This is a genomic window from Frankia sp. RB5, assembly GCF_059816245.1.
In genome coordinates this window covers 115,344-173,014 of sequence record NZ_JCBATA010000006.1, presented here as the reverse complement: position 1 = coordinate 173,014, position 57,671 = coordinate 115,344, and the positions used below count along the sequence as shown (strand labels likewise).

Below are 57,671 nucleotides of genomic sequence, written 5' to 3'. Positions count from 1 at the left end.
GATCAAGAATACTGTCGAGAGGATTGATCGATAGCGAAGATTTTGCCTCAACGTTATCCGATGATACGTCGAAGAGCGATGGGGTATCGATGGAACCTGGGGCGTGCGATGAGAAAATTATTCTCTCACCCGCGCGGCCGTCTATCAGTGCTTTGATGGCAGCTCGTTGTGCGGGTGTGGGATCGATGGCCCCCGCTTCTATCCGTGTGAATGCCGCCAGCGATATGCCCAGCTTCCACGCGACGTCGCGAGCACTCAACCCACGCCGAAGACGCCAGCTACCCAGCGTGGCACCGACATTACCTACCGTCAAATCCGATTCGAGCTCATCCATCAATGCCCACCAGTCTCAATTGTCTGTCTCGGATAGCATATTGCCCTACCTGTGCGCGCTCGGATCCGCCCCTAAGTCGAGATCTACCCTTATGGATCGTTACGTTACGTAGCTGGCAATGATACAGCCTCCTGCTGAGACGGCGGCATCTGCTGCCGATGGTGACCGACAGAGTGCGCAAGCTGGTTCACCGTTCGGGTCCTCTGTCGAGTGCCACGTCGAGCGATACGTCAGGAGGTCTGGTTGAGTGATGTCTCTCAATAGATCGAGAGAATAAAAATCGCAAAGCTGAACCCATGTATCTCGAGTTTCGCAGTTTTCTTGATCGAGACCTGGCGGGTGACTAGGGTGTTTTGGGTTAAATCATTGGCCGGGTTGGTTGTTTCCAGGTGTGGCACGGCTGCGGCGTGCCGGTGAGGGAAGCGGGTTGCCCGACGGGCTGGTGGGGGGAGCATCGGCGCTTCCTAGAACCAAGCCCGAAAGCTGGACGCCGATGCTCCCGGATGCGACTGTACCGTCTTCCCTGGCGGTTCTCCTGGCTGATTTCCGGCCGTGTTTCACCGCGCCGACGTTCCAGGTGTTCCGCGCCCTGGTCTGCGGGATGCTCGCCGCGACAGGCCGGCGCACGGTCTGCGGGATGCTGATCGGCGCTGGACTGTCACGGGCATGGCCCCATGACCGGGCGCACAGGTTCTTCGCCGGCGCGGTCTGGTCCGCCGACGAGGTCGGGCTGGTTCTGGCCGGGCTCGTGGTGCGCCTACTCGTCCCCGCCGGCGTGCCGCTGACGGTGGCGGTGGACGACACCCTGTTCCACCGCCGTGGGAAGAAGGTGTGGGCGGCGAGCTGGTTCCACGACGGCTCCGCCCAGGACTCCCGCCAGAGCGGCTACGGGAACAACTGGGTGATCATCGGGATCGTCGTGACGCTACCGATGCTCGACCGGCCGGTGTGCCTGCCGGTACTGGCCCGCCTGGTCCGTAAGGACACCACCTCGGCGTCCCGGCTGTGGCTCGCCGCCCGCACGGTCGAACAGCTCGCCGCTGTCCTGCCCGGCCGTCGGATCCACGTCGTCGCCGACGCCGCCTACGCCGGCAACGAGCTACGCACCCTGCCCAGCTCGGTGACCTGGACGACCCGGCTCCGCAAGGACGCCGCGCTGTTCGCCCCCGCCCCACCACGAACCGGGAAACGGGGCCGGCCCCGGCTGAAAGGCGACCGGCTCGGCACACTGACCCAACTCGCCACCACCGCGACGTTCGTCCCGGTCACGGTCGTGCGCTACGGCCAGACCGTCACCGTCCACGTCACCGCGGTGCGCTGCCTGTGGTACGGCGTCTTCGGCCCCCGACCGGTCACCGTCGTCCTCGTCCGCGAGAACCCCGGCCGGGTCGGTACCTATGACCTGGCACTCGTCACCACCGACACCCTCACCAGACCCGCCGACCTCATCACCCGCTACGCCGCCCGCTGGTCGATCGAAGTCGCCATCGAAGACGCCAAACAACTCGTCGGCGTCGGACAGGCCCGCAATCGCACAGCCCACGCCGTCGAACGCACCGTCCCGTTCGGCCTGGCCTGCCAAACCCTCGCCGTCGTCTGGTACACCACCGCCGGCCACCACCCCGACGACGCCACCGACCACCGCGACCGCGCACCCTGGTACACCACCAAGACCCAGCCCTCCACCGCCGACATGCTCGCCAAGCTCCGCCGCGTCCTCATCACCACCAAATATCAGGCCACACACCCCGAGAAACCAACACCAGCCGAAATCCACACCCTCCGCCTGGCCTGGGAAACCGACGCCGCATAACTACGAAAGTCGAGATGTATCGGAACAGGCGAAAAAGAACTACTCGATTCGAGGAGCGGCCAAGCACTGCGTTGAGCTCGCTTGATCGCCTTCTTCGCGTACTGTAGCCGCAGAGAACAAACCCGCTAAAGTCAGCGGCTGCGCTGCGCTGCGCTGCACTGCACTGCACTGCGCTGCACTGCTCCGCTCACGTCGGGTGCCCATTCCCCGGGGCTGGGCGCCCGATGATCTGACGGGACACCGGCCGCGTCAAGGGCGCCCTTCGGGCGGTCCTGCGGACTGGCTGCGCCACCCTTGACCCGACCGGCGTCCCGCGCAGGCGAAGGCGCTGACCGGGGAACGAGACAAAGAAATGGGAGCCATGAGGAGCCGCCGCAGCTCCTCGGGTCGGTCCGCAGCCAGTCCGCAGGACCGTGAGAAACCGCCGAAGACGACGGCAGACGCCGCAAGACATCCGCGCAGGCCACGCAGCATCTGCCGAGGTCAGCGAGGATTCCGGAAGTCCCTCATAATCCGCTGGTCGGGTCGCCGGTCTGACGGATTCTGAGCAATCCAGCGATGGCACGATCCGGTCAGCATCCCGCCGTCGCGCGCACCAGGGGAAAGAAGATCAAATAGGGGGCACGCCAGCGGACGGCCGAGAGATAGAGCCAGTTGCAGGGGACAGCCCGACCCGCCCGGCTTGCCAGCGGCGAGACTGGCGGTGGTTGCCCGTCGAACCCGGCGGATACGGACTGTTACCCTCATGGGAGGGGCTCCGTACTGCCTTCGTACTGCCACGGGGGTGGACGCCGGTGGACGTAGCCGGACGCCGGCGGGTGCGCTACCTGTGGCTCTGGCGGTTTGGTTCGGCCCCATGTGGGCGCGGCTACCGGGCGGCCCTGCGGGTGCTGGACCTGGAGCTGGTGTTGACTGCGCACGAGGTGCGGCTGACCCCGGAGGCGCTCGACCCGCAACGGCAGGAGCAGCGCCAGGAGGCGTTCCGGCGTCGCGGTGACCTGTTCGTACGCCGGGAGATCGCGGGCGACAAGGCGATCGGCACGGTGTTCGGAATCCTCCCCGAAGCGCAGGCCGCAAGCCGTCGCGGGGTAGAAGACCGGCGCGCTGCCGCCACGACACGCCGGCCGCGCCAGCGCCGGATCAGGACACGCAGGCGCTGGCCTGCTGGTGGGCGCGCAGTCTGTGTCGGGGCGCCTGCCCGACGTAGACGTCGAGAACACGCGCGACGGGCCAACTGCGGCCATGCCCCTGCCGGGTCCGGTTGCCAGCCAGGTAGGGAACCCCTCCACGACCTGACGCACTACCGCCATCTCCTGCGGAGTTCCAGCAAGCCACCAACTAGAAGCCGGAGACGGGACGGGCGGTGTAGGGCTTCTCCAGGGCCGCGACCTCGTCGTCGGTGAGGTCGTCGGTGAGGGTGAGGTCGACGGCGGCGAGGGCGTCCTCGAGGTGGCTCATCCGAGTCGCGCCAATGATGGGTGCGGTCACGGTCGGGTTGCGCAGCACCCAGGCGAGCGCGACCTGGGCGGGCGGGGCACCGCGCTCGGCGGCGACGCGAACGACCTCGGAGACGATCTGGCGGTCGGAGTCGAGGTAGAGGTTGCTGCCGAACTCGTCGGTCTCGCTGCGGGCGGTCGTCTCGTCCCAGGGGCGGGTGAGGCGGCCGCGGGCCAGCGGGCTCCACGGGATCACCCCGATGCCCTGGTCCGCGCACAGCGGGAGCATCTCCCGCTCCTCCTCGCGGTAGATCAGGTTGTAGTGGGGCTGCATGGACGCGAACCGGGTCCAGCCGTGCGCGTCGGCGACGTAGAGCGCCTTGGCGAACTGCCAGGCGTGCATCGACGAGGCACCGATGTAGCGGGCCTTGCCGGCACGGACGACGTCGTGCAGCGCCTCGAGGGTCTCCTCGATCGGCGTGTGCGGATCCCACCGGTGGATCTGGTAGAGGTCGACGTAGTCGGTACCGAGCCGGCGCAGGCTCGCGTCGATCGCCGACAGGATCGCCTTGCGGGACAGGCCGCCACCGTTCGGGCCGGGGCGCATCGGCCCGTGCACCTTGGTCGCGAGGACGATCTCGTCGCGGTCGGCGAACTCCGCCAGCGCCCGGCCGGTGATCTCCTCGCTGCTGCCGTGCGAGTAGACGTTCGCCGTGTCGAAGAAGTTCACGCCCGCCTCGATCGCCCGGCGGAAGAACGGCCGTGCCTCGTCCTCGCCGAGCGACCACTCGTGCTTGCCTCGGGCCGGGGCGCCGTAGCTCATGCAGCCCAGGCAGATCTTCGAGACATCCAGTCCCGTCGAGCCGAGTTTCACGTAACGCACTGTGGCACCTCCATGGTCGTAGGACGTTCGCCCGTGCCGCGCCGAGTCCGTGCGGCGTGGGGTCCGGCTCGCCGCCGGCCTGGCGCACGGATCGTCTCCGTCCGATTCGATCGGACCTGACCACTCCCTCGCAAGGCCACCGGACGGATCCAGGACACAATCGCGCGGAAACGGAGGCCCTCCCCCGGCCGCCACCTCTCCGGCCGCCATGCGCTCGGCCGCCTCCCAGCGACGGCGAACTCCCGGCCGACGTCCGCGGGCGTGCGATGGGACACGTCCGGCCTGGGGGGATGGCAGACATGGAAAATTTTGTTAACATAGTACAAGTAAATTTCTGGCGGAACCCACCGCGCGCCCGGCCAGGACACGCCGGCGGCCAGCACCAGACCACCGGCCTCGGGCTTGGGGACCCGCTCGGTCGCGCGACCGCAGACAGGCGCGTGGCCCACACGGCGCCCCGGGCGGCCCTGTGCGGCGGCATGCCCTGTTCGGTGGCGTCCGCCTGCGCCAGAACCTGGGAGGGAGCACGCCGGAATGCCCACCACCGCGGGATGTCCGACTGACGCGGCGCGCCGATCGGACGGGGAGAACAGCTCGAACTACCGCTGGGTCGCCCTGTCCAACACGACCATCGGCGTGCTGCTGGCCACCGTGAACAGCTCCATCGTCATCATCTCACTGCCGGCGATCTTCCGCGGCATCCATCTCGATCCCCTCACCCCGGGCAACGTCAGCTATCTGCTGTGGATCCTGATGGGGTACATGCTGGTCTCCGCCGTGCTGGTGGTGACGCTGGGCCGGCTCGGCGACATGTTCGGCCGGGTCCGCATCTACAACGCGGGCTTCGCGGTGTTCACCGTCTCCGCCATCGGCCTCACGGCCACGCCGCTGCAGGGGCAGGCGGGGGCGCTGTGGCTGATCGGCTTCCGGGTCGTGGAGGGCATCGGCGGCGCGATGCTGATGGCGAACTCGACGGCGATCCTCACCGACGCCTTCCCCGCCCGCCAGCGCGGCATGGCGCTGGGCATCAACCAGGTGGCCGCGCTCGCCGGTTCGTTCATCGGGCTCGTCGCCGGCGGGCTGCTCTCCGAGTGGGACTGGCGGGCCGTGTTCTGGGTGAGCATCCCGATCGGCGTGATCGGGACGGTGTGGTCGTACCGCAGCCTGCGGGACACCGGGCGGCGGGTGAAGGCGCGCATCGACTGGTGGGGCAACGTCACGTTCGCGCTGGGCCTGACCGTGCTGCTGGCCGGCGTCACGTACGGCATCCAGCCCTACGGCGGGCACGACATGGGCTGGACGAACCCGAAGGTCCTCGCCGCGCTCATCGGCGGTGCGGCCGTGCTCGTCGCCTTCCTGCAGATCGAGCGCCGGGTCGCGCAGCCGATGTTCGACCTGGCGCTGTTCCGGATCCGGGCGTTCACCGCCGGGAACGCCGCGGTGCTGCTGTCGTCCATCGCCCGCGGCGGCATGCAGTTCATGCTGATCATCTGGCTGCAGGGCATCTGGCTGCCCCTGCACGGCTACGACTTCGTCGACACGCCGCTGTGGGCCGGCATCTACCTGCTGCCGCTCACCGTCGGGTTTCTCGTGGCGGGCCCGGTGTCCGGCTTCCTGTCCGACCGGTTCGGTGCCCGCGCGTTCGCCACCGGCGGCCTGACGCTGGTCGCCGTGACCTTCCTCGGGCTGCTCCTGCTGCCGACGAACTTCAGCTACCCGGTCTTCGCGGCCCTGCTCCTGCTCAACGGCGCCGGCATGGGCCTGTTCTCGGCGCCGAACACGACGGCCATGATGAACGCCGTTCCCGCCCACAGCCGCGGCGGGGCGTCCGGGATGCGCGCGACGTTCATGAACTCCGGCCAGGTCCTCTCGATCGGCCTGTTCTTCTCGATGATGGTCGCGGGCCTGGCCTCCACGCTGCCGTCCTCGCTGCGCAGCGGGCTCGCCGCCCACCACGTGCCGGCCGACGTCGTCGAGCGGGTGGCGAACCTGCCGCCGGTCGGCAGCCTGTTCGCCGCGTTCCTCGGCTACAACCCGATGCACAACCTCCTCGGCGACGACACGCTGCGCAGCCTGCCCCCGGCGGACGCCCAGGAGCTCACCGGCAAGGAGTACTTCCCGCACCTCATCGCCTCGCCGTTCCACCACGGCCTGGTCATCGTGTTCACCCTGGCGATCGTCATGTCGCTGGTCGCGGCCCTTGCCTCCCTGCTGCGCGGCACCCGGTACATCCACACCGCCGCCCCGCTGACCACCGGCGCACCCCTGACCGCCACCGTCACCGGCACGGGCTCCGCGGCGGACACCGGCACCGGCACCGGCACCGGCACCGCGGCGGTACCGATCCCCGCCATCCCCGCGCCAGCGGAGCCAGACGCGGCCGCGCTCAGCGCCGGACGGAGCTCCGCCCGACCCTGAGCAACAGGCTCCCCCCGATCTCAGGCGCGGCCATGCCGACTGGCGTGGCCGCGCCTGATGCATGACGCCACGCGAAGCTGCCGCCATCCCCTACGCGCGCTTCCCCTAGCCCGAGTTTCCATCGATCTTGGTCTCTTCCAAGCCTTTTCGCAGGTGAGAGAAAAATCGATCTTGATTGGGGTGTAGTACCTAACTCACCGCCGCGTGGAGGGAGTGCCTGGCCATGACCAAGATGCCGACCGCGCCGCGGTGGTTCTTCCCGGCGCCGCCGCACCTTCCCCACGTCAAGGACATCCGCATCGACGACCCGGGTTCGCTGTTCGTGAGCGTCGAGGTCGGGGCCCTGCTGCGCTCCGACGATGGAGGGCACACCTTCCGAGAGCTACCGATCGACCCCGACGACCACTCGGCGAGGAGCTGCGGCGGACCGAGCAGCGGACGGTCCCGGTCCATCCGATAGATCGGCGGGCCAGCCCCGGTGGCGTTGGGACTGGCCGTCTGGGCGGGCTTCACACCGCCTCGGCCCTATTCGCCTGACGTCGACCGGTATCCGACCGGGGCACGGCAGGTACGGACGCCCGCCCGCCGCGACGGCCTTCGACTACTCGCTGCAGCCTGCGGCTCGTAGCCATGACGTAGGAATGATGTGCCCTGGGATGCCCGATTCAGGCACGAGCCGAGCCGGTTTCGTCCGGGACTCAACCTCGCGGGACTCCGTGGGCGTTCAGGACGCCGAACGGGAACGGCGCCCCTCGTGCGCCGTCGACGGATCGGAGGCGAGAGTGCCTGAGCGGGAAGGTAGCCAGGGTTGCGGCACTCGGCTGCTCGGTCGGCTCGGTGAAGAGCCACGCGTCGCGCGGCCTCGCCCGGCTGCGGGAGAGCATCCATCTGTCTCTGCGACCGAGCAGCGCCACGGCCGACACCGACGGCAGCCGCTCGGCTTGCGACGGAGCCGCGACCCCCTCCCACAGCCGGGCGACCGCCGTCGGCGACGATCGCCCGGCGCCCGAGACCAGGAGCATCCGGTGACGACGCCCCCCACCTCACCCTTTGAACAGGCCGTCGCCCACGAACTGCGCGCGATCACTGCTGGAATCACCGCCGGAAGCGGGCTGGCCGACGCCACCCGCGAGCGTGTCCGGCGACGGCGGCGCGCCCGGTTCACCACCGGTGCGGCCACCCTCATGATCCTGGCCCTTCTGGTCCCAGCGGGCCTGCTCCTGCGCCCCGGCGGCGGCGACGGCGTCGCGACCGCCGGGGCGAGATCGGCGCCGGCCTCTGCCCGTCCCGCCGGCGTGCCCATCGCCGTGCCGCTGACCTCGGCTCCGGACGTATCCGGACCGGTGATCGGTGGCGTCACCATCCCGTGGCTGCCCAGCGGGCTGACGCCCAGGGGCACCTCGGTAGGCACCGGAACCGACATACGGGATAGTCGGGCCGGCATCCGTTCGTACCGGGCCGACTTCTCGACGATTGACGGGCCGGTCGGATTCGTGTCCGTGCGCGCCGAGTGGGGGTCGACCGGGACTTTCGACGACATGGCGGAGCGTGTCCGCGCCAGTGGCTCCAGCGTCGACTCCTACTTCCGTACGACCGTGCGCGGTCATCCGGCCCTCCAGCGAGGCAATGCCGCCAAGAGGGAGTTCGGCTTCACCTGGATCGAGCGTGACGGCCTGGTGCTCGCCGTGGACGGTGGTACGCCGATCACGTTCGATGAGGTCCGCCAGGTCGCCGACGCGCTGGTCGTCGCCAGCGCGCCGCCGCCAGCGACCCCGGATCTCGACGCGGCGATCCAGGCCGCGGCGAGCCGGGCGCTGCGGGCCGGTGTTCCCGCGGCTGAGGCCGTCAGCGCCGTCGACGCCACCGACACGTCCGCCCTCGTCGCGGCCAGGACGTCGTTCGCCACCGCCCACCCGGGCTTCGCGAGAACGGCGACGGTCGGGCTTCTCGCCACCGCGCCCCGAGCCGCCGACCGCGTCGACATCCAGGTGTCCCTGACCTTCAATGATCCCCGGCTGGGGATATCTCCGGCCGGGCCATCCGGGACCACGAGGATCTTCGGCGGTGAGGCGGTCCGTACCCCGTCGGGCTGGAAGATCACAAAGGCCACGTACTGTGGGGCTGTCATGATGATCTGTGGATTCTAGGCCGCGTACGGGTCTTCGCGATCACACTCTGTTCGGTTAGCCGCGCGCCTGGCTGATCTGGTGGGCGTGTGAGTGCGGTCTGGCTGCGGTGGGTCGCGGTGGTCAGAGCGGGCCGAGTGGGATGTGCGCGGGAGGATGGCGGTGGCTATGGGGAGGGGGTGTCCGACGCGTCGGACACCCCCTCCTGTGCTTGTGCGCGGCCCGCGGCTCGGTGGGCTCTGCCAGGCGCTGTTCATGGCCGCGCTGTCAGGCTATTGGCAGGCGGGCAGGTGGAGCGCCTCGACATATCCCCAGCGGCCGGACTTCGGTGCGTACCCAAGGATCCACGTCTGAGCGGTGTGGTGCCCGCAGTGGGCCGTGGTGATGTAGAAGGGGTCGCCGGGCCGCACGTTTCCGATCACGAAGGAGCGGGGAGCGCTGCGCAGAGTTCCGACCGAGGTGGGGTGGATGAGTGCTCCTTTCTTCTTGCCCGCGTGGTCGGCACTGACTGGTACCGCCTTGGTCTGGCTTTTCCCGCCGATCGCCTTGAGGTCGGGGAGGGGGTGCTGCTGTGCGTCGTAGGCGCGTGGATCGCGCAGGCAGTCCCGGCTGATGAATCCCCAGGACGGATCGCCGTGTGCGGCGTAGTCGAGAATTAGTGCGTAGCCCTTGTAGGTATAGCGCACGCCGACGTGATATGTCGTTCCGTTTGGCGAGCGTCGCGCCTTGGTCCAGGACCTTGCTGGAACTCCGTTCTTCGGGAAGTTCTCGTAGACCGGGCAGCTGTCCTTCTTCAGGGTGGTCGAGTGCGTGTAGTCGACGGATCCGTTTCCGGCGATTGCCGGTACCGCATCAGATGCGACTCCCAGCGCAATCGCGATGGCGGTCATGAATAGCAGCGTCAACCATCGACGAATCATCGTTCTCCTGGTTCTTGTTCCAGCGAGTGAGTGGCTGGCCGTGCAGGCAGGCGGAGGATAGCGGCTACGGGCGGGCGGCCTGTCGGACAACCCTCTTCGGGTGCGCTGAGGCCCCCCGCCAGAGCCCCTCGAAGGCTCGGTACCTCGACCTGGGACCATCGTTGGCACGGCACCTCGCGTTCGCAAGGGCGCTCAGTCAAGACGAAACGATCGCGCTTATCCCAGGCCTCTGACCTGCGGAAAGAGACAAAAGAAGGGACGGCTGAAACGTTGAGTGGACGTCGGGGGGCGACTCGGGAACTTCCGCCGGACCTGCCTGTGTCGGTCCAGTCGTTCGTGACGGAGGTCCGCCGGATCGTCGGCTCGACCGGGATGACCCAGCGGCAGCTCGCCGGCCGGCTGCATGTCAGTCCAGCGCAGGCGAATCGGTATCTCGGCGGAAGGGCGAAGATCTCGTCGCAGCAGCTCGACAAAATATTCGATCTCGGGCAGGTAGTGCCGGAGGAACGAGCTCGGATACGGCGGCTGTGGCAACAGGCATGCGCGGCCGGCATCGAGGTGTTCTCGGCAGGGAGCCCTTCGGCCGAGGACGGCCGTCCGGTCGACGCCGGAGACCCGCTCGGCGAGAGCGACGCGACTGTGACTGCGCCCGCGCCTGCGACACTGATGGATACTGGCGTTGAAGTGCTGGCGCCGGACCTTCCGGGTGGGAAGGCAGCGGGCGCCGACGTGGGACGACCTGGGGCGACGAGGGGCGCTGAGGAGCCACCGAGTAATCGCGGTGGGCCAATGCGGTGGCCGCGCTGGCTTCTGGGTTCTGCGGTCTGTGTCCTCGGGGTCGGAGGCCTGGTTCTTGCCGGCTACCTCACCGGAAATGCCCCGAAGGCCGAAGCCAGGCCGACCGTCGCTACAGGCGGGACGGTACCGGGAACGCCGAGTCCGACCGCGACCTGGGGAGCAGGATCGGCGGCTGTCCCGGCGCGACCGGCCTGCTCCGTCTGGCAGTATCGAGTGACCCGGCACGCGGACATGGTAAACGAGAAGAAGATGCCATTCGCGACTGCGGCGGAGGGCCAGGATTTCTACCGGTCCTTCGATGCGTCTGTCCCGGAGGTGCGGTATCGCTACTACGGGACTCTCGGCGTCGGAGGACCGGCAGGCTACGTACTCCAGGAGAAACTCGAGTTTGTCCGGGAAATCTGCGGCGCCCAGTAGCCGGATTGGAGCGAGCGTTCGCCGCGCCCGACCAGCATGGACATAGCCGTGCATGGCGCGACGAAGCCGCCAGCCCCCGAGCTGGCGGCTCCGTCGCGGTGCGGCCCGTGGGTCAGTGGATCAGCGCGCGGGGCGGTTCAGTGTCGTCCCCGCCCCGCCCGCCGTCACGTGTGCCGTGCTGGAGGTCGCCGGGATGCGGTGGGCCACCGAGCAGGCCCGGGTGGAGGCCGTGCTCGGTCGACGGCCGGGTGTCGTCGAGGTCGCGGCGAACCCGACGGCGCAGACCGTGCTTGTGCGGTTCGACCCGAGGCTGACGTCGGCGTCGGAGCTCGCCAGCTGGGTCCGTGACTGCGGGTACCACTGCGCGGGACAGTCGGTGCCGCGCCACGTCTGCGACCCGCTGGCCGAGCCCGTGCCACGGGAGCAGCATCCGGCGGCGCCGGACCGCCATGAGGACAACCTCAGGCACGCCGGCGGCCAGGCCGGGGTCGAGATGGCCACGGCGCACGGTGGGCACGCGCAGCGGGGGGAGCGGGTCGCGTCGCCGCATGAGGCGATGGGCCACGGCGGCCACGGCGGGCACGGTGGGATGTCGATGGCGGCGATGGTCGCCGACATGCGCAACCGGTTCCTGGTCGCGGCGGTGTTCTCGGTGCCGATCCTGCTGTGGTCGACGATCGGGCGCGACGTGCTCGGGTTTCACGTGGCGGCGCCGTTCGGGCTACGTGACGACGTGTTCCAGCTGGTGCTGAGTCTGCCGGTGGTGTTCTGGGCGTCGTGGATCTTCTTCGATGGCGCGGTGCGGGCGGTGCGCGCCCGCACGCTGGACATGATGGTCGCGGTCGCGGTCGCGGTCGCGGTCGCGATCGGCACCGGCTGGGCCTACTCGGCCGTCGTCACGTTGACCGGCGGCGGGGACGTCTTCTACGAGGCGGCCAGCGTTCTGGCGGCGTTCGTGCTGCTGGGACACTGGTTCGAGATGCGCGCTCGTGGCGGCGCGAACGACGCGATCCGTTCCCTGCTTGAGCTGGCGCCCGAGAAGGCGCTGGTCGTGCGGGACGGGGCGACCGTCGAGATCTCGACCTCCGAGGTCGTCGTCGGCGACCTGTTGCTCGTCCGTCCGGGTGGGAAGATCGCCGTGGATGGCGTGGTCGAGTCCGGCGAGTCGGACGTCGACGAGTCGATGGTCACCGGCGAGAGCCTTCCCGTCCACAAGCAGCCCGACACGCAGGTGATCGGGGCGACCCTCAACGCGACCGGCACACTGCGGGTACGCGCCATCAAGGTCGGCGCCGACACCGCCCTGGCGCAGATCGTCGCGCTCGTGCAGGAGGCGCAGAACAGCAAGGCGCCGGGCCAGCGCCTGGCCGACCTGGCCGCCTTCTGGCTGGTGCTCGTGGCGCTGGCCGGTGGGCTCGCCACGCTGCTGGTCTGGCTGTTGGCCACCGACCGGCCCGGGCGGGAGGCGATCCTGTTCGCGATCACGGTCGTCGTCATCACCTGCCCGGACGCCCTCGGCCTGGCCACCCCGACCGCGATCATGGTGGGCACCGGCCTCGGCGCCCGGCGGGGGATCCTGTTCAAGAACGCGGGCGCGCTGGAGACCTCCGCCCGGATCACCACGGTCGTCATGGACAAGACCGGCACCCTGACCAGAGGCGAACCCGCCGTGACCGCCGTTCTGGTCGCGGACGGTGTCGACGAGGGCGAGACGTTGCGGCTGGTCGCGTCGGTGGAGCGGGAGTCCGAGCATCCGCTCGCGGCCGCGGTGGTCAGATATGCGGATGACCGCGGCCGCCCTACGGCCACCGCGGATGGGTTCGTCAACGTTCCAGGGCAGGGCGCGGTCGCGACCGTCGACGGGCACCGGGTCGCCGTCGGCACCCCACGGCTGATGGCGGCCGAAGGAGTCGAGCTGGGCGACCTCGCCGAGCGGGCCGCCGCGCTGGCGGCCGGCGGGCAGACAGCCGTGCTCGTCGCGGTCGACACGCGGCCGGCAGCCGTGATCGGCCTCGCCGACACCCCGCGCCCCACCTCGGCGGCGGCGGTGGCCTCCCTGCTCGAGGCCGGCGTCGAGGTCGTGATGCTCAGCGGCGACAACCAGGCCACCGCCTCGCGGATCGCGCAGGAGCTTGGCATCAGGACCGTCATCGCCGAGGTGCTGCCCGGAGACAAGGCCGCCAGGGTCGCGGAGCTGCAACGCGCCGGCCGGCGGGTCGCGATGGTCGGCGACGGTGTCAACGACGCCCCCGCCCTCGCCCAGGCCGACCTCGGCATCGCGATCGGCGCCGGCACCGACGTCGCGATCGAGACCGCCGACGTCGTCCTCATGCGTTCTGACCCGATCGACGTCCCCGCCGCCCTGCTGATCGGCCGCGGCACCCTGCGCAAGATGCGCCAGAACCTCGGCTGGGCCGTCGGCTACAACGCCATCGCCCTGCCCATCGCCGCCGGCGTCTTCGAACCCGCCACCGGCCTGGTCCTGCGACCCGAGATCGCGGCCCTGTCGATGTCCGGATCCAGCTTCCTCGTCGCCGTCAACGCCCTCCTTCTCAAGGGGCTACGGCTACCCCGCTCGTTGACCACCATGGCGGACCCGCAACCGGCCACCGAAGCGGGGCCCACCGCACCCCCCGTGCCATGACTGAACACCGGCGCCACCGCGCCACCTACGACGCCCTCGTCACAGCCGGCTTTTCACCGTCCGAGGCGCAGCGCAGAAACGAGGAAGAAGATGCCGCCGAGCAGGGCGTAGCCGGCCAGGTTGCGCAGCGAAGGGTGAGAGGTAGCGGCCTGCAGGAGGAAGGAGATCCCGGCGAGCGTGGAGATGGCGCCGCTGGCGATCATCGCCCACTGGCCTCCGAGGTCGCGTCTCACCGTCCTTCACTGACGCCGGGCACCGCACCTCACAACGACTGAGGTCCGGAATCCCGCTCCGAGTGATGACCTAGGGTGATTTTCGTTGCTCTGGGTTCGAAACCGCGAACGCCGCGTCAGGGAATCGGCGACAGCGTCTCGTCTGCATGAGCCTTCCATCTCGGCGCCCCGACTTCTCGGAGCCCTGCCGCGCCCGGGCGACCGGGCGCACGACTCCCCAACGGGTACCCCCCTGGGGTATACCTGGAGAGGTGGGCGAGGTCCTCGAGCCCGATCTGGCCCCATGCCTCGTGGAGTGCACGAGGCGACGGCCCAGGTACCCGAAGGAGCAGGTGCGGGATGAACACCGCTGTAAGACTGACCGCTTTCGGCGCGGCGCTCGCCCTGGTCGTCGCCGGGGCTTACGGCGTCGGTATGGCCGTCGGCCCCGTGACCACGGTCGACGCAGGCGTCGGCACGGCCGAGGCGAGGGACGCTGGGCACGATGACGGCCACGGCGGCACCGCCCAGGCCGCGGCATCGGACCAGCCGGGCGGGCTGGCGTCGAGTGCCGGCGGCTACACCTTCACGCCCACCGACTCGCGCCTGACGCCTGGGCTCCGCGAGGACTTCGCCTTCCGGATTCTCGGGCCGAACGGAGCTCCTGCCACGGCGTTCGACGTCGAACACGACAAGCGGATGCACCTGATCGTGGTGCGCCGCGACGGCACCGGGTTCCAGCATGTGCATCCGGACATGACGCCCGAGGGGACGTGGGTGGTCCCGCTCACCGTGCCCGCCGCCGGCTCCTATCGGGCGTTCGCGGACTTCACCCCCACAGGCGGAGCGGCTACCACGCTGGGGGTCGACCTGACCGCCCCCGGCCTGTTCGAGCCGGTCATCCACGCGCCGACGCGCGTCGCAACGGTGGACGGCTACGAGGTGACGCTCACCGGCGACCTGACCGGCGGGCAGGCCACTTCGCTCACCGTGACGGTCCGGCGGGACGGGCGGCCGGTGACGGATCTGGAGCCCTACCTCGGCGCCTATGGTCACCTGGTCGCGCTGCGCGAGGGAGACCTGGCCTACCTGCACGTGCACCCCGAGGGCGGGCCGGGTGACGAGCACTCGTCACCCGGCCCGGACGTCCAGTTCGTCGCCGAGGTGCCCAGCGCGGGCAGCTATTGGCTGTTCCTGGACTTCCAGCATGGCGGGATCGTCCGCACCGCCGAGTTCACCGTGCCCACCGGACCGGCCGTGCGGGACGCCACCGCCGCACCGCCGCCGACAGGGCACGACAACACCGACCACGGTCACGGATCGCGAGAGGAGGGCTGGCGGCCATGAGTATCACGACGATGAATGCGTCCGACGCCGCGGTGACCGAGATCGAACTCGCGATCGGCGGGATGACCTGCGCGTCCTGCGCGAACCGGATCGAGCGCAAGCTCAACAAGATCGATGGCGTCACCGCCACGGTCAACTACGCCACCGAGAAGGCCCGGGTGAGCGCCCCGGGCGGCGTCGACCCAGCCGTGCTGGTGGCCCAGGTCGAGGCGGCCGGCTACACCGCCGAACTGCCCCGACCCCAGGCGGCCGAACCGGCGGCCGGCGAACCCGACACCGAGTCGGACTCGACCCGCCCGCTGCGTCAGCGCCTGGTGGCGAGCGCGGTGCTGGCGGTTCCGGTGATCGCGATGGCGATGGTCCCGGCGCTGCAGTTCACGAACTGGCAGTGGTTCTCTCTTGCGCTCGCAAGTCCCGTCGTGACCTGGGCCGCCTGGCCGTTCCACCGGGCTGCCTGGACCAATCTTCGGCATGGGGCGGCAACGATGGACACCTTGATCTCGATCGGTGTCAGCGCCGCCTTCGTGTGGTCGCTGTACGCGTTGCAGTTCGGCACCGCCGGGGAGCCGGGGATGGTGCACCCGTTCGAGCTGACCATCGCTCGCGGCGACGGGACGGGCAACATCTACCTGGAGGTCGCCGCCGGGGTCACCACGTTCATCCTCGCCGGCCGCTACTTCGAGGCGCGCGCGAAGCGGCGGGCCGGCGCGGCGCTGCGGGCACTGCTCGAACTCGGTGCCAAGGACGTCACGGTCCTGCGCGACGGTACCGAGACGCGGATCCCGATCGGCCAGCTAGCCGTCGGTGACCGGTTCGTCGTCCGGCCGGGCGAGCGGATAGCCACCGACGGCGCGGTCGAAGAAGGCGCGTCCGCCGTCGACGCCTCCATGCTGACCGGCGAGTCCGTTCCGGTCGAGGTGGAACCAGGCGACGCGGTGACCGGCTCGACGGTGAACGCCGGTGGGCGGTTGATCGTGCGCGCCACCCGGGTCGGCGCCGACACACAGCTGGCTCAGATGGCGAAGCTCGTCGAGGACGCCCAGAACGGCAAGGCCGCCGCGCAGCGGCTCGCCGACCGGATCTCCGGCGTGTTCGTGCCGGTCGTCATCGCCCTGGCCGCCGCCACCCTGGCGTTCTGGCTCGGGGCGGGGGCCGGCGCGGCAGCGGCGTTCACCGCCGCGGTCGCCGTCCTGATCATCGCCTGCCCATGCGCACTCGGGCTGGCCACGCCTACCGCGCTGCTGGTCGGCACGGGGCGGGGCGCACAGCTCGGCATTCTGATCAAGGGCCCCGAGGTACTGGAGTCCACCCGCCGGGTCGACACGATCGTGCTCGACAAGACCGGCACGGTCACGACCGGCCAGATGAGCCTCGTCGAGGTCCACGTCGCCGCCGGCGTCGACGAAACCGAGGTGCTGCGCCTGGCCGGCGCACTGGAGAACGCCTCCGAGCACCCGATCGCCGCCGCGATCGCGCGCGGGGCCCGCGACCGGGTCGGCGACCTGCCCGACGTCGAACAGTTCAGCAACGTCGAAGGACTCGGAGTCCACGGGGTCGTCGACGGGCATGCCGTACTCGTCGGGCGCTCAACGCTCCTGGCGGACTGGAGCCAGCCCCTGCCGCCAGAGCTCGTCACCGCCAAGGCCACCGCCGAGGCGGGTGGCCGCACCGCCGTCGCCGTCGCCTGGGACGGCCAAGCCCGCGCCGTGCTCGTCGTCGCGGACGTCGTGAAGCCGACCTCGGCACGAGCCGTCGCCCAGCTACGCCGGCTGGGGCTGACTCCGGTGTTGCTTACCGGCGACAACACGACGGTGGCCCGCGCCGTCGCCGCGGAAGTCGGCATCGAAGCCAGCCCGGACACCGTCATCGCGCAGGTGCTGCCCGCCGACAAGGTCGACGTGGTCAAGCGGCTGCAAACCGAGGGCAGAGTCGTCGCGATGGTAGGCGACGGCGTCAACGACGCCCCCGCGCTCGCGCAGGCCGACCTCGGACTGGCCATGGGCACCGGCACCGACGTCGCGATCGAAGCCAGCGACCTCACCCTGGTACGCGGCGACCTACGCACCGCGGTCGACGCCATCCGGCTGTCCCGCCGAACCCTGGCGACGATCAGGGGAAATCTGTTCTGGGCGTTCGCCTACAACCTCGCGGCGCTGCCCCTGGCCGCGGCGGGCCTGCTGAACCCGATGATCGCGGGCGCGTCCATGGCATTCAGCTCGGTGTTCGTCGTCGCCAACAGCCTGCGGCTGCGGCGGTTCGCCGCACAGGTCGACGACCCGCCAGCCACGACAGCGGCTCCCGTACCCCGGTCCCGCGAAGAAGCTGAAACGGCATCGGCTGAGGTTGTTCGATGACGGCGCTGCCTCGCGGCCGGTGGTTCATGGAAGGGGTCCCAGGCCGGCCTCCGATCGGGTCAGATGAGAAACGCGCGCATGACCACCGACCAAGATTTCTACCTGGTGCTCGGGGTCGACCCCTCGGCCTCGGCCAGCCAGATCACGCGCGCCTACCGCACGCTGATACGCCGCCATCACCCGGACACCCGGATGCCTGTGCGGAAGACCGGCCAGCCGATCTCGGTGCGCCAGGCGGACTCGTCGGCGGTGTCGGGTGGGCCGACGAGGTAGGTTTCGCGGACTGGGCCGGCGACGGCGAGAGCGTGCTCCGCGACGTAGGTGCCGAGGGCGCCGTAGGTGACGTCGATGTCGTCGTGCGGCCCGTGATGCACGGTGACGGCGAGTTCGGCGGCCGGTACGACGAAGGGCCGTACTCGCCCGATGGCCGGCGCGGTTGCGGTGACTGGCACGTAGACGGTGGCGCTTCCCCGCTCGTGGGTGAACAGGGCGTTGTCGTAAAGCCCACCGGGCGGGCCCGACTGGCTGAGGCAGGCGTCGGCCAACGCCGCGTCGAGTTCGGTCATCGCGCCGTCGTACCAGCGCAGGATCTCCTCCTGGTCCACCATCGCCTGGACCGCGGCCGTCGACTGGGCCGCCGATGTTCGTAGCTCCACCTGGAGCGGCGGCGACGCGGGTCCGAGAAGCCGCCGCAGCGATGTCACCGCGGCGCGGGTCGTGTCGAGCTGGCGTTCGAGCCGCCGCAGGTGCTCGCTGATCAGAGCGCTTCGGGCCTCGGGTTCAGGGGTCGCGAGGATCGCTTTGATCTCTCTGACGGGCATGTCGAGTTCGCGGAAGCGGTGGATGACCTGCGCGTTGGGCACCTGAGCCGTCGAGTAGTAGCGGTACCCGGTCGACTCGTCGACCCGGTCGGGCTCCAGGAGCCCGACCTCGTGGTAACGGCGCAGCATCTTCACACTCAGGTGGGTGATCTGGGAGAACTCGCCGATCGTCAGGCCAGCGCGCATGAACACACTCTGAACTCTCCCCAGGGGGGAGGGGCAAGTCGTGAGACAGGACCGGGCCCGTTTGACCCTCCCCAGGGGGGAGGGCCGATGGTGGCGCTGCGCCTGGACGGGCGCCTCGGTCGAGGCGCCGCTGGCGGTGTACGAGGAGGTACCTGTGGCCCCGCCCATTCCTGTGGCGCCGTCCGGCAGCCTGGCACTGCCGGCCGCGGTCGAGCGTTACGTCGCGGCGAGTAACACGCATGACCGCGCCGCACTCCTCGCGACGTTCGCGCCGGACTGTTCGGTGACCGACGCCGGCCGCGAGTTCCGGGGTGCCGAGGAGATCGGCGGCTGGCTGGACCGCGAGATCATCAGCGCGTCGGTGACGATGAAGGTCATCGCGGCGTCCGAGCACCACGGGGAGATCGTCCTGCGCGCGGTGATCGACGGCGTGTTCGACCGGACGGGGCTGCCGGACCCGCTGATCCTCACGTTCCGCTTCACGGTCCGCGAAGACCGGATCGTCCGGATGATCATCAGCCTCGACGAGACGGACCCGCGATGACCGTCATCGACGACTCGCTCGCCGGCAGGCGCGCGCTCGTGACCGGAGGGACCCGGGGCGCCGGCGACGCGATCGTCGCGCGGCTCGCCGATGCCGGCGCCACCGTGCTCACGACGGCACGCGCCGTCCCCCGCGGGCATCAGGACCCGAGCCGGATCGTCATCGCCGACCTCGCCATGCCGGAGGGGGTACACGCAGTTGTCAACGAGGTGCGCAAACGGCTAGGAGCGGTGGACATCCTGGTCAACTGCGTTGGCGGCTCGCACGCGAAGCCGGGCGGCTTCGCCGCGCTCAGCGACGACGACTGGCAGGCGGAGCTGGATCTCAACCTGCTCGCCGCCGTCCGGCTCGACCGGGCGCTACTGCCCGCGATGCTCGACGCAGGTCGGGGCGCCGTCGTCCACGTCTCGTCGATCCAGCGTCGGATGCCGCTGTACGACGCGACGCTCGGCTATGCAGCAGCGAAGGCCGCGCTCACCACCTACAGCAAGGGCCTCGCGAACGAGGTCGGCCCACGTGGGATACGGGTCAACTCGGTCGCGCCGGGTTTCATCCGGACCTCCAGCGCCGAGGCGCTCGTCGACCGGCTCGCGCAGGCCGCAGGCATCGACCATGATGCCGCGCTCGGCCAGCTCATGGACTCCTTGGGCGGCATCCCGATCGGCCGCCCGGCCCAGCCCGCCGAGGTCGCCGAGCTGGTCGCCTTCCTCGTCTCCGACCGGGCGGCGTCCATCAACGGCGCGGAGTATGTCATCGACGGGGGAACCACCCCGACGGTCTGAGCGGGACAGTTCCGCCGGCCGTCCTGCCGTCTCGTGACAGGCATCGGCAGGCCGTCGCGGAGGGGACGCTGGCCGGCTGGTCGTGAGGTGACACACCGATACATTTCGCTCGGCGAATACCCCGGTGAGTCAGCATCACGCCTACCGACACGTCGCCTGGGTTCCCGACGATCTTTGACACTCGCCTGGCAATTGCCGGGTAAGCGGATCCGGCGGGCAGCCTGGCTAAGCCGCGGACGAACGCCCCGGTGGTCAGCTCGGGGAGGACGGCCGATGGCGGCTGATCCTCGCCGGTCAACCGTCCCGGTGCAGTACTCGCTGCGCGCCACGTTGAGAGACCGACACGGGCAGTAACTGGCAGCGTCTATCGCGGTGTCGGGTGTGGATGCGTCGTCTCCACGCGGTTGCGTCCGCCGCTTTTGGCCCGGTACAGCGCGGAGTCGGCGACTTCGACCAGGGTTTTCACGATCAGAAACGGGTCGGGCTGGGCAGAGCCGACCACGATGTTCGCCGGGTTGATGTCCCGATGTATCACTCCCCGGCGGTGTATCCCCGCCACGGCCCGCGCGAGCAGTTCGGCCAGCTCGAACAGTTCGGTCGGATCGCGCGGAATGGTCTGCCGGGCCAGCGCAGTGCCGCCGACATCGGCCAGGAGGAGCGCTGCAGGGCTGGTGGGCACCCCGGCCGCCAGCTGCACGACCCCCTCGACCCCCGGACAGCCGCTCGAGGATCTCTCTCTCTCTCTCTCTCATGCCGCAACCGGTGCTGAGCCCCCGGCCCCAGAAACTCCTTCTGGATCACGCTCTGACCGGGGGACACCAGCCGAGTCACCCGGGTCCGCTCCGACTCGTGGAGCAGCTCGATCCGCGAGGCCACCGGCGGATCGCGACCTGGAGACAGGCGTTCAGGACACATCGGCCAACCCCACCACCCGTGATGTACGACCTACATGTCCAGTCTGCCCAGTCGTGGCGACGCCAACTGTGGGGTGCCGGAAGTCTGCTCGGGCCTGTGACCTGGGCCGACGGCGGCTTCTCCGCCACCTGGCACGCACCGTCGACGAACCATCCGGTGGTGCTCTGCTGCGTTTCACGTCATTTAATGACCTGGAACATCAGATACACGCCTCCGGTTGCGCCAACCCAACCAGGTGGTAATAGTCGCGGGTCGTCAACCTCGACATCACCCATGGTCCGTCCACAAACTTCTCCGGACTGGCCCAACCATCCGCGCGGATCGGCGGCCGTGGCACCCGCCCGAGAGGTAGCTCCACCACACCCGATCACCCTTCTCGCCATTTCCGCAGGTCAGCCCCCATGGCCGCCGCCCGCTCGGCCCCCTGATGCCGACAATGTCCCTATTTATTGACAGATAGACGGATGTCCGTGACACTCTCCCTGACGCAGTCCCGACACTGAGCGCTACGTGGCCCTCCGGGATTGTTTCTGCCCCGTGCGTGCAGCGTGAGAATCCGTCTCCCGGGCGCGCCGGGGGCACTGCGCCGCGAGGCGGGTAAGGCCTCATCCCCGGAGACCTGTCCCGGTCGGTCGGCGCCACATCAGCGCAGATGATCGGAGAAACACTGAGCATGCGCAGCTTCACCAGGCGGTTTGCCGCGGCGGCCATACTGGCCCTCACCTGGACCTCATCCGGACTGCTCGCCGGATCGGCGTCGGCGGAGACCGCAACCAGCTGCCCACCGGCGAGCACGCTGGCGTCGACCGGGTACTCCACCACGGTCAGCGGCGACCTCTACCTGCTGGACATCAACCGGCTGAAGGTCACCGGAACGGTGCCCGGCTTCGTCGGCGCGGCCAACGGCTACGTGTCCCGCGACGGCAGGTCTGTCTACATCGACAACTGGGGCGCCGGCGCCGTCCAGGTACTGAACGCCTGTACCAGGCAGGTCACGACGACCATCAACACCAATGGTCGGGTTCTGGGTGTGATGAGCCCGGATGGTCGTTACCTCTACGAGGTCGGTTACCAGGGCCTGTTCGAGACGGGCCAGGACACCACCCTCTACGTCATCGACACGACGACGAACGCGATCGTGCGCACCTGGCCGGTCAAGGACGCGTTCGCCGTCACCGTCAGCCCGGACGGCCGCAAGCTGTACGTCGGCGGCGTGAACGAGGTCTACGTCTTCGACACCGCCGGCCACCAGCTCGGCACGCTGTCCACCGGCTACCTCCCCGAGTGGCTGGCGATCACTCCGGACGGGACGACCCTGGTCTCCTCCAACTACGACGGGACGGCGACCCTCACCCGGCTCGCCACCGGCACCCGTGTCGCGACCATCAACTACGGCGAGAAGAGCGCGCCCGAGTACGTCACCATCACCCCGGACGGCACACAGGCCTGGGTCACCCTCGGCATCGGTGGCGTCGGCGTGATCAACCTGGCCACCAACACCTCGAAGGTCCTGCCGACCAGCGGCATGGCCCTCACGGTGAGCTTCTCCCGTGACAGTCAGAAGGCCTTCGTCACCGAGGCTGGCCCGAACACGGTGAACACCGACGGCATCGCGGCCAGCGAGCGGATGGTGTCCGGCACCTGGCACCCCGGCCCCGGCAACGTCCGCGTCTTCTCCGTCCCGACCCAGAGGGTGCTCGCCACGATCACCACCGGCGAGTTCCCCGGCGTCGTCGCCATCAAGCCCTGACCGCCACACCCTGACCGCCACACCCTGACAACCGCAACCCGGCGGTGGTGGGACGCCCGCGCGGCGCCCCACCACCGCCGGTGACCGGAGCTGGAGACAGGACCGTTGTAGGGCAGGTAGCCATACAACCGTGCAGGGCAGACACCGTCGACACAGATCAGCCCTGGAATGCGCGGATCGACCGGAGCCGACCCGACGACTCCGCGTGACGCGAACGATTCGTGACGCAACCGACGTTCGTGACCCCCCACCCTCGGGCCAGCACTTCCGCTCCGTCCGAGGACGCCATCGCTTGCGCCCGTGACAAACGGCCCTCCGACGGCGCGACGGCCGGGAGCAGGCCGGTCCCGAGGTCGGCACGGACAGCCGCCAGTACGTCGCGCTCGCCCCGGCCCCCTCGACACCTCCCCCGACTTCCGTGCGACCCGATACGCATATCCCAGCTAGCCACCCTGAAGGTGGCGTGTCGGTCGAAAAGCAATTTATTGCCCCATATAGGACATCCTCAACACACTTCCGACTGACGCAGCGCGGACACGAGAGCTACCCGACGGCTCTTCGGGCGACCGGCGACCCCCAGAGCCGGCCCGAGACCAGGGCTCCGCCAAGGTCGCCCGTCGCGCGCAGACGATCGGAGGATCACCGAAGATGCTCAAGATCAACAAGGGACTGCTTGCCGCGGCCTCGTTAGCCCTGGCCTGCGTGGCCACGGGACCGTTCACCGGGACCGCGTCGGCGGCCCCGTGCCCGCCCCCCGCGACCGGGTACTCGACCAGTTTCGACGGCCACCTCTACTCCGTCGACCTCAACCAGCTGAAGATCAGCGGAACGATCTCCGGGTTCGACGGCTCGTCGAACAGCTACGTCTCCCACGACGGCAGGTCGGTGTACGTCGACAACTGGGGTGCCGGCACCGTCCAGGTGATGGATACCTGCACCCGGCAGATCACCGCGTCCATCAACGTCAACGGCCCGGTCCTCGGCGCGACCAGCCCCGACGGACGCTACCTCTACGAGGCCGGCTACCAGGGCCTGTTCGAGACGGGCCGGGATACGACCCTCTACGTCATCGACAGCACGACCAACACCATCGTGCGCTCCTGGCCGGTGAAGGACTCCTTCGCCGTTACCGTGAGCCCCGACGGCAAGAAGGTGTACGTTGCCGGCGTCGACGACGTCGTCGTCTACGACACCGCGGGAAACCGGCTGGACTCGCTCGCCACCGGGCACCTGCCCGAGTGGATCTCGATCACTCCGAACGGCAGACTGCTGGTCTCGGGCAACTACGACGGCACCGTCACCGTCACGAACCTCGCCACCAGGGCCCGCCTGGCCACCGTTGACTTCGGCGCCACAAGCGCGCCCGAGTACGTCGCCGTCACCCCGGACGGCACGCAGGCCTGGGTCACCCTCGGCATCGGCGGCGTCGGCGTCATCAACCTGACCACCTTCGCCGCCAAGGTCCTGCCGACCAGCGGCATGGCGCTCACGGTGACCTTCTCCACCGACGGCCAGCGCGCCTACGTCACCGAGGGCGGTCCGAACACCGTCAACGACGACGGTGTCGACGCCACCGCCCGGGCGGTTTCCGGCCAGTGGCACCCCGGCCCGGGCAACATCCGGGTCTTCCACGTTCCGACCCAGCGGGTGATCAGGACGATCCAGGCCGGCGAGTTCCCCGGCAACGTCGCCTTCCAGCCCTGACCATGCACGCGGCGACCTGACAACTGTCGCTGACAACTGTCGCTGACAACTGTCGCTGACAACTGTCGCCAGGTGAGCTCACCAGGTGGGGGTGGAGCCCGGGTGGCTCCACCCCCACCTGCTTTCAGCCCCAGCCGGCCGACAGAGCGGCGCCGCCAACAGTGGAACACTTCGACCACACCCGTTCGCCCCGAACGTACGGGGAGAATCTGGCGGCGCTGGTGGGTCCGGACCGCTGCGGCGCGCTGCGGCGTCGCTGGCCAGGAGGAGGTCCCTGCCCGTGGAGCTGCGTCAGCTGCGGTACTTCGTCACCGTGGCGGAGGAACAGCACTTCGGACATGCCGCCGCACGGCTCAACATCGGCCAGCCCGCCGTCAGCCAGCAGGTTCGGCGTCTGGAGCGGGAGCTCGGGGTCGAACTGTTCGACCGTTCTCCGCGGCATGTGCGTCTGACCGCTGCCGGTGAGGTCCTTCTTCCCGAGGCGCGCGCCGTCCTTGCCGCCGAGGACCGCGCGCTGGCCGTCGCCGCCCGGCTCGCCAACGAGTACACCGGAACGCTGCGGCTGGGCACGAGCAGGGGGCTGGGGGGTCGTCTGGAGATCGTGCTCGAACAGATCAGGCACCGCGCCCCTCACCTCGCGGTGGAACTGGTAGGGGAGCCGACGCAGCAGCGGCTGGACCGGGTCGCGGCCGGCACGCTCGACGCGACCTTCGTGCGTGGCACCACCACCGGCCCCGCGCACCGGGCCATCCCCGTGTGGCAGGAACCGCTGGTCGTCGCGCTGCCCGCCCGGCATGAGCTCGGCAGGCGAAGCGACGTCGCGCTCGCGGATCTCGCGCACCTCCCGCTGGGCCTGGTACCCCGCCGGCGCAACCCCGTCCTGGTCGACCTGGTCATCCGGGCCTGCCACGACGCCGGGTTCCAGCCGGTGCCGAGCCCGCTCACCGGCACCCTTGAGGACACGCTCGCCACCATCGGTTCCGGCGCGCCGCTGTGGACCGTGCTGTATGCGGCGCACGCGCGGCAGCTGCGTGCCAGCAGGGTCTCCTTCCGGCCGGTCCGTGGTCGTCCGCTGTCAATGACCACGGCGTTGTGGGTGCGCGCCGCCGTCCCGACGCAGGTGCTGCCCCTGCTGCTCGGCGCCTGTGCGGCGGCGGCCAGCCATCACGACTCCTGATGGCTGTCATGCTCAAGTGCGACTTGGCACGTGGTCGGCGCGGAGATGGACTGGACGCTGCCGGTAAGGCTCGCGGCCTTGTCCGGTGCCGTCCTGTTCACCACCTCCAGACTGGAGAGCGTTCATGCCGATCGTGACCGTGCAGCAGAGCCCGCGCACCGTCGAACTCAAGCGTCAGCTGGTGGAACGCATCACCGACGCGTTCGTCGACGCGTACCAGATCCCGGCCGAGACCGTCCAGGTCTGGATCCAGGAAGTGCCTGCGGACAGCTGGGGTGCCGCGGGCAAGCTCACCGCCGACCTCTGAGACCGGGGCAGCGCGCCCGGCGGCCCGGCCCGGTCCGTCGGGCGCGCGAGAGGCCCGTCCGGGCGACCCGCGCCTGCGTCCTTGGCAGGTAGGGGATGTCCCGATGTTACAGGTTCGCCATCACAGCCGTCGATCAGATGATCTGGGGCAGCATGTTCTGTTCGCTGCCCTTGCGCCATTCCACGAGAAGGATCGTGGCGTCGTCCTGGAGCTGCCTTCTCTGGTGGGCGAGCACCGCGAGTCGCAGTCGGCGCAGCGTCTCGGGCACGGGTAGGCCGCTGGCGTCCTGGCGCCGCAGGAAATCGGCCAGGCGCTCGGTGGTGAAGAACTCTCCGTCGGGGGTGCGCGCTTCGATGACGCCGTCGGTGTAGAGCAGGACGCGGTCAGCTGGCCTGCGTGCCCCGGAGACGGGCGAACGCCGTCCCGAGGCAGCTGAGCTCCCCGCCGCGTCCCAGTTCCTCAAACCTCCGGCCGCCGTGATATCGCGAAGCCTTCCGCAACGAACTACGATCAGGGAATGCAGCCTGGCCGCGAAGACCAGAAGGTGCCCGAAAAGAACACGGCGCGCCAAGAACGTCGGGATCCCGAGAAACTGGTCGAACAGATGCTGATATGGTTTGGGATAGTTCCTGATGACCATGAGAGTGAGTAACTTCACTTTTCCGCCGCAGGCTTCTTGTGTATTTCGGGTGACACATTGTCGGACTAGTGCAGCATATGCCCTGATGTTCACGCATGAGCCCGGCCGGCCCTGTCTCGGATGAGCCGGGTCGGCGCGAGCGCGCGGCCACGGCGAGCGCCACGTCGAAGGACCGCCCGCATCCGGGCCGCGGTCCTCGTGGGTGTCATCGCCCACGGCCCGCCGGCGGGAGGCCAAGCACCCGTTCGTCCGGAAGGTGGCCCGGGCCGCCGAAAGGGCGACCGCCAAGGTCCGTTCCGCCCTGGGTGGCTCGCCCGACTGACGTCCGTCGGCTTGGAGGAACGCCCAAAAATGAAGGAAATGCGTCCGGTCAACTGGGCCCTTGTCTCGCTGGGCGCGGCGGTGTATCCACGCTCAGGGGAGCCTGTCGGAGTTCGCCTCAGAGCGGCTTTCCGGTGTTCAGGTCGAGGCCGGCGATCGGCTTCGCCGCGACGCGCCGCGAGCGCCGAGACACCGTCGATGTCACGGTCACCGAACGCCCCGCCCGTACGAGAGCCGATGCCGAGCACACCGAGCGGCGCCCCGACCTCGCGGCGTCTCGCCTGAGCCGGACCGGCCTCGTACCGGAGGCGGGACGGGGGCTCGCTCCCGCCTTACTGTGGCGCGGTGGACTCGGCCTCGCGGATCATCGCTGTCGCGTCGCGGGGGAGTATGAAACCTGCGGCCACACCCGCTGAGACGGCCTTCTCCACCTTCTCCAGATACAGCTCGCGGGTGGGGTAGAGAGTTTTCAGGGTGTCCGCGGAGAACGGTTCGGAGGAACCGCCCAGGTTCTCGAGCAGGTTGGCGGAGCCGATGGTTCCCGTCACCTTTGCGGTCGGTACCGCGACCGCGGGCAGACGGATGCCACCGCGGGCGATGCCATGAGCGTCACGAACGATCGTGGGGGGTTCGCCGGTGATCTCGATGCGGGGCTGCGCGGGAGGTGGGATGCGCTCGGCCAGCCAACGCTGCATGTGGAAGAAAGACGCATCGCGCAGTGGGCGAAGGTCCACGGTGTTGGGGGATGGCCCGTTGAGACCTGCCACCGCGGCCAGGTTCACACCCCAGTCCCGCTGGAACTTTCCGGCGACCACCCGAATGGTGTGGGTGGACGCGTGCGAGGTTCCGGCCGCCTCCCACAGGCGGAAGGTGTCGGTATCCGGCTGACGGGCCTCGGCGAAGGCGGGCGCTTCCGTCTCGGAGTTGACCACCAGCACCGGAACCCTCAGATCGTCCCGCAGTCTCGTGACCGACTGGAAGCGGTGCACCACATCCGGGAGAGCGGTCTCCCGTGCGGCCTGCTCGGTCGCGAGGGGTGCGCTCCAGCCGAAGTGGACGTCGAACAGGAATCCGTCGAAACGATTCGTGAGCGGTTGGATCGCGTTGAAGTAGCTCTGCAGCCGGGCCGCCGACTGGGACGCCCCGTGCGCGAGCAGTCGCCTGACGTCCAGCCCGCCCATCGGGTCGTTCGCCGCGAGGTCGCGGCCCGGTCCCACGAGTTGGGCCGCCGCGGTGAAGATGCCGTAGGAGGCGTCGTCGGAGGGAATCGACAGGGAGCCATAACGTTCGGGGTCCCAGCTCACCAGACCCTGGGGAGAGGCGGTGTCGAATCCGTATACGCTGACCACCTGGGTTGAGACGGCGGCCACCGCGAAGCCACCCTCGAAGATCTCCGGCGTGTCGAGCTGAAACCCGTCCGTGCCCGCGGAGACGTTGTTCCACGAGACGATGACAGTGCCGTTGAACTTCGCCGGGTCGACGGGGCGCCGAACGACCATCCGTGTCCTGAACGGGAGGCTCCCACTGGGCTCCGCCGTCCAGCGACCGTCAGTGCGTAACTCACTGTCGGTGAGGCGGTACGTGGTCGCGTCCCCTTCGAGGAAGTACTCCTCCTCCACGTACCCGTAGGTGCTCACATCGACCAACGTGGTGCCGAGGGGCCAGCCATGCGCCCCCCCGTGAACGGGCCCGATCAGACGTGCACTCGCAGCCATCAGAGGCGCCCTCTCGTAGATGTCAGAACTGCCACCATGACAGTGACCAGCATCACGGTGGCGGAGTGTCGTGTCAACCAGTCCGGGAGCCGCCGACCACAGCAGCCCGACGTGGCCACGGAAAGTATTAATCCGATGCCAGAGAGTCCGAACCGGTCGCGTGGGCGCGGGAACCACCCTTCGACGTCCTGAGGATGAGCGATCGCGGATCGGCTACCGTGAACGCATGGAACCAGGCCACGCAGGTGTCGCCGCGGGCCGGTCCTCCCCACCCGGCCGGCTCCGGGATCGTCAGCTTCTGGATACGCGGAGGGCCATCGAGACCGCCGCCATGGAACTGTTCACCAGCCGGGGATTCGACAGCACAACGGTGGACGAGATCGCCGAGGCGGCGGGTGTCTCACAGCGGACCGTGTTCCGTTACTTCCCCACGAAGCGATCCATCCTGCTCGAATACGACAGGACTCTGAGCGAGAATCTCCGCACTCTGCTCCGCGATCGACCTCCTCGCGAACTCACCCTTCGCGCGCTGGAACCCACGCTCATCGGCTTCGCCGAGATTCTGCAGCGGGACCGTGAGAACGTCACCCTCAGAATGGCGATCACGGCGTCGAGTACAGAGCTCGCCACCTACCCGCTTGAAGCAATGCAGACCCATAGTGCCGTCATAGCCGGCGAACTCGCTCGGCACCGCCCCGCCGCCACCGACGAAGCCGACCGGCTGGCCCTCACCTGGTTGGCCAACGGGGTTCTGGTCGTCGCCCTCAGCAAATGGCTGGAGGGCGACCTGCGGCATCCCCTCCCCGCCCTCACGCTCCGGTCCATCGAACGGGTACGCGCCGCCGCGACAAGATAGGCGTCGAACGCCACCGGCTGCGGCAGTCAGAAGTCCTCGTTGAAGGACACCGTGCCGGCGACTCCGACCTGGTAGGCGGAGACCCGGCGCTCGAAGAAGTTCGACAGTTCCTGCACGTCCTGCAGTTCCAGGAACGGGAACGGGTTCGCGGAGCCGAACATCGGCGTGAATCCGAGCTGCGCCAGCCGACGGTCGGCGACATGTTCCAGGTAGGTCCGCATGTCGGCGACCGTCATCCCGGCGACGCCGCCGGCGAGGAGATCCTCGGCGAAGACGGTCTCGGCGTCGACCGCTTCGGCGAGCATCCGGCGCACGGCGGCCTCCAGTTCCTCGTCGACGAGGTCCGGTTCCTCGGCGCGGATGGTCCGGACCACGTCGAGCGCGAACTCCATGTGCTGGGACTCGTCGCGGAACACCCAGTTGGTTCCGGACGCGAGCCCGTGCAGCAGGCCGCGGGAGCGCAGGAAGTAGACATAGGCGAACGCGCCGTAGAAGAACAGCCCTTCGACGCAGGTGGCGAAGCAGATCAGGTTGAGCAGGAAGGCGCGGCGGTCCGCGCGGGTGCGTAGCCGGCCCAGGGCGCCCAGGGAGTCGATCCAGCGGAAGCAGAACCGTGCCTTGGCGCGGATCGACGCGACGGTGTCGACCGCGGCGAACGCCTCGGCCCGCTCGTCCGGGTCGGGCAGGTAGGTGTCGAGCAGGGTCAGGTAGAACTGGACGTGCACCGCCTCCTCGAACAGCTGGCGGGACAGGTACAGCCGCGCCTCGGGCGCGTTGACGTGCCGGTAGAGGTTCAGCACCAGGTTGTTCGCGACGATCGTGTCGCCGGTGGCGAAGAAGGCGACGAGCCGGTTGACCAGGTGCCGCTCGGCGGGGCTGAGGCGGTGCAGGTCGGCGAGGTCGGCGTGCAGGTCCACCTCCTCCACTGTCCAGGTGTTGCGGATCGCCGCCCGGTACCGGTCGTAGAAGTCGGGGTAGCGCATCGGGCGCAGAGTCAGCTTCATTCCCGGGTCGAGGAGCGTCACTGGCATGCCTCGCAGTTCTCCGGGTTCTCCAGAGAGCAGGCGACCGACGCGGCGGCGTCGGTGGTGACCGTCGCCTGCTGGATGCGGGTCGCGGGGCGCGAGCGCAGGTAGTAGGTCGTCTTCAGGCCGACCGACCAGGCGTGGGAGTACATCGATGACAGCCGGCCGATGTTCGGGTCGGCCATGAACAGGTTCAGCGACTGGCTCTGGTCGAGGTAGGGCATCCGGGCCGCGGCCAGGTCGATGAGCGCCCGCTGCGGCAGCTCCCAGGCGGTGCGGAACACCGTACGGACGTCGTCCGGCAGCTCGGCGAGCCCCTGCACCGAGCCGTCCGCCGCCCGGATCCGTTCCCGGACCCGCTCGGTCCACAGCCCGCGGCGGCGCAGCTCCTCGACGAGGTAGGTGTTGATCTGCAGGAACTCGCCCGACAGCGTCTCGCGTTTGAACACGTTGGACACCTGCGGCTCGATGCACTCGTAGCAGCCGGCGATGGACGCGATGGTGGCGGTCGGCGCGATCGCGAGCAGCAGGCTGTTGCGCAGGCCGTGCACGGCGACGGCGGCCCGCAGCGCCGCCCATCGCTCCGGCTGCGTCGGCGTCACGTCGAAGTGGTCCGGGTGCAGCACCCCGCGGGCGGCCCGCGTCTGGGCGAACGCCGGATGGCGGCCGTGCTCGCGGGCGAGCTCCACGGACCGCTCCAGCGCGGTGAGCGCGATCTCCTCGGCCAGTCTGGTGGACAGCTCCCGGGCGGCGGGGGAGTCGAACGGCAGCCGCAGCGCGAAGAACACGTCCTGCAGGCCCATGACGCCGAGGCCGACCGGCCGCCAGCGGGGGTTGCTCGCGGCGGCCTCGCCGGTCGGGTAGTACGTGATGTCGATCACCCGGTCGAGGAACGTCACCGCCGTGCGGACGGTGGCGCGCAGCCTCGCCCAGTCGATCCGCGTCGCGGGGTCCGTGGGCGGTCCCGCCGCCGCATCCCCCGCCGCGTCCACCGTCGGGTTTGCGATCGGGTCCGCCGATGCTGACGGGTCGCCGTCGCCGGGCGACAGCGCCAGCAGGTGGCGGGCCAGGTTCACCGAGCCGAGGTTGCAGACGGCGGTCTGGCTGTCGCTGGTGACCTCGAGGATCTCGGTGCACAGGTTCGACAGGTGGATGACGTTGGCGGGCTCGGCGGTCTGGTTGCCGGTCCGGTTCGCGGCGTCCTTGAAGGTCATCCAGCCGTTGCCGGTCTGCGCGAGGGTGCGCATCATCCGGGCGTAGAGGTCGCGGGCGGGCAGCTGGCGGACGTAGCGCCCGGCGGCCTCCGCGGCCCGGTAGGCACGGTCGAACGCGTCGCCCCACAGGTCGGTCAGGTCGGGGACCTCGTCGGGGTCCATCAGCGACCAGGTGTCGTCGGCGTGGACGCGGCGCATGAACTCGTCGGGGATCCAGTGCGCGAGGCTGAGGTTGTGGGTGCGCCGGGCGTCCTCGCCGGTGTTGTCGCGCAGCTCGAGGAACTCCTCGATGTCGGGATGCCAGGGCTCCAGGTACACGCAGGCCGCGCCCTTGCGCCGGCCGCCCTGGTTGACGGCGGCGACCGACGCGTCGAGGGTCCGCAGCCACGGCACGATGCCGTTGGACCGGCCGTTCGTGCCGCGGATCAGCGCGCCGCGCGAGCGGACCCGGGAGAAGCCGATCCCGATGCCGCCGGAGAACTTCGACAGCCGGGCGACCTGCCCGTACCGCTCGTAGATCGACTCCAGCTCGTCGCGCGGCGAGTCGACCAGGAAGCAGCTCGACATCTGCGGATGCGCGGTGCCCGCGTTGAACAGCGTCGGTGAGCTGGGCAGGTAGGCGAGCGACGCCATCAGCCGGTACAGCTCCCCGGCCTCGGCGACGTCGTGGGACAGCCCGCAGGCGACGCGCAGCAGCCAGTGCTGCGGGGTCTCGACCAGCAGCCGGGTCCGCGGGTGGCGCAGCAGGTAGCGATCCTGCACGGTGCGCATGCCGAAGTACTCGAAGGCCCGGTCGGCGGCCGGGTCGACGAGCGCGTCCAGCTCGGCGGCGTGAGCGGCGACGAACCTGGCGGTCGACTCGCCGATGAGGCCGAGCCGGTGACCCCGTGCCACACCGGCGCTGAACGAGGTGATCCCCTGGCCGCCGACCTCGTCCGCGATCAGGGCGGCGAGCAGGCGGGCGGCGAGCCGCGAGTACTGCGGCTCGGTGCCGATCAGCTCGGCGGCGGTCCGCACCGCGAGCCGGTCGACCTCCTCGGTCGTCACCCCGTCGTACAGCCCGGCGGCGGTGCGGGCCGCGACCCGCCGCGGGTCGACCCGGTCCAGGTCCTGCGCGCGGCGCGCCACCGCGGCGATGATCCGGGTCACGTCGACGGGTTCGAGCGCGCCGTCGCGACGGCGGACACGCAACGCCTGAGTACCGATCGGGGACGACTCGGTGACGGTCAACATCGCTCCTCGCGCGGGTCCGGTGCGTGGGCTGGACCGGCGGCACGACGGAGCAGGACACCGGCGCGGGACGCGACCCCGAGACGCGGGCACCGGAGACGGCCTGACACGTCGAGGCGGCGCGGCGCGTCTGACAGCACGCGAGCACGCCAGGCCACGGCGATGACCGGCGAGGTGCCCGTGCCCGGACCAGCTCCGGCACGGTGTCCAGACCCTCCCTCGGGGCCGGCGGACCGCCGCGCGTGGGCACGCGCGGCACACTGGCAGGTCTTCGGACTCGCGGGCTCCCGTCGGCATCGCTCTACGCCCGACGGACCTACTGGCCGTCGCGTTTCCCAGGCGCTTCTCGCGCCCAGCGCACCTGACGGTGGTCGCGCCCACTTACCGCTGCGGGGCAGTCCCGGCCTTCCACCGGATTCCCTCTTACGACGGCCGCCCATGGCGGGGGCGGCCGAACCAGTGCGAGGCACACCCTACATATGCGACTCACATGCCTGCAAGTATCCCACATGTTGTGTCGGAGCCCCGGTCGTCCGGAGGGCATCACCTCGCTGTCCGCACTCCGGGGCTCGCGACTCGGCTCCTGGGCTACCGGGATGCGGGCTGAGCCGAGCCGAGTCGCGGAGGAGCCGTCAGGCCGATGTGGCGGCGGGGCGGCCTGCTCGGGTTCGTGGATGGCGGGCAGGCCGCGGGTGCCGACCCGTGACCGCCGCCATCGGCCCGAGAACATCACCGCCGCGTCCGACACTCGCGATCAGGCGAGGGCCGTCGCCGCAGCCGTTCGGTCTGTCAGAGCACGTTGGCGCGGGAGTAGAAGTAGGCCTTGTCCGACCAGCGCGCCGCGGTGCGCCATCGCGGGCCGGTCCTTCACGCCCGCGGAATGGGCACGGTACGCCCCGGGCGAGGATTCTCGGCGGATCTGCCCATAGCGTGCGGGGTATGTGGGTGGGCACCGAGGGTTTCGCGGATGGTGCGGGTGAGTGTGGCGGCGGTGAAGGGCTTGTCGAGGAAGGCGACGGCGGCGCCCTCGATCCGTTCGTCGAGAACGCCATGCGTATGCGCCGAGGTGTATACGACGGGAAGGTCAGGGATGATCTTTGTGAGGCGGTCGGCCAGCTGGCGGCCGTTCGTGCCGGGCATGATGACGTCCGTAAGGAGCAGGTCGATGGTGGGATGGCGTCGCGCCAGGTCGAGTGCCTCCTGGCCGTTCGCGGCGGCGAGCACTCGGTAGCCGGCGGCCGTGAGAATGCGTTCGGTCAGTTCGCGGACCGCGGGGTCATCCTCGACCAGCAGAATGGTCTCGTCGCCGTTGGCGAGGCGCTCGGCGCCGGGGTCGGCCGGCCGCTGGTCGACGACCGCGGCGACCACCGGCAGGTAGACCCGGAACGTGCTGCCGGCGTGGGGCGCCGAGCTGACGGTGATGTGGCCGCCGGCCTGCCGGATGATGCCGTAGGCGGTCGACAGCCCCAGACCGGTGCCCTTGCCCTGGTCCTTGGTGGTGAAGAACGGCTCGAAGGCCCGGGCCTGGACCTCCGGCGGCATGCCATGGCCGGTGTCGGTGACGGTGAGCACCACCTGGCCGCCTGATGGGAGGCCGAGGCGGCGGGATTCGTGCGCGTCGAGGTCGACGTGGTCGGTGGCTATCGTGAGCCGGCCGCCGTCCGGCATCGCGTCCCGGCCGTTGACGACCAGGTTGACGATCACCTGTTCGAGCTGCACGTGATCGGCCCAGACCGTGGCCGGGGCGGCACCGGTCCGGACAGCCAGCTCGACGTCCTCGCGGATCAGGCGACGCAGCATCTCCTCGAGACCGCCGACCAGCTCGTTGAGATCGACGGCCCGCGGCTTCGCCGCCTGGTTGCGGGAGAACGCGAGCAGCTGGCGGGTCAGCCCGGCGGCCCGGTCGGCCGCGCCGCGGATCGCGGTCAGGTCGGCCCGTGCCGGTCCGTCGGTCTGGGCCAGCAGCATCGCCGCGTAGCCGTCGATCACGGTCAGCAGGTTGTTGAAGTCGTGGGCGACACCGCCGGCGAGCTGGCCGACCGCGTCGAGACGCTGCGCCTGGCGCAGCTGGGCTTCGGCGATCTTCTGGTCGGTGACGTCGGCGACCATGGCCAGGAATCCCTCGACCTCACCGGTCGCGCCGACCCGAGCGGTCAGGGCGACCTGGGCGGACACCGGTCGCCCCGCGGCATGGCACAGCCCGACCTCGACGCGTTGGGTCCCGTCGCGGCGGGCCCGCGTCAGCCCGTCGATGATCTTCGAATGGTCCTCGTCGACGACCAGGTCCACGAGATCCAGCTCGGGCAGCTCCGGTCCGCCGCGCCCGACGAGGTCGGCCAACCGCGTGTTGGCGTACCCGATCCGGCCGTCCTGGTCGAGCAGGGCCACCCCCTCGCTGGTGGTCTCGACGATGCCGCGGTACCGCTCCTCGCTTTCGCGCAACGTCTGCTCCTCCGCCTGGCGGAGCTTGAGGTCCTCGAACACGGCGGCTCCGCGAACCAGCGCCGGGAAACGGCTCCGCAGCGTCCAGTACCAGACGGCGGCCGCCGCGGTGATGATGTCCCAGGCCGTGGTGCTGGGGTCGTTGAACGCGAGCCGCATCGGGTTGCCCGCGATGTGATCGCGATCCGACTCGTCGCCCATCTCCATACCCGGCATGTCACCGCCACCGGTCATGTGATGGCCGGTGAGGACGTTCATCGCGTGGTCCGGCAACAACAGGTGCACCGTGTGCCAGCCGTGGTGGACGCCGCAGGTGAAGAAGATCGCGGTGGTGGCGAGCCCCAGCCGGTTCTTCCGCCACTGCCCAGACCGCCACAGCGCCCGCCCGATCGCGACGGAGATCGCCGTGTACGCGGCCATGATCACGGCGTTTGCTGCGGCGCTGATCTGCCACCACGTCATGTCGCCTCCCCCGCCAGGCCCTTCGCCGGAGCTGGTCGATCACACCGCATGGCCGCTCCCGGCGTCGAGCGCGTCCAGCGGCCACACTCCTGGAGAAGGACCGGGATCACCGTGCCACGCTACGTGTTAGCCCGGAGACCATCCGCGGTGTCGGCGTGGTCCACGGAGGTGTGGCGATCGGCCTGGCGTCGGGGCGCGAGCGCGACGGTCGACGCGCGATCGGGGTCAGTGGGAGCCCTGGGTGAGGGCGGCCGCATCAGGCACGCGGACGGGTTCGGGCACGGTGAGCGGGAGGACGCCCTGGATCTGCCCGGGAGGTCGGTACCGCGGGTGCGGGTCAGTCGTCGATGTGGTGGCGGCGCCAGGCCGGCAGCAGGCGCCAGAGCCGCCCTCCGACGATCGTGGCGGCCGCGAGGAGGGCGTAGAACAGGGGAGTCCAGGCGCCGCCGACCGACGTGTAGCGACCGTCGGTGAACGTGTAGGTGGTGTCGTCGATCAGGTACCGGAAGCCGGGCCAGTGGAAGGTGCCCGTGGCATGCGGATCGATCGCGCGCACGCCGTCGGCGAAGGCGTTCTGGGCCTCCGTCACCAGCTCGGTCATCATCAGGACGGCGAGCAACACGATGGCACTGGCGGTCCGCCAGGCCGGGCGGGGCTGCCACTCGCCGAACTCGGCGGCCAGGTAGCCCGCCGCGAGCCGACGGGTCGGACCGAGTCGGCGCAGCGCCTCGGCCGTCCCGACATCCCGTGCGGCGGCGTGCAGGTTGGTACGCATCTCCCTGCGGTGCGCGACGCGGGCGCGGCGGGGCAGGTCGGCCAGATGGGCGTCGAGGCTCCAGACGGCGACCTCAAGGCGCAGGCGATCGGAGACGGCGAGCGGTCGGATGGTGGCCGAGGCGGGTGCTGGGGGCGGTGACACGTCAGTCCTCCGAGGGTTCGGCGGGATGCGGGGGGAGTGAGCGGGCGAGGACCGGGTTGACGACGTCGGACAGCGTCTTCCAGCTGTCGGCGCCCTGGGCGAGCGCGGCGTAGCCGTCCGGAGTGGGGCGGTAGTACTTGCGGGCCGGGCCGGAGCGGGAGGGTACGAGCCGGCTGCTGACGCGGCCTTCGCGCTCCAACCTCGTCAGTGCCGGATAGACGGTGCCGTCGGCGATGTCCGTCAGCCCGATGTCGCGCAGGCGCTGCACCAGTTGGTAGCCGTACGACTCGCGCTCGGCGAGCAGCCGAAGCAGCAGGACCGACAGCACGCCCTTGAGCAGCTGTGGGTCGAAGGCGGGAGGCACGCTCTCTAGTTTAGGCAGCTACCTGTCTTAGTCAAGTAGCTGCCGCGTCGCCGTCCGCGTCCTCGCGGCATTCTGTCGACGGGCGAGAGCCGTGGACAGCAGGGCGCCCAGGCCGACGGCGGCGAGCAGGACGACGCTGGGTTCGGCGGCGGCCCGGAAGCGGGTCGTCCCGTAGATCATCATTGATGCCAGGGAGAGCACGATCGGAGTGGCGAGGAGGGGCAGGGCCGGCGTCCGTCGGCGGCGCAGGACGACCAGGCCGCCGATGCCGAACGCGGCCAGGCACCACAGGGACACCGATCCGATCCTGCTGACCGTCTCCGGGCGTTCCTCGAGCGTGTCGAAACGCGCCTGCTGCCAGGGCCGATAGACCGCCCAGGTCCGGCCCAGTCGCGCGGCCGCGACCGTCGGCAGCCGGTCGCTGTTCTTCTCGATGTAGTGGAACGCCGCCTCGCGGAAGAACCTGTCGCGCTGGGAGGCCTCCGCCGGCGGGTTGCGCAGGGAGTTCGCGCAGGCGAGCGACCACCAGCCGAGCTGCGGACCGTGGTAGGTGTCGTCGCAGTGGGTGACGGCCAGGGTGACGCCGAGCCCGCTGGAGATGAACTCCGGTTCGTCGAACCGGGACAGGTTGTAGCCGACCCAGGGTGCGATGAGCAGCGCGCTGGTCGCGGCGCACGCCACGAGCAGCCGCAGCCGGTGGGCCCAGGTCAGCGTGGGCAGCCGGAGCACGATCGGCGTCACCAGCGCCAGTGCGAGCAGCGCCAGCTCGGTCCGGGCCAGCATCGCGGCGGCCAGAGCGGCCCCGACCCAGACGGCGTCCAACGGACGCCGGCGGTTCCACAGCCGGTAGCTGGCGAGGATGAGCAGCGTGCAGGACAGGATCGCGGGCGTCTCCGACATGAGCACCGGGTCGCTCAGCCACATGCCCGGGTAGACGGCGGCGATCGCCGCGGCGATCAGGCCGGTGGCCGGGCCGGCGATCCGCCGGCCGGCGAGGCCGACGACGACGACCGACAGCGTGCCGAGCAGGCACGAGAAGATCTGGTGGTCGAGGAAGGTGCGCAGCCCGACCAGCGACGGGATGGCGAGCAGCAGACTCGTCAGCGGCGGGTGCTGCGCGTCCGGCAGGTACGTGTCCCTGTCGATGAGGACGTACGGGTTGGGCCAGCCTCGCCCGTCGACGAACAGGTTCGCCGCATGGTGGTAATAGTAGGCGTCCCCGGCGATCTTCATCGGGTACAGCGAGCCGAAGAGGAAGCCCAGCCGGACGGCGAGCGCGACCGCGGCGATCACCGTGATCGCGATCCACCAGCGCCGCCGGCCGTCAACGATGACCTCGGCCGGCCGGTGGCGCGGACGTCGTTCGCTGCGATCCCTGCTCGGCATATGTCCGCACATTAGGGGTTGGCGAACCCCGCGGAGCGCGGCGGGTGATCGGCGCCCGCCCCCACGGCCGGGGTCGTCACGCGGCAGGCTGGTGGTCGGCCCTGGTCGAGACCCCACCCGATCGCATCAGGGCGGGTGGGGGCGGTTCACCGCGGGCGCGTCCGCATACCGTGCCAGCAGGTTCTGCAACGTCAGCGCTGCCGGTAGGGCAGTGGTGGGCAGCGCGGTGTAGATGGTTCGGCGCAGGGCCTGGTCGTCGAGGGGGCGCAGGACGAGCTCGGTGGGAACCGCCCGGGCGGCCAGCGAGGGGACCAGCGCGACGCCGAGGCCGGCGGCCGCGTACCCGAACTTGCCGGTCCACTCCGCGATTCTGATGATCTTTCTCGGGGTGAAGCCCGCCCGGGCGCAGGCGTCCGCGAGCGTCGTGGGGCGGTCCCCATAGGCGTCCTGGAGCCATGCCTCGTCGCGCAGGTCGCGCAGGCGGACCGTGTCGGCTCCAGCCAGCGGATGGTCGCGCCGCAACGCGACGAGCAGCTCGTCCTCCATCAGCGCCGTCGTGACGACACCGTCGGCCGATGGCAGGCCGGACGGGTAGTCGCTGACCACGGCGAGGTCGAGCGCTCCCTGCGCGAGGCGCCGCATCAGCGTTTCGCTGCGGCCTTCGAGCGCGGTCACCTCGACGTCCGGCCTGGCCTGCGTGAACGTCCGCAGGGCGGCGGGAACCAGGGAGATGTTCGCGGTCGCGAACGCCCCCGTGCGCAGCGGACCGCCGTGGCCGGAGTGGATCATCGCCAGATCCCGCTGGGCCCGTGACAGCCGGTCGAGCACGTCCACCGCGTGCCGGTACAACGCCTGACCAGCGGGAGTGAGGCGGACGCCCCGGGGAAGCCGCTCGAACAGCGGCCCACCGGCCTGCCGCTCCAGTGCGGCGATTCGCCGGGACACCGCGGACTGCGTGTAACTGAGCCGGGCCGCCGCTGCGGTGAACGATCCGGTGTCGGCCACGGTCACGAGCAGGCTCAGCGCGTCGACGTCGAACACATTCCTCCCACGCATGGCTGCGATGCAATCTACTCGCTGGTGGAATACCTCGCATTCACCTAACGTCACCCTCGGTTGCGGCGCCCCGGCGGAAGGCGGAGCCGTGGCCTTTCGTCGCCGGAATGGAAAGGGGAAACGCGTGCTGTGCGGAAGTCAGACGCTGACGGGGTGGGGCCGGTGACCGGGCGGGCGGAATTCGCGATGCCGGGACTGCCGGGACTGCCGGGACTGCCGGGACTGCCGGGACTGCCGGGACTGCCGGGACTGCCGGGACTACCGGGACTGCCGGGACTGCCGGGACTGCCGGCGATGCTGGCCGATCTGAGGGAACTCGTCGTCTGCGAGTCCTTTTCCGCCGACCATGCCGCCGTGGCGCGCAGCGCCGAGGTCGTCGGTGCCCTCGGAACGAGACTGCTGGGCGCCCCACCCGAAACTATGGTGATCGACGGCGTGAACCATCTGCGGTGGACGTTCGGGACACCGCGCGTCCTGCTGCTGGGGCACCACGACACGGTGTTCCCGCCTGGCTCGCTCGACACCCATCCCTGGTCGGTGGCCGACGGGATCGCCCGGGGGCCCGGGGTGCTGGACATGAAGGCGGGTCTGGTGCAGATGTTTCACGCGCTCGCCGCTCTGCCGTCCCCGGACGGTGTGTGCGTCCTGGTGAACGGGGACGAGGAGGTCGGTTCCCCGACGTCACGGGAACTGATCGAGCACAGCGCGCGCGGCTGCGCGGCCGCCTTCGTGCTGGAGGCGTCCGCGGATGTCAGCGGCGCCCTCAAGACCGCCCGCAAGGGCACCTCACGATATGAGGTGGTGGTGCACGGCAGGGGCGCGCACGCGGGCCTGGAACCCCACAAGGGCGTCAACGCCACGATCGAGGCCGCTCACCAGGTCCTGGCGATCGCCGATCTCGCGGCATTGATGGAATCCGACGGCGCCGCCCGCTCCGTCCTCGGACCACCGACCATCACGCCCACCCTGCTGACGGCCGGCAGCACCGTCAACACCGTGCCCGACCAGGCGAGGATATCGGTGGACGTGCGCGTACCGACTCGTTCGACGCAGGCCCGCATCGACGATGCCATGCATGCGCTCGCCGCCCGGACGTCCGGAGCCCGGCTGACGGTGCTGGGCGGCGGACGGCGACCGCCGATGGAACCGGAGTCCTCCGCCGGCCTGTTCGCCCTCGCGGCCGCGATCGCCACGGACCTCGGCCAGCGACCGCTACGGGGAATCGCCGTCGGTGGTGCCTCCGACGGCAACTACACCGCGGCCGTGGGATGCCCCACCCTGGACGGCCTCGGTGCGGTCGGCGGCGGCGCCCACACGGCGTCCGAGTACGTCGAGGTCGCCCAGATGATCCCGCGTACCCAGCTCCTCGCCCATCTGATCGCTCGGGTGCGGGAAACCGGGGTTTCGGCGCCGAAACAAGCGTAATGTCCCCAGCACACGGGAGCTCCCACCCAAGGGGGCTGAGAGGGCGGCTGCCGGGCATTCCGAGCCCGAGCGGGGCCGCCGACCGCCGAACCTGTCCGGGTAATGCCGGCGTAGGGAGCGTGTGCTGGTATGTCGTCAGCCCAGGTCGAAGCACTGCCGGGTAGCCGCAAAATCCATCTTCCGGGGCCACGGCCGGATATTCGGGTGCCGATGCGCGAGGTGGCGCTGTCCACCGGGGACCGCGTCGTGCTCTACGACACCTCGGGCCCCCGTACCGACCCCGCCGTGTCCGTCGACGTCCGGGTCGGGCTGCCGCGGTCGCGGACAGTCTGGATCGCCGAGCGGGACGCCGGGGACGCCGGGGCTGCCGGCGGGAGCGCCGGCGCCAGGCCGGCCGGCGGGGGTGTGGGGGTCAGCGGCGCGACTACCCAGCTAGGCCTGGCCCGGCGCGGTCTGATCAGCCCGGAGATGGAGTTCGTCGCGGTCCGGGAGGGTGTGCCGGCGGAGACGGTCCGCGCCGAGATCGCCGCTGGGCGGGCCGTGCTGCCGGTGAACCGGAACCATCCCGAGAGCGAGCCGATGATCATCGGCCGGGAGTTCCTCGTCAAGATCAACGCCAACATCGGCAACTCCGCCGTGGCCTCCTCGATCGAGGAGGAGGTGGACAAGATGGTCTGGGCCACCCGCTGGGGCGCCGACACGGTGATGGACCTGTCCACCGGCCGTGACATCCACCGCACCCGGGAATGGATCATCCGGAACTCGCCGGTCCCGGTCGGCACGGTCCCGATCTACCAGGCACTGGAGAAGGTCGACGGGAAGGCCGTCGACCTGACCTGGGAGGTCTACCGGGACACCGTCATCGAGCAGTGCGAGCAGGGCGTGGACTACATGACCGTCCACGCCGGCGTCCTGCTGCGTCACGTCCCGCTGACCGCGAGACGCAGGACCGGCATCGTCTCGCGCGGCGGCGCCATCCTGGCCGCCTGGTGCCTGGCGCACCACGAGGAGAACTTCCTCTACACCCACTTCGCCGAGCTCTGCGAGATCCTGCGCGCCTACGACGTGACGTTCTCCCTGGGCGACGGGCTGCGGCCCGGGTCGATCGCCGACGCCAACGACGCGGCCCAGCTGGCGGAACTGGCGACCCTGGGCGAGCTGACCTCCCTCGCCTGGGAGCACGACGTCCAGGTCATGATCGAGGGGCCGGGCCACGTCCCGATGAACAAGATCAAGGAGAACGTCGAGCTCCAGCGCGAGCTGTGCCACGACGCGCCCTTCTACACGCTTGGCCCGCTGACCACCGACGTGGCGCCCGGCTACGACCACATCACGTCGGCCATCGGCGCGGCGATGATCGGGTGGTTCGGCACGGCGATGCTCTGCTACGTCACGCCGAAGGAGCATCTCGGCCTGCCGGACCGGGAGGACGTGAAGGCCGGCGTGATCGCATACAAGATCGCCGCCCACGCCGCCGACCTTGCCAAGGGGCACCCCGGCGCCCAGGCCTGGGACGACGCCCTGTCCGACGCCCGGTTCGACTTCCGCTGGAACGACCAGTTCCACCTCTCACTCGACCCCGAGACGGCCGCGTCCTACCACGATGAGACCCTGCCGGCGGCCCCGGCCAGGTCCGCGCACTTCTGCTCGATGTGCGGCCCGCACTTCTGCTCGATGAAGATCACCCGGGACGTGCGGGAGTACGCCGCCGTCCGGGGGATCGGGGACGAGCTGGCGCTGGCGGAGGGGATGCGGGAGAAGTCAGCCGAGTTCGTCTCCGGCGGCAACCACATCTACCTGCCGCTCGCTGACGTCTGACCCGCGACGGCGCGGCGCCCGGGACGCCCGGCCGGTGGCCCCACCGGCCGGGCGAGGAAACGTCAGAGCTGGGAGCGCTGAGAGGATCGTCTGGCATCGTGGAGTCCGAGCACTCCAACGTCCCAGCGCGTCTCGGAGGCAATCGTGAGTTCCTCGCTCTACGACGACGTCGGCGGCCTGGCCGGGCTGCGGCTCCTGTCCGCGGCGTTCTACCGCCGCGTCCTCGCGGACGAGCTGCTCGCTCCCGTCTTCGCCGACTTCACACCAACCCACCTCGATCACGTCGCCGTCTGGCTGGCCGAGGTCCTCGGCGGGCCAGCGGATTTCTCCGCCCGGCTCGGCGGGCACCAGGCGCTGCTGCGCAGCCACCTCGGGCTCGGCATTCGCGACGAGCACCGGCGACGCTGGCTTGACCTGATGGCACAAGCGATCGACGAGGTCCTTCCGGACCGGTCGGAGCTGGCCGCGACGCTCATGGACTACTTCGAGTGGGGCACCGCCATCGCCCAGGAGGTCTCCCAGGACCCCGCCGGAACCGATCTGGGCCGGCCGGGCCCCACCCCGCGCTGGGGATACCAGGGCCTGGTCCACTGACCCGTCGGCGCTGGGGAGCGAGCGGCGCCGGTCACTCGTAGGCGCGGCAACAGATCTCCAGTTCCATGCCGTCCGGGTTCGCGGAAGAACAGAGACCACTCGGAGCCGAGACGCTGGATCTCGCCGAGGTCGGCTCCCAGCTCGCGCAGCCGGTCCCGGGTCGCCTCCAGGGTCGTCAACGAGTCGACGGCCAGCCCGAAGTGGTCGATCGGGCCTCGCCCGCCCGGGCGGCGCGGTCATCGACGCGCTCCGCCGCGGAACGGTACCGGCCGCTGGGCTCGACCTGCTCGCGGTCGGGCTGGAGACCTTCACCCCCGCGCCTGACCGCGAGCTGGACACGGCGGCCGGCGGCGGATCCGTGTTCAAGGCCGTCCGAGGAGAGTACGGACAGGCTTGCCGCCGCCGTCGACGAACTGCTCGAACGCAGCCTGGCCACGGTCTCGACGCGTGCCCCGATGTTCGCCCGCCGCCGCCGCGTTACCAGTCCTCCGCGGGCAGGTGAGCCTGGCAAGCCGGCGGGATCAGGTCGTCGTCACCTCGTCGCGTGCGTGCAGGGTGGCGAGGTCGGCGGCGGCCCGGCCGGACGCCCATCCCTCGGCGTCGGACGACGTGCTGATCGCATGGGTGGTGAGCTGCGGGAACATCGTCTCGAGGGTGTCCTGGACGGCGTCGGAGCGGGCGGCGAGCACGGGCAGCAGCCGGTCGTCGCTGGCCTCGGCCGCGGCCTGCTCGCCGGCCCGCTCGGCCGCGGCCGTCAGGCGCTGGCCGACGCGGATCGCGAACGAGGCGAGGAACGCCTGGCGGAACGACCGGGTCCGAGACCGTCCGTGACGGTCCTGGCGGCTTCCGGCCCCCGTCATCGCCGTGGTCGCCTGGACCAGCAGAGAGGTGTAGAGCAGCTCGACGGCGTCGAGGTCGGGCCGGAAACCGACCACGGTGGCGAACCCCAGGCTCTTCGACCACACCGCGCGGCACCGGTTCGCGACGGCGATCACGTCGAGCAGACCGGCCTTCGGTGACTCATACGGACTGTCGACGCCGATGCGGCGACCCACCGGCCGATCGCGGGATCCCTCCCGCGCCGCCAGCAGCGCCTCGTCGATGCTGTGCCGGGCCATGAGCTGCTGCGCCTTGGCGGTCAGCGCCTCGGCCTCCTCGACGAACCCGGTCGACTCCGCCTTCGCCAGCAGCGCGCGAACCCGGTCGAGCACGCGCGTGTCGGTGCCGTGGCCGGTGCCCGCCCCGGAGCGCGCCGTGGATGGGCCCGACGGGTCGCGTCGCGTGGAACCCGGCGGCGGGCACAGGGTCTCGATCGGCGGCAGGCAGTGCACCACGGCGAGCAGTTCCAGCGCGTCGAGCAGGACCTCCCCCCGGTCGCGGCTCTCCCGCTCGCCCCAGCCGTCCAGCCAGGCGTCGTTGTCCGTCCACCACACGCCGGCGTCGAGGGCGTCGAGCTGGCCGGCCCACCGCTCGTCGACGGTGGGCGCCGCGTACTGCCGCATCTGCGCGGCGATGGCGTCGACGACGAGCCGCGTGTGGCGCCCGCTGGCCTGGCGGCGAACGATCCGGTGCAGGTCGACGGGCTGCCAGCCGCGCGCCCAGGCACCCTCGATCGCGCGGTCGAACCAGCCGCGCAGGGCCCGATTGACGACGCGGCGTCCGACCGTGCCCGGCGCGGAGCCGAGGATGCTGACGACGTCGGCCAGCACCGCGTCCTCCTCGTCGGCCCGGGCCTTCACCCCCGTCGCGACCAGCTGGTCGGCGAACCGGAGAGCCTCCCGCTGGCCGCGCTCGCGGCGAAACGGACCCGCGGCAGTCCCGTTCGCCCAGCCCAGGCCATCGCCCCAGACCCCGCCATGATCTTCGAATTCACCGGGCCCAGCGGCCCCACCGCGCTGACCGGGCTGCTCGCCGTGCCGCTGGGCCTGGGCACGCCCCTGCTCCCTGACGCGGTCCGCGCGGGCCTTCTGCTTCGCCTTGCGTCGCTCACGGTTCCGGCTGCCCATCGCCACCTCGCCTATGTCGGTTCGACCGGCCTCCCAGGGCCGTCTCCACGATCACACGCCGGCCGGGACGGTCCGCACCGGGCCCGCCACGACGGCCCGCGCCACGACCACACCCCGGGAGCCTCGTCCCCACGGCCACGGAGGCCGGCTGGCCACGCGAGCCGCCAGTTGGCCGCTGGATGGCCATTGCCGGTGATTCTGGCCAGTCGATCGCCAGGGTCGCGCGGTCGGCTCGCGGTCCGTAACGGTAGATCGTGTCGTCTTCGGTCAGAAGGCGGCTGTCGCGCAGGCATGGAGGAGGTGACGGAGCGCTGAGGCGTGACCCCATAGCCGCCTCGCCGGCTGGCCCCACCCCCCCATGCCCCGTAACTCTTTGTGATCGATCCCATCGCTTGTTCGCAAGCAGGAAAATGGCGCGAAATTCCTGGTCATGGGAACCGTCGGGTTGGAAATGGAGTGGTGGTCTGCGCCTGGTCGGCGTAGTTCTGATTACCTGTTGTAGTTGTCGACGTTCCGGTGGCCCGTCGATCGCCTCGCTGAAATGGCGGTTGGCGGGGCCGGCGTCGGATACCTGCCCGGCCTGACTAGGTCAGGGACATGGTGCGGTGTATGTTGCGATTGCGCACGGCCATGCCACGGTGTCCATGCCGATGGGCCGTTTTTCGGGGTGAACACGCCGCGGGGATGGCGAGGAGCGCGAACGGCCTGGTGCCAGTGGCGCCAGGCACCGCGTGAGCCTTTGGGGGAGGCGCACAACAATGCCCGACCGAACTGTTGTCCTGGGCGAATGGATTCCCAGAGCCCTGTCGGTCGCGGCGACCGTGCTCGCGGTCGTCGCGGCGACGATCGCGCCGGCCCTCGCCGCCGTGACGCCCGATCACGCACCGGCGTCGGTCACGCCGGCGGCGCTGTCGACCGCTGGGAGCGGTCCCGCCACAGTCGGCGCCGACGGCCGTCCCAAGGTCCATGCCGTGGTGCTCGTCGACGAGTCGAACAGCGAGAGCGTGGAGTCCGTCCGCCACGAGGCCGACGCCGCGGGCCTCATCGCCAACAGCGGGCAGCTCGATCCGTCCTCCGAGATCGCCGTGGTCGGCTTCGGTACCGACGACTACCCCGAGGTCAGCCAGCGGCCGCACGGCGCCACCGATGAGGCCTGTCCGATGGCGCGGGTGGCCAGCGCCGACTTCCGGACCTGCCTGTCCACGCTGCACAACCGCACCCGCGAGGAAGGCAACGGCACCGATCACGAGGCCGCGCTGACCAAGGCCCTGGACATCCTCGAAGCGAACAGGGACCCGGCCTTCTTCAACGTGGTCTTCCTGCTGACCGACGGCGGCCTGCGGGTGGACAACGTGTCGCGCTTCGGGGCGAGGCTCGCCGACCCGCAGGCGACCGCCGACCAGCGCAACGTCGCCGCCCGCCAGGTGATCGCCACCCAGGTCGCGCCGCGGGCACGAACCCTGGGCGCGCAGATCTGGCCGGTCGGCTTCGGCAGCGGGCTGGATGAGAACTGGATGCGCCAGCTCGCCACGTTCGGCGCCGGGGTGAACCCGCTCTGCCAGGGGGTGCCGGTCGCGGCGCCGGTCTACCACCGGGCCAACACCGCCTCCGACGTCGGCCAGACGCTCGACCAGGTGCTGGCGAACGCGAGCTGCCAGGGCTACCAGCAGCGGCAGGACGACGGCGGCCCGGGCAAGCCGGTGACGCTGTCGCTGACCATTCCGCCGACCGCGTCCAGTGCCACCATCAACGCGCTGAAGCGCGATCCGAACATCAAGATCACGTACACCGATCCGCGAGGTAATCGGGTACTGGGCAGCGGCGAGCAGAACGGCTCGCGCTTCACCCTGAACACGAGCGCCCCGGACTCCGAGTCGCTGTTCATCTCCAGGCCGTATCCAGGGGACTGGAAGGTGACCTTCACCTGGCCGCCCGGCACCCAGCCCCGCACCGTGCTGGCCGACCTCACCTGGCTGGGCCAGCTCAGCTCGGTGGTCCGGCTCGTGCCCTCCTCCCCGAAGCCGGGCCAGGCGGCGAACGTCTACGTCTCGCTGCAGACCAGCAGGGGCGAGCCGATCGACCCGAAGCAGCTCACGGGCCTGAACTTCCAGGCGTTCCTGGCCGGGGAGGGGTTTCCCGACCGGCAGGTGCTGCTGGCCGATGACGGTCGCGTCGCCGACCAGAAGGCGGCGGACGGCACCTTCTCGGGCCGGGTACAGGTACCGGAGAACGCGTCCGGCCTGCTGCGGCTCACCGGCAGCGTCCAGGGCGAGGGCCTGCGCGGCACGCTGCAGTCGGCGTCCTACCCGATCGCCGGGCGGCGTTCCGGCGGCGCGGTCCTCCAGGTGCCCGCCGTCGGCGGCGTGCACCGACCGGCGACGATCACCGCGACCCTGCGCGCGGACAACCCCGGCTCGTCCCCCCGGCAGCTGCGGGTGCGGCTGGAGGGCCTGCCGGGGCTGTCGGTCTCGCCTGCCGACCTCACCGTGCCGGCCGGGGCCAGCGGCTTCACCCAGGCGCTGACGATCTCCGTCGCGGCCGACGCGGCCTACGGGGCGCGGTCCGGGCTCGCGCGCGTTCTCGACGTGTCGGCCGGCGGGCAGGACGTCACGCTCGACGACGAACAGCTCAACCTCACGGTCAAGGCGCCGCCCGGCTTCGTCGCCAAATACCTGTATCTGCTGGTCCTCGTCCTGGTCCTGGTGCTCCTCGGCATCGCCGCCGCGCTGGTGCTGCGGGCCCGCTGGCGCCGTCGCGTCGACGTCTGCGATCTGCAGGCGAACGCCGCCCGCGGCGATCTGCCGCCCATCGACGTGGCGGCGCCGCGCAGGTGGGCCGACCGCTTCCGGTTCGTGCTGCACGACCAGCCCGGCTTGCCTCTCAGCCTGGCGCTGGCCAACCCCGGCGACACCGCGAACGTCTACACCGTCCGCCGCGCGCGGCACGGCCAGCTCACCGTGGTCGGCCCGGGTGGCGAGAGCCGCACCGACCAGGCGGGCACCCGGATCCCGCTGCCCTCGGGGACGACCCTGTGGCTGCAGGACCGGCGGGTCCAGCCGGCCGGACCGGCTCCGCTCGCCTCGGACGACCCGTGGGCGGGTGGCGGCGGCCAGGGACCGGACGGCGGGCACGATCCGTTCGGCGCGGGGTCCGCGGACCCGTTCGGGGCACCGACCGGCGGTCAGGACCCGTTCGCCGCGCCCGCGGGTGGCCCGGACCCGTTCGCCGTACCGGCCGGCGGTCAGGACCCGTTCGGCGGCGGGAACGCCGGGGGTGGTGGTCACGCCGGTGCCGATCCCTTCGCCGGCGCCGGCGCCGCCGGCGGCCACGGCGCGCGGGGAAACGGCGGTAGGCAGCCGGCGCCGGACCCCTTCGCCGCGAGCGCCGGTGGCGACCCGGCCGACGGCGCCGGCGGTTTCGGCGGTGACGGCTCTGGCGGCGGCTACGGAGCCGGCGGATACGGAGCCGGCGGATACGACGGCGGCGCGGACGGCTACGGGTCGGTGTCCGACGCGCCGACGCTGCGGCCGGGGGCGCAGGCGCAGCCGGGCGGCACCTGGGGGGACGACTGGAACACGACCCAGTTCTGACCCTCGGCGCTTGTCCGACCCGGCAGCCACCGCGGGGCGGTGACGGTCGTCGGAACAGGCACCTCGGCAGTACTCGACGCGGACGACGCGGACACGGATCGGAACAGGCATGGTGACGCGGGACAGCGCCTTCGGGCTGAACATCTACCAGCCGTTGGTCTTCGTGGGCCTCGGAGGAACCGGCTGCGCCATCGGGACCGAACTCGAGCGGCGGCTGCGGCAGGCCCTGTGCGGGCCGGACGGCACGGCGTTCGCCGAGCGGATGGGTGTGCACGGCAACTCCGGCTACCTGCCGTTCCAGCTGCCGGGCTGTCTGCAGTTCGTCTACGCCGACCTGAACGAGACCGAGCTGGACCGCATCCACGGCGCCACCGTGCCCGCGCCGGTGCACCAGCAGGCGGCCGCGCGCAACGCCCACCTCGTCCGGGGGCTGGTGCCCAAGTTCCAGACGTACTCCGACGTCGCCGGCAACCTGCGGATGACCGCGGGCCCGTACGTCCAGTCCTGGCTGCCGCCGACCCTCGACGAACCGCTCGTCGCACCGATCACCCGGGGCGCGGGGCAGCTGCCCACGGTCGGCCGGGCCGCGCTGTTCGAGACGGTCCGCGAGGACGTCGGCCCCGGCCAGCAGCCGCTGCGCGAGGCCATCGACGCGGTGAGCCGCGCCGGCGCCGAGCTGGGGGTGCTCGGCGGGAAGTCGAACCGGTCCTGCGACGTGTTCGTCGCCTTCTCGGTTGCCGGCGGCACCGGCGCCGGCATCTTCTACGACTACCTGCATCTGATCGCGGACGCCTTCGACCGGGCCCGCATCGGCGCCCAGATCTACCCGCTGGTGCTCATGCCGAGCGCCTTCGACGAGGGCAGGGGCGGAGGCCGCTCGGCCCAGCTCAACGCCGGCCGGGCGCTGCTCGACCTCTTCCGGCTGGTCGACGACCAGAACGCCCGCAAGGCGCGGCGCGTTCTCGGCCACTCCGACAACATCGGCCGGCCGGTCGACGTGGCCTACCCCGGACGGAAGATCCAGATCGCGCCGGGCACGGTGCAGACCGGGTTCCTGTTCAGCCGCACGCCCGGTATGGACAAGGACGACATCCACCGCTCGATCGCGTCCCTGGTGCTCTCGCTCATCACCTCCGAGCAGCAGGCCGAGCACGCGGTCGTGGTCGGCCAGTCGTTCCAGTCGTTCGCGGACTCGTTCATCAACGGCGCCGCGACCCGCAACACCGCCGCCGACTCCGGTATCGGCCACCGTGGCGTGTCGACCGCGCTGGTCGCCTCGCTGACCGTTCCCGGCGACGACCTCGCCGAGCTGGTCGCCGGCCGGCTGCTGGCCCGCGCCGTCCCCCAGCTCGACACGGCACCGCCCGGCGGCAGCGAGCACAACGTCCCGCTGATCGGCCGGATGGCGCGCGCGGCGAACCTGGGGGAGATCCTCGATCGCCCCGACCTGCCGGTGCCGGCGCCGCGGATGGTCGACGGCGCCGCCGAGATCCGCAAGTCGCTCACCGACTACTCCGACAGCATCGGCGCGGTGCTGCGCGCGCACGCGCAGCAGGTCGACCAGCGGGTGCAGGAGATCGCCGGCCAGCGATTCCAGCCGGTGGAGGCCGCGCGCGTCCTGCTCACCGAGGTCGACGTCTTCCGCCTGCAGCGGCTCGTCCGCGGTCATCCCGGACTGCCGGACCCGAACGACAAGACCGGGCTGCTCGGGCTGCTCGAGGCCCGCAAGAACACCCCGCCGCAGCTGCCGAACCGGCCGCCGACCGCGGCCGCCGCCCCGCTGCTGCCGGACATCCGCAACCGGATGACCTCGAAGGCCAAGTGGGGCGACCCGCCGGCCCAGCAGGCCGTGGCCACGCTGCAGCACTGGCACCGGTGGAACACCTGGCGGCTGTGGCACGAGGCGTGGGGCCGCCAGTCGCGGGTGTGGCAGTCGAAGATGAACACCGCCACCGGCTACCTCGACGAGTTCGCCGAGGCGCTGCGGGTGTTCGCCCGCGCCGAGCCGGACGAGTTCGACCGGCGGACCGTGGCTCTCAGCCAGGACCGCACCGGCATCCGCCAACTGCTGCCCGCCGGCGGCAACCTCGACGTCTTCTACCGCACCGTGCTGCGCGCGTTCCTCGCCCGCGGCCAGCATCCGGAGGGATCCGCCGAGGCGGACGTCGTGCGGGTGCTGGTGCGCGGCGAGGACTGGACGAAGGCCTTCGAGGAGATCAGCGAGCGCGGCGCGCCGCAGCGCGCGGTCGCGAGCCTGCGGGACCGGCTCAAGCAGGAGGTCAAGGCGCTGTTCGCGGAGGCCGAGGGCGGCGGCGTGCCACTGCTGCCGTCCATGGGCCGGCTGCTCGCCCGGGCCGCGAGCAGCGCGGCACCCGACGTCGACCCCACCGACCTGCGCCAGTTCCACGATCAGCTCCGCGCGCTGCTGCCCGGCGGGTTCACCCCGGACGGCGCCGGTCAGCTCAAGATCCTCATCGCGCATCCGGCCGTCAAACAGGTTCCCGAGACCGAGGTGGCGGCCTGCCTGACCCAGGAACTCGCGCTGCCCGCGGACCAGGGCGTGACCCCGGAGTACCGCGCGGGCCAGGCGGACTCGATCGTCGTGGTGCTGTTCCGCTCGTCGATGGCCGTCAACGAGGTCCGCGAGGTCCGCGAGCTGCTGCGGTTCTGGTCGCAGGCGCTGGTGGTCAACGATCCGGCGGACTACCTGCGCTGGCGGCAGCGCCTCGGCTACAACTACGGCTGGCTCGCGATGACCGAGGACAACCGCGCGGTCATCCTGCACCGCCTGCTGTGCGCCATGTGGAACGGCCAGATGACGGTCACCGGACCGCTCGAGTCGCCGGAGTCCGTCCTGGTCAAGGCGGTGGAGTACGACGAGGCGCAGTCGATGTACCTGCCGCTGCGCCGGGTCGGGCAGACGTCGTCGTGGGGGTCGCTGCTGCGCGCCTACGAGCAGGCGATCGTCGAGGACGACGACGAGGCGCGCCGGGCGTTCACCCGCAGCCTTCGCACGATCCGGCCGCGGGGGCACACGGCCGAGCCGCAGCCGCCGTCCGAGGCGTACCGGGCGTTCATCGACGTGGCCGAGAAGGAGGCCGCGCGGATCGAGAAGTTCCGCGACGGCCTGCCGCCCGCCAGCCGCAGCCGTCTCGACCAGCTCCTCGAGTTCTGGACGAGGACCGTGCCCGCGGCCCAGGACCTGCCGTTCCCCGACGACGACGCCATCCGCAGCAACCTGCGGGACCTCTACGACTACGCGACCGGCACGCCGTGACGACGGATCGACCGCGGTGATCAGACGACTGTGACGGGGGATGACGGTGACGGGCAGGCGACGGTGACGGGCGGGCGACGGTGACGGGCGGGCGACGGTGACGACCCCGGCGTTCGTGGGCGGGTTCGGCGCGGGGCAGGGCCGCGGGGTCGACGACGACGCCGTGGTCGTGGTCGTCGACCTGCGCGAGGAGCCGCAGCGCGCGCTGCGCACCCCGATCGGCGCGATCCAGCGGGAGTACCAGAGTCACCTGCGCCGCAAGGGTGTGGACACCAGCCGGGTGCTGGTCCTCGCCGACGCCGACCTGCTGTCCGAGTACCGCCAGGTGTTCATCCAGCTCGCCGGGGCCCCGTCGGTGTCGGAGCTGCTGCTGCTCGCACTGGGCCGCCAGGGCGGTGGTGAGCGGCTCCACCTGCCGCCGATCCCCGAGCTGCCCGTGCTGTGGGCGGGCGACACCCGCGGGGTGCGCTGGACGCCCGGCCAGCCGGGCCGGGCGCTCGGGCTCGACGAGGACGCGGCGGCGAACCTGGCCGGCCTGGTGCAGGCGCTGAGCATTCCCAGCGTCTTCACCCGGGTGCGCGAGCACGTGCTGCGCACCTGTGCGCACCAGGCCGCGACCCCCGCCATCGCGCTGCTGCTCGGCCGCGTCGACCGGGAGATCCTCGACGAGGCGGCGGGCCACGCGTTCGGCCACTTCACCCAGACCGGCCCCGCCGGTTCCGGCACCCCGCCGCCCGACGAAGCAGTCAAGATCGACCAGCTGCTCACCGGTGCCGCGAGCCAGGACGTCGCGGGCATCGGGAACATCGTCGACCCCCGCGGCTCGCTGCCGCAGGCGGCGGCCAAGGCCCGCGCACACCTCACGACGGCCGAGGATCTGCTCACGACGCTGCGCGAGGAGCCCTTCACCCGCAGACGTCCGGCACCCGGCGGCGGCGAGGTGCCCGCCGGCGAGCTCGTGTGGACGGAACTGGTCGCCGCCGGCACCCACCTCGAGGAGCTCGCGCGGGGGCTGCACGAGGCGCTTCGCACCACCGGCGGACAGGAGGGCATCGGCCAGAAGCAGGCACACGCCCTGAGCGTGCTCGGCATCCAGGTCGGGCCGGTGCCGGCGGCCGAACCGGGCGAGGTGCGCGCCGCGCTGCGCCGCCAGACCGACGTGGCGCTCACCGCCCGCGAGCCCCTCGCCGCGATCGCCCTGCGGCTGCGGGAACTGGCCGGGCGGGCGGCGCCGACCGGCAGCGCGCCGTACGCGTCCCAGGTCACCGAGATCTGCCCGGCGGCGTTGTTCGACACGCTCAAGGTGCCGCCCCGGTTCCCGCGGTGGCTGCACACCGGCACGCTGTCCACGGCGTTCGTCGGCGCACTGCTCGCCGGCCTGTGGTGGCCGTGGGGACTGCTCGGCGCCTCTCTCGCCGTCGGGGTCACCGTCTACCTGTCGGTCCAGCTGTACCGGCGGCGGCCGGTTCCCCAGCCGAAGCATTCCCCGGACCCGCGGGACGTGTCACGGCTGAGCCCGCTCTGGTTCTCGCTCGACGCCGTCGCAGGCGGCGTGATCGGTGTGTCCGCCGGCGCCTCGGCCGGCTCGATCGGACTGGGGCTCGGCCTGCCGTTGCTGGTGGTGGGCCTGCTGCTGACCGCCGCGCCGCTGCTGTGGTGGCGGCGAGCGGTGGACGCCTGGCGCCGGAGCCTGCGGCTGACCGACGCGGCCGGTGCCGTCAGGGCGCTGGGTGACCTGCTGCGCCGGGTCGCCCTCAACGAGTGGGTGCTGGCGAACTACCGTCTCGGCGGCGCCCGGCTGGCCAGCGGGCTCGCGGACGCGGTCGAGGCGGCCGCGGCCACACTCGCCGAACGCCGGCCGACACCCGTCGGACCCTCCGCCTTCGGTTCACCGCTCGGCGCCGGACAGCCTGGCGGCTTCGGTCCGTCCGGTGACGCCGGCCCGTCTGGCGGGTTTGGCGGGTTTGGCCCGCCCGCCGGTTTCGGCCCGTCGGGTGGTTTCGGTCCGCCGGCCGGGATGGGCCAGCCCGGCGGGTTCGGCCCGATGCCGGGAGGAGCCGGTGCCACCGACGTCGTCGCGACGGCCGACCGGGAGAGCGGCACGACGCTCGGCATCGCCCCCGCGGTCAGCCGGCAGCTGCGGGCCAATCGGGGGGCGCTCGCCGAGATCGTGACCGACGATGTCGCGGCGGCCATCCGGACGGTGATCAACGCGCATGGCGAGGAGATCGCCCGGGAGCGCCGCGACGACATCACCCGCACGGTGCACGACGCCCTGACCTCCCTGCTCGGCGCCTACGACGAGCATCTGGAGCGGCGCGGGCCGCTGGCCGCCCCCCCGTTCGACGCCGACCACCGCCGGCGTGTCGACCTCGCCCGCAAGGTGTGGCTCGGCTCCCCGGAGCTCGACCGGCTGCGTCATGCCACCGCGAACCTCCCGGGCCTGCTGCAGCTGACCAACGAGGAGGACCTGCGGCTGCTCGACCAGACCCCGGATGCCGCGCCGATCGTCCGCTTCGTCCCGGGCGTCGCCGACCCGGTCCGCGACGAGGGAACCGGTTCCCCGGACATCGCCGGCCTCATCCGCCTGACCCAGCTCAACGCCGCCTCCGCCCGCCGCGCCGACCCGCCCAGAGCCCGCCGCCCGCTCCCGGCCCCCGTCGCCGAGCACGCCTCCCGCGCCGAGGACGCCTCCCGCGCGCAGGCCGGCTCCCACACTGAGTCCGGCCTCGTCGCTGAGTCCGGCTCCGTCACCGAGTCCGGCTCCGTCACCGAGTCCGGCTCCGTCACCGAGTCCGGCTCCGTCACCGAGGCTGGTTCCGTCGACGCGGCCGACCCGCCCGACGGCGTCCCGGCCGCGGACCCGCCGGCCGCCGTCGCCGGACGGGCGGCGGACGGGACGCCGCCGGCCGCGGCCCCGCCGCTCACGTCCGACTCGTCCCGCCCGTCGCCGAGATCGGCGCCGCACCCGCAGCCCGCGCCGTCCCCGTCGGCGGTTCCGCGCGCACTGTCGGCCTCGTCCGCGTCCTCGGTTCAGTCCGCGCCGCCCGACACCCCCTCGTCGCCACCGGTGCCACCGGTGCCCGACGTGTCGCCAGGTGGTGGTGAGGTTCATCCGGGCGCGACGGCCGGCGGGCCGGGAAGCGCGGCGTCGGTCCGGTGGGCTCGCCCGGATCCGCGTCCGGGCGGCTGGGCTGGCGGCGACGGCGGCGACATCGGCGGTGACGACGACGAGGACCGGACGATGCACATGCCGCCGCCGGCTGCCGGCGTGAACATCTCGCCGCCGCCGGCTCACCCGACTCCTCCGCTGGATGAGGAGAACGATCTCTGGTGATCCTTCAGGTCCTCGTTCTGACCGCCGGCCTGCTGGGGCTCGCTCCGCTGGCCATCGCCTCGTGGCCGATCCTGCCCGGGTTCGTCACCTGGCTGCGCCGGACCACCGTCGCCCGCCGGGATGGCGGGCTGGGAGGCGGTCGTGGCTGACGTCGAGAGCTTGAGTTTCTGCCGGCCGGATGGGTCGCGGGTGGAGTGGGAGGTGGAGATGGCGCCGGGCCCGGCAGATGAGACGCGGAACTTCCGGACCCGGCACGGCCGATACCAGAACTTTCCGCTGGCGATTCGGTATGCGATCGGCGGGGAGAGCGCGGAGTTCGCGCTGGAGAACGCGATCGCGATGGGGCTGCGGATGCTGCGGCGGTTTGACGTGGATCGGATGTGGCCGTGGGAGGAGAAGCCGCGGCGATATCCGTGGGAGCTCTCGCGGCTGGTGGGATACGACGTGGACTGCGACCAGCCGTTCGTGATCACCATCGAGTTCGGGATGCCGTTGGCGGGGTTGCGGTCGTCGGGGACGGCGGGGTCGTTGTCGTCGCCGGATGACCTGCGTGCCTTCGCGTCGGGACTGGCACGGGGGCTGGTGGTGCTGGATCGGCTGGGTGTGGTCCATCGTCAGGTGCGGGACAACACGGTGCACTGGGACGCGCGGAGCCGGCTGGTGCAGATCAATCGGTTCGAGTACGCGCGACGGGTGGGGGAGCCGCGCGGGCGGTTGGCGCAGGTGCGGGTGCCGGGGGAGCGGACGGCGCGGGACTGGGAGGCACCGGAGCAGATCAGCGGTGGTGGTCTCGTCGATGCTCGGGACGATGTGTTCAGTGTGGGGTGCGCGATTCTGAGTGTGACCGCGCACGGGCTTCGGCTGGGCACGGACGGCCTGCCGGACATAGCCGCGAGCGGGATACCGTCGCTCGCGAACGTGCTCCGCGGTGTCTTCTCGCCGGTCGCGAGCCGACCGGAGGCGGCGGAGCTGCTGGGTCGGTTGGGGAACGCGATCGCGCCGGGTGACCTGCCTCGGCCGGAGACCGACGGGTTCGGCGAGGGACGGGCCGAATACGACCGCATCGTGGTCTCGAAGAACCCGAGTTGGTCGGCGTTCGCGGTCAGCGAGCCGCCGCCCGGACCGCGCCCGCCAGTGTCACCTGAACCGTCCTCGCCCGGGCCCGGCCCGTCCGGGCCGTCCGGGCCGTCCGCCCCAGTCGGGCCGACCGGGCCGCAGCGCCGGCCGCGGCGGGCCCGGCGTGGCCGGAGGTAGTGCGATGAGCGGCGGCGACGAGCGCGGCGGCGGGCAGCCGGTCACCTGTGTGATCTGCCTGGAGGAGTTCGACTGGGACGGCAGCCGGGTGTTCCGGCGCAACGCCCAGGGGATCCCGGAGCCGGTGACCCTGCCGGCCAGGGAAAGCCTTCGCTGGAGTGCCGAGGCGAAGGGCACCATTATTCGCTGTCCCAACCGGATCGGCGACGACGCGCACTACTTCCCGGTCGGCTTCGTCCTGAACGACCGGCCGATCGTGATCGGTCTGGTGGGCAATTCGTCGGCGGGAAAGACCTGCCTGCTCGCCGCCATGTCAGGCGAGATCGACCGGCAGCGGCTGGGACCACGCGGCCTGCAGACCGTTCCGGTGAACCTGACCGAGCACAGCCAGTACCGCACCGCGGTTGTCGACCCGTTCTACACGCGGGGCATAGCCCCGCCGCACACGAACATCACCGACCTGGTGAGATACGCGGACTCGGTGCTGTTGACCTCGTATTCCGGGCACAGCTTTCCGCTGGTCTTCTTCGACGCCGCCGGCGAGCAGCTGAAGGGACTGCACGGCGACGAGGTCGCGCTGCGCTTCCTGCATCGCGTCGACGGTCTGATCTTCGTCGCGGATCCGACGCTGGCGCTGGACAGCGCGCGGCGTGGGAATGACAGCGGCATCATCGACGATCCCACGTACGCCGCCACCATCGCGGGCCTGCGGGACCGCCCCTCGGAGGCGCACCGGCGCAGGCTGTCGATTCCGGCGGCTCTCGCGATCACCAAGTCCGATCTCCTGCGGTTCGAGCCCCCGGTCGACCAGTGGCTGAGCCGGCCCGCACCGTCGGTGCTCGACGTCGAACT

The 57,671-nt window shown here is 70.8% G+C and carries 42 protein-coding genes and 1 riboswitch (2 of these 43 cut by a window edge); of the genes, 26 read left to right on the top strand and 16 right to left on the bottom strand.

All coding sequences use genetic code 11. The features are described from left to right. Nucleotides 1-334, bottom strand: partial view of a DNA methyltransferase gene (locus AC6EXY_RS05045; protein ID WP_499818780.1) — the 5' portion only. 1,799 nt of this gene lie to the left of the window's left edge; 334 of the gene's 2,133 nt are visible here — the first part of the coding sequence; it begins with the start codon at nt 332-334; its stop codon lies beyond the left edge, outside the window. Between the two features lie 493 nt (nt 335-827). Here AC6EXY_RS05045 and AC6EXY_RS05040 point away from each other — a divergent pair, with 493 nt between their 5' ends. Further along, nucleotides 828-2,147: an IS701 family transposase gene (locus AC6EXY_RS05040; protein WP_499818779.1), complete on the top strand. Its 1,320-nt coding sequence runs from the start codon at nt 828-830 to the stop codon at nt 2,145-2,147. 1,338 nt (nt 2,148-3,485) lie between these two features. Here AC6EXY_RS05040 and AC6EXY_RS05035 read toward each other — a convergent pair. Continuing rightward, nucleotides 3,486-4,466 carry an aldo/keto reductase gene (locus AC6EXY_RS05035; RefSeq protein ID WP_499818778.1) on the bottom strand — a complete coding sequence of 327 codons (981 nt, stop codon included), beginning with the start codon at nt 4,464-4,466 and terminating at the stop codon, nt 3,486-3,488. Between the two features lie 534 nt (nt 4,467-5,000). Here AC6EXY_RS05035 and AC6EXY_RS05030 point away from each other — a divergent pair. The 3 genes from AC6EXY_RS05030 (at nt 5,001) to AC6EXY_RS05020 (ending at nt 9,031) form a co-directional block, all read left to right on the top strand. After that, on the top strand, nt 5,001-6,884 hold the full coding sequence (locus tag AC6EXY_RS05030; protein WP_101836092.1) for an MFS transporter: 1,884 nt from the start codon (nt 5,001-5,003) through the stop codon (nt 6,882-6,884). Nucleotides 6,885-7,107: 223 nt separating this feature from the next. Beyond that, nucleotides 7,108-7,344: a beta propeller repeat protein gene (locus AC6EXY_RS05025; protein ID WP_101836090.1), complete on the top strand. Its 237-nt coding sequence runs from the start codon at nt 7,108-7,110 to the stop codon at nt 7,342-7,344. Nucleotides 7,345-7,909: 565 nt separating this feature from the next. Then, nucleotides 7,910-9,031 (top strand): hypothetical protein, encoded by a 1,122-nt coding sequence (locus AC6EXY_RS05020; RefSeq protein WP_499818777.1) that lies wholly within the window; start codon nt 7,910-7,912, stop codon nt 9,029-9,031. Between the two features lie 251 nt (nt 9,032-9,282). Here the strand turns inward: AC6EXY_RS05020 and AC6EXY_RS05015 are convergent, their stop codons facing one another. After that, complete coding sequence (locus tag AC6EXY_RS05015) at nt 9,283-9,900, bottom strand: hypothetical protein (protein ID WP_101836086.1); 618 nt, start codon at nt 9,898-9,900, stop codon at nt 9,283-9,285. A 348-nt stretch (nt 9,901-10,248) separates the two neighbouring features. Here AC6EXY_RS05015 and AC6EXY_RS05010 point away from each other — a divergent pair, with 348 nt between their 5' ends. Then, complete coding sequence (locus AC6EXY_RS05010) at nt 10,249-11,145, top strand: helix-turn-helix domain-containing protein (RefSeq protein ID WP_499818776.1); 897 nt, start codon at nt 10,249-10,251, stop codon at nt 11,143-11,145. Between the two features lie 115 nt (nt 11,146-11,260). Beyond that, nucleotides 11,261-13,789 carry a heavy metal translocating P-type ATPase gene (locus tag AC6EXY_RS05005; protein WP_499818775.1) on the top strand — a complete coding sequence of 843 codons (2,529 nt, stop codon included), beginning with the start codon at nt 11,261-11,263 and terminating at the stop codon, nt 13,787-13,789. 53 nt (nt 13,790-13,842) lie between these two features. On the opposite strand, the gene AC6EXY_RS05000 is transcribed toward AC6EXY_RS05005, so the two are convergent. Further along, nucleotides 13,843-14,022: a hypothetical protein gene (locus AC6EXY_RS05000; protein WP_207770592.1), complete on the bottom strand. Its 180-nt coding sequence runs from the start codon at nt 14,020-14,022 to the stop codon at nt 13,843-13,845. Between the two features lie 339 nt (nt 14,023-14,361). Here AC6EXY_RS05000 and AC6EXY_RS04995 point away from each other — a divergent pair, with 339 nt between their 5' ends. The 3 genes from AC6EXY_RS04995 to AC6EXY_RS04985 all read left to right on the top strand — a co-directional run bounded on the left by AC6EXY_RS04995 (nt 14,362) and on the right by AC6EXY_RS04985 (nt 17,975). Further along, complete coding sequence (locus AC6EXY_RS04995; RefSeq protein ID WP_101836082.1) at nt 14,362-15,348, top strand: DUF8832 domain-containing protein; 987 nt, start codon at nt 14,362-14,364, stop codon at nt 15,346-15,348. An 11-nt stretch (nt 15,349-15,359) separates the two neighbouring features. Continuing rightward, nucleotides 15,360-17,702 (top strand): heavy metal translocating P-type ATPase, encoded by a 2,343-nt coding sequence (locus tag AC6EXY_RS04990; protein ID WP_101836101.1) that lies wholly within the window; start codon nt 15,360-15,362, stop codon nt 17,700-17,702. Nucleotides 17,703-17,765: 63 nt separating this feature from the next. Next, nucleotides 17,766-17,975 (top strand): J domain-containing protein, encoded by a 210-nt coding sequence (locus tag AC6EXY_RS04985; protein ID WP_423748173.1) that lies wholly within the window; start codon nt 17,766-17,768, stop codon nt 17,973-17,975. On the opposite strand, the gene AC6EXY_RS04980 is transcribed toward AC6EXY_RS04985, so the two are convergent. Then, nucleotides 17,879-18,709: a MerR family transcriptional regulator gene (locus AC6EXY_RS04980; RefSeq protein WP_101836099.1), complete on the bottom strand. Its 831-nt coding sequence runs from the start codon at nt 18,707-18,709 to the stop codon at nt 17,879-17,881. The two genes, AC6EXY_RS04985 and AC6EXY_RS04980, sit on opposite strands and share 97 nt — an antisense overlap. Nucleotides 18,710-18,863: 154 nt before the next feature. Here AC6EXY_RS04980 and AC6EXY_RS04975 point away from each other — a divergent pair, with 154 nt between their 5' ends. Both AC6EXY_RS04975 and AC6EXY_RS04970 read left to right on the top strand, forming a co-directional pair. Further along, the gene (locus AC6EXY_RS04975; RefSeq protein WP_165818674.1) at nt 18,864-19,253 is read left to right on the top strand and encodes a nuclear transport factor 2 family protein; all 390 of its coding nucleotides are present in this window, start codon (nt 18,864-18,866) and stop codon (nt 19,251-19,253) included. Then, nucleotides 19,250-20,035 (top strand): SDR family oxidoreductase, encoded by a 786-nt coding sequence (locus tag AC6EXY_RS04970; RefSeq protein ID WP_101836077.1) that lies wholly within the window; start codon nt 19,250-19,252, stop codon nt 20,033-20,035. The genes AC6EXY_RS04975 and AC6EXY_RS04970 overlap by 4 nt, the downstream gene beginning before the upstream one ends. 364 nt (nt 20,036-20,399) lie before the next feature. On the opposite strand, the gene AC6EXY_RS04965 is transcribed toward AC6EXY_RS04970, so the two are convergent. Continuing rightward, a complete protein-coding gene (locus tag AC6EXY_RS04965) occupies nt 20,400-20,732 on the bottom strand; it encodes a hypothetical protein (RefSeq protein ID WP_101836075.1) in 333 nt (110 codons plus the stop codon). A gap of 870 nt (nt 20,733-21,602) precedes the next feature. Between AC6EXY_RS04965 and AC6EXY_RS04960 the strand changes: the two genes are divergently transcribed. From AC6EXY_RS04960 to dmpI, 4 genes are all read left to right on the top strand, one after another. Next, the gene (locus tag AC6EXY_RS04960; protein ID WP_133150900.1) at nt 21,603-22,700 is read left to right on the top strand and encodes a beta-propeller fold lactonase family protein; all 1,098 of its coding nucleotides are present in this window, start codon (nt 21,603-21,605) and stop codon (nt 22,698-22,700) included. A 648-nt stretch (nt 22,701-23,348) separates the two neighbouring features. Beyond that, entirely contained in the window at nt 23,349-24,404 is a 1,056-nt protein-coding gene (locus AC6EXY_RS04955; protein WP_101836072.1) for a YncE family protein, read from the top strand. Between the two features lie 280 nt (nt 24,405-24,684). Beyond that, nucleotides 24,685-25,581, top strand: coding sequence for a LysR family transcriptional regulator (locus AC6EXY_RS04950; protein ID WP_499816711.1), 897 nt, complete (start codon nt 24,685-24,687; stop codon nt 25,579-25,581). 124 nt (nt 25,582-25,705) lie between these two features. Next, nucleotides 25,706-25,888, top strand: coding sequence for a 4-oxalocrotonate tautomerase DmpI (gene dmpI, locus AC6EXY_RS04945; RefSeq protein ID WP_101836068.1), 183 nt, complete (start codon nt 25,706-25,708; stop codon nt 25,886-25,888). 133 nt (nt 25,889-26,021) lie between these two features. Here dmpI and AC6EXY_RS04940 read toward each other — a convergent pair whose 3' ends face one another. Together AC6EXY_RS04940 and AC6EXY_RS04935 are read right to left on the bottom strand one after the other, a co-directional pair. Beyond that, nucleotides 26,022-26,528, bottom strand: coding sequence for a SpoIIE family protein phosphatase (locus tag AC6EXY_RS04940; protein WP_499816713.1), 507 nt, complete (start codon nt 26,526-26,528; stop codon nt 26,022-26,024). Between the two features lie 653 nt (nt 26,529-27,181). After that, entirely contained in the window at nt 27,182-28,564 is a 1,383-nt protein-coding gene (locus AC6EXY_RS04935; RefSeq protein ID WP_499816714.1) for an alpha/beta hydrolase domain-containing protein, read from the bottom strand. Nucleotides 28,565-28,895: 331 nt separating this feature from the next. On the opposite strand from AC6EXY_RS04935, the gene AC6EXY_RS04930 reads away from it, so the two are divergent. Beyond that, entirely contained in the window at nt 28,896-29,420 is a 525-nt protein-coding gene (locus AC6EXY_RS04930; RefSeq protein ID WP_499816715.1) for a TetR family transcriptional regulator, read from the top strand. A 26-nt stretch (nt 29,421-29,446) separates the two neighbouring features. Here the strand turns inward: AC6EXY_RS04930 and AC6EXY_RS04925 are convergent, their stop codons facing one another. The 7 genes from AC6EXY_RS04925 to AC6EXY_RS04895 all read right to left on the bottom strand — a co-directional run bounded on the left by AC6EXY_RS04925 (nt 29,447) and on the right by AC6EXY_RS04895 (nt 39,503). Then, complete coding sequence (locus tag AC6EXY_RS04925; RefSeq protein ID WP_499816716.1) at nt 29,447-30,451, bottom strand: ribonucleotide-diphosphate reductase subunit beta; 1,005 nt, start codon at nt 30,449-30,451, stop codon at nt 29,447-29,449. After that, nucleotides 30,442-32,892, bottom strand: a complete 2,451-nt coding sequence (locus tag AC6EXY_RS04920) for a ribonucleoside-diphosphate reductase subunit alpha (protein ID WP_101834961.1) — start codon at nt 32,890-32,892, stop codon at nt 30,442-30,444. The genes AC6EXY_RS04925 and AC6EXY_RS04920 overlap by 10 nt, the downstream gene beginning before the upstream one ends. Before the next feature lie 242 nt (nt 32,893-33,134). Beyond that, a riboswitch (cobalamin riboswitch) is annotated at nt 33,135-33,365 on the bottom strand. Nucleotides 33,366-33,756: 391 nt separating this feature from the next. Beyond that, nucleotides 33,757-35,793, bottom strand: coding sequence for a hybrid sensor histidine kinase/response regulator (locus AC6EXY_RS04915; RefSeq protein WP_101834959.1), 2,037 nt, complete (start codon nt 35,791-35,793; stop codon nt 33,757-33,759). 337 nt (nt 35,794-36,130) lie between these two features. Further along, on the bottom strand, nt 36,131-36,712 hold the full coding sequence (locus tag AC6EXY_RS04910; protein WP_243408030.1) for a hypothetical protein: 582 nt from the start codon (nt 36,710-36,712) through the stop codon (nt 36,131-36,133). Nucleotide 36,713: 1 nt separating this feature from the next. Then, entirely contained in the window at nt 36,714-37,076 is a 363-nt protein-coding gene (locus AC6EXY_RS04905) for a PadR family transcriptional regulator (protein ID WP_207770552.1), read from the bottom strand. Between the two features lie 27 nt (nt 37,077-37,103). Beyond that, nucleotides 37,104-38,462 (bottom strand): glycosyltransferase family 39 protein, encoded by a 1,359-nt coding sequence (locus AC6EXY_RS04900; RefSeq protein ID WP_243408029.1) that lies wholly within the window; start codon nt 38,460-38,462, stop codon nt 37,104-37,106. A gap of 126 nt (nt 38,463-38,588) precedes the next feature. After that, nucleotides 38,589-39,503: a LysR family transcriptional regulator gene (locus tag AC6EXY_RS04895; protein WP_101834955.1), complete on the bottom strand. Its 915-nt coding sequence runs from the start codon at nt 39,501-39,503 to the stop codon at nt 38,589-38,591. 201 nt (nt 39,504-39,704) lie between these two features. On the opposite strand from AC6EXY_RS04895, the gene AC6EXY_RS04890 reads away from it, so the two are divergent. The 4 genes from AC6EXY_RS04890 to AC6EXY_RS04875 all read left to right on the top strand — a co-directional run bounded on the left by AC6EXY_RS04890 (nt 39,705) and on the right by AC6EXY_RS04875 (nt 43,857). Beyond that, nucleotides 39,705-40,943, top strand: coding sequence for a M20 family metallopeptidase (locus AC6EXY_RS04890; RefSeq protein WP_207770550.1), 1,239 nt, complete (start codon nt 39,705-39,707; stop codon nt 40,941-40,943). 129 nt (nt 40,944-41,072) lie between these two features. Continuing rightward, nucleotides 41,073-42,761 carry a phosphomethylpyrimidine synthase ThiC gene (gene thiC / locus AC6EXY_RS04885; RefSeq protein WP_101834953.1) on the top strand — a complete coding sequence of 563 codons (1,689 nt, stop codon included), beginning with the start codon at nt 41,073-41,075 and terminating at the stop codon, nt 42,759-42,761. A 144-nt stretch (nt 42,762-42,905) separates the two neighbouring features. Continuing rightward, the gene (locus AC6EXY_RS04880) at nt 42,906-43,355 is read left to right on the top strand and encodes a group II truncated hemoglobin (protein WP_101834951.1); all 450 of its coding nucleotides are present in this window, start codon (nt 42,906-42,908) and stop codon (nt 43,353-43,355) included. Then, on the top strand, nt 43,300-43,857 hold the full coding sequence (locus tag AC6EXY_RS04875; RefSeq protein WP_341477274.1) for a BREX system ATP-binding domain-containing protein: 558 nt from the start codon (nt 43,300-43,302) through the stop codon (nt 43,855-43,857). Before AC6EXY_RS04880 ends, AC6EXY_RS04875 begins: the two co-directional genes overlap by 56 nt. A 19-nt stretch (nt 43,858-43,876) precedes the next feature. Here AC6EXY_RS04875 and AC6EXY_RS04870 read toward each other — a convergent pair whose 3' ends face one another. Continuing rightward, nucleotides 43,877-45,361: a DUF2786 domain-containing protein gene (locus AC6EXY_RS04870; protein ID WP_499816718.1), complete on the bottom strand. Its 1,485-nt coding sequence runs from the start codon at nt 45,359-45,361 to the stop codon at nt 43,877-43,879. A gap of 758 nt (nt 45,362-46,119) precedes the next feature. On the opposite strand from AC6EXY_RS04870, the gene AC6EXY_RS04865 reads away from it, so the two are divergent. The 6 genes from AC6EXY_RS04865 to AC6EXY_RS04840 form a co-directional block, all read left to right on the top strand. After that, nucleotides 46,120-48,951, top strand: a complete 2,832-nt coding sequence (locus AC6EXY_RS04865) for a vWA domain-containing protein (RefSeq protein ID WP_499816719.1) — start codon at nt 46,120-46,122, stop codon at nt 48,949-48,951. A 109-nt stretch (nt 48,952-49,060) separates the two neighbouring features. Continuing rightward, nucleotides 49,061-52,228, top strand: coding sequence for a tubulin-like doman-containing protein (locus AC6EXY_RS04860; RefSeq protein ID WP_101834943.1), 3,168 nt, complete (start codon nt 49,061-49,063; stop codon nt 52,226-52,228). A gap of 97 nt (nt 52,229-52,325) precedes the next feature. Next, nucleotides 52,326-55,565, top strand: coding sequence for a hypothetical protein (locus tag AC6EXY_RS04855; protein WP_499816721.1), 3,240 nt, complete (start codon nt 52,326-52,328; stop codon nt 55,563-55,565). After that, nucleotides 55,562-55,714, top strand: a complete 153-nt coding sequence (locus AC6EXY_RS04850; protein WP_165818629.1) for a hypothetical protein — start codon at nt 55,562-55,564, stop codon at nt 55,712-55,714. Before AC6EXY_RS04855 ends, AC6EXY_RS04850 begins: the two co-directional genes overlap by 4 nt. Then, nucleotides 55,707-56,819 carry a serine/threonine-protein kinase gene (locus AC6EXY_RS04845; protein ID WP_165818628.1) on the top strand — a complete coding sequence of 371 codons (1,113 nt, stop codon included), beginning with the start codon at nt 55,707-55,709 and terminating at the stop codon, nt 56,817-56,819. The genes AC6EXY_RS04850 and AC6EXY_RS04845 overlap by 8 nt, the downstream gene beginning before the upstream one ends. Nucleotides 56,820-56,823: 4 nt before the next feature. Beyond that, nucleotides 56,824-57,671, top strand: partial view of a TRAFAC clade GTPase domain-containing protein gene (locus AC6EXY_RS04840; RefSeq protein WP_101834938.1) — the 5' portion only. Its footprint extends 259 nt past the window's final position; the window shows 848 of its 1,107 coding nt (coding positions 1-848); it begins with the start codon at nt 56,824-56,826; the stop codon falls past the right edge of the window.

Excerpts from the sequence above, each read along its gene's own strand:
- AC6EXY_RS05040 (WP_499818779.1), top strand. The coding sequence starts at position 828 with ATGCTCCCGGATGCGACTGTACCGTCTTCCCTGGCGGTTCTCCTGGCT.
- AC6EXY_RS05030 (WP_101836092.1), top strand. The coding sequence starts at position 5,001 with ATGCCCACCACCGCGGGATGTCCGACTGACGCGGCGCGCCGATCGGAC.
- AC6EXY_RS05025 (WP_101836090.1), top strand. The coding sequence starts at position 7,108 with ATGACCAAGATGCCGACCGCGCCGCGGTGGTTCTTCCCGGCGCCGCCG.
- AC6EXY_RS05015 (WP_101836086.1), bottom strand. The coding sequence starts at position 9,900 with ATGACCGCCATCGCGATTGCGCTGGGAGTCGCATCTGATGCGGTACCG.
- AC6EXY_RS04995 (WP_101836082.1), top strand. The coding sequence starts at position 14,362 with ATGAACACCGCTGTAAGACTGACCGCTTTCGGCGCGGCGCTCGCCCTG.
- AC6EXY_RS04990 (WP_101836101.1), top strand. The coding sequence starts at position 15,360 with ATGAATGCGTCCGACGCCGCGGTGACCGAGATCGAACTCGCGATCGGC.
- AC6EXY_RS04985 (WP_423748173.1), top strand. The coding sequence starts at position 17,766 with ATGAGAAACGCGCGCATGACCACCGACCAAGATTTCTACCTGGTGCTC.
- AC6EXY_RS04980 (WP_101836099.1), bottom strand. The coding sequence starts at position 18,709 with ATGCGCGCTGGCCTGACGATCGGCGAGTTCTCCCAGATCACCCACCTG.
- AC6EXY_RS04970 (WP_101836077.1), top strand. The coding sequence starts at position 19,250 with ATGACCGTCATCGACGACTCGCTCGCCGGCAGGCGCGCGCTCGTGACC.
- AC6EXY_RS04960 (WP_133150900.1), top strand. The coding sequence starts at position 21,603 with ATGATCGGAGAAACACTGAGCATGCGCAGCTTCACCAGGCGGTTTGCC.
- AC6EXY_RS04955 (WP_101836072.1), top strand. The coding sequence starts at position 23,349 with ATGCTCAAGATCAACAAGGGACTGCTTGCCGCGGCCTCGTTAGCCCTG.
- dmpI (WP_101836068.1), top strand. The coding sequence starts at position 25,706 with ATGCCGATCGTGACCGTGCAGCAGAGCCCGCGCACCGTCGAACTCAAG.
- AC6EXY_RS04940 (WP_499816713.1), bottom strand. The coding sequence starts at position 26,528 with ATGGTCATCAGGAACTATCCCAAACCATATCAGCATCTGTTCGACCAG.
- AC6EXY_RS04935 (WP_499816714.1), bottom strand. The coding sequence starts at position 28,564 with ATGGCTGCGAGTGCACGTCTGATCGGGCCCGTTCACGGGGGGGCGCAT.
- AC6EXY_RS04930 (WP_499816715.1), top strand. The coding sequence starts at position 28,896 with ATGGAACTGTTCACCAGCCGGGGATTCGACAGCACAACGGTGGACGAG.
- AC6EXY_RS04925 (WP_499816716.1), bottom strand. The coding sequence starts at position 30,451 with ATGCCAGTGACGCTCCTCGACCCGGGAATGAAGCTGACTCTGCGCCCG.
- AC6EXY_RS04920 (WP_101834961.1), bottom strand. The coding sequence starts at position 32,892 with ATGTTGACCGTCACCGAGTCGTCCCCGATCGGTACTCAGGCGTTGCGT.
- AC6EXY_RS04915 (WP_101834959.1), bottom strand. The coding sequence starts at position 35,793 with ATGACGTGGTGGCAGATCAGCGCCGCAGCAAACGCCGTGATCATGGCC.
- AC6EXY_RS04900 (WP_243408029.1), bottom strand. The coding sequence starts at position 38,462 with ATGCCGAGCAGGGATCGCAGCGAACGACGTCCGCGCCACCGGCCGGCC.
- AC6EXY_RS04890 (WP_207770550.1), top strand. The coding sequence starts at position 39,705 with ATGCCGGGACTGCCGGGACTGCCGGGACTGCCGGGACTGCCGGGACTG.
- thiC (WP_101834953.1), top strand. The coding sequence starts at position 41,073 with ATGTCGTCAGCCCAGGTCGAAGCACTGCCGGGTAGCCGCAAAATCCAT.
- AC6EXY_RS04870 (WP_499816718.1), bottom strand. The coding sequence starts at position 45,361 with ATGGGCAGCCGGAACCGTGAGCGACGCAAGGCGAAGCAGAAGGCCCGC.
- AC6EXY_RS04865 (WP_499816719.1), top strand. The coding sequence starts at position 46,120 with ATGCCCGACCGAACTGTTGTCCTGGGCGAATGGATTCCCAGAGCCCTG.
- AC6EXY_RS04860 (WP_101834943.1), top strand. The coding sequence starts at position 49,061 with ATGGTGACGCGGGACAGCGCCTTCGGGCTGAACATCTACCAGCCGTTG.